Origin of the sequence: Pseudoduganella aquatica (assembly GCF_009857595.1) — a bacterium.
In the GTDB taxonomy this organism is placed as follows: Bacteria; Pseudomonadota; Gammaproteobacteria; order Burkholderiales; family Burkholderiaceae_D; genus Rugamonas; species Rugamonas aquatica_A.
In genome coordinates, this window is record NZ_WWCU01000045.1 from 1 (window position 1) to 44,427 (window position 44,427).

The 44,427-nt window shown below is 66.1% G+C and carries 48 protein-coding genes and 1 pseudogene; 14 read left to right on the plus strand and 35 right to left on the minus strand.

All coding sequences use genetic code 11. The features are described from left to right. The 3 genes from GTP77_RS25950 to GTP77_RS25960 all read left to right on the plus strand — a co-directional run. The coding region (locus GTP77_RS25950) for a glycosyltransferase family 4 protein (RefSeq protein WP_161075052.1) at window positions 1-409 on the plus strand (409 nt) is incomplete at its 5' end. Further along, on the plus strand, window positions 402-1,166 hold the full coding sequence (locus tag GTP77_RS25955; protein WP_161075053.1) for a WecB/TagA/CpsF family glycosyltransferase: 765 nt from the start codon (window positions 402-404) through the stop codon (window positions 1,164-1,166). The genes GTP77_RS25950 and GTP77_RS25955, both read left to right, overlap by 8 nt. Next, complete coding sequence (locus GTP77_RS25960; RefSeq protein ID WP_161075054.1) at window positions 1,163-1,447, plus strand: hypothetical protein; 285 nt, start codon at window positions 1,163-1,165, stop codon at window positions 1,445-1,447. The genes GTP77_RS25955 and GTP77_RS25960 overlap by 4 nt, the downstream gene beginning before the upstream one ends. 10 nt (window positions 1,448-1,457) lie before the next feature. Here GTP77_RS25960 and GTP77_RS25965 read toward each other — a convergent pair whose 3' ends face one another. The 3 genes from GTP77_RS25965 to GTP77_RS25975 form a co-directional block, all read right to left on the minus strand. After that, window positions 1,458-3,026, minus strand: a complete 1,569-nt coding sequence (locus GTP77_RS25965) for a hypothetical protein (RefSeq protein WP_161075055.1) — start codon at window positions 3,024-3,026, stop codon at window positions 1,458-1,460. A 331-nt stretch (window positions 3,027-3,357) separates the two neighbouring features. Beyond that, window positions 3,358-4,101, minus strand: a complete 744-nt coding sequence (locus GTP77_RS25970; protein WP_161075056.1) for a polysaccharide deacetylase family protein — start codon at window positions 4,099-4,101, stop codon at window positions 3,358-3,360. Further along, window positions 4,098-5,516 (minus strand): UDP-glucose dehydrogenase family protein, encoded by a 1,419-nt coding sequence (locus tag GTP77_RS25975; RefSeq protein ID WP_161075057.1) that lies wholly within the window; start codon window positions 5,514-5,516, stop codon window positions 4,098-4,100. Before GTP77_RS25975 ends, GTP77_RS25970 begins: the two co-directional genes overlap by 4 nt. A gap of 378 nt (window positions 5,517-5,894) precedes the next feature. Between GTP77_RS25975 and GTP77_RS25980 the strand changes: the two genes are divergently transcribed. From GTP77_RS25980 to GTP77_RS26000, 5 genes are all read left to right on the plus strand, one after another. Continuing rightward, entirely contained in the window at window positions 5,895-6,680 is a 786-nt protein-coding gene (locus tag GTP77_RS25980; RefSeq protein WP_161075058.1) for a Crp/Fnr family transcriptional regulator, read from the plus strand. Window positions 6,681-6,695: 15 nt separating this feature from the next. Then, window positions 6,696-7,049 carry a hypothetical protein gene (locus GTP77_RS25985; RefSeq protein WP_161075059.1) on the plus strand — a complete coding sequence of 118 codons (354 nt, stop codon included), beginning with the start codon at window positions 6,696-6,698 and terminating at the stop codon, window positions 7,047-7,049. A gap of 200 nt (window positions 7,050-7,249) precedes the next feature. Then, a complete protein-coding gene (locus tag GTP77_RS25990; RefSeq protein WP_161075060.1) occupies window positions 7,250-8,185 on the plus strand; it encodes a sensor domain-containing diguanylate cyclase in 936 nt (311 codons plus the stop codon). 215 nt (window positions 8,186-8,400) lie between these two features. Next, a complete protein-coding gene (locus tag GTP77_RS25995; protein WP_161075061.1) occupies window positions 8,401-9,000 on the plus strand; it encodes a helix-turn-helix domain-containing protein in 600 nt (199 codons plus the stop codon). Window positions 9,001-9,012: 12 nt separating this feature from the next. Beyond that, window positions 9,013-9,684: a Crp/Fnr family transcriptional regulator gene (locus GTP77_RS26000; protein WP_161075062.1), complete on the plus strand. Its 672-nt coding sequence runs from the start codon at window positions 9,013-9,015 to the stop codon at window positions 9,682-9,684. An 18-nt stretch (window positions 9,685-9,702) separates the two neighbouring features. Here the strand turns inward: GTP77_RS26000 and GTP77_RS26005 are convergent, their stop codons facing one another. The 29 genes from GTP77_RS26005 to GTP77_RS26145 form a co-directional block, all read right to left on the minus strand. After that, complete coding sequence (locus GTP77_RS26005; RefSeq protein WP_161075063.1) at window positions 9,703-10,323, minus strand: type 1 glutamine amidotransferase family protein; 621 nt, start codon at window positions 10,321-10,323, stop codon at window positions 9,703-9,705. An 8-nt stretch (window positions 10,324-10,331) separates the two neighbouring features. After that, on the minus strand, window positions 10,332-10,874 hold the full coding sequence (locus tag GTP77_RS26010) for a hypothetical protein (RefSeq protein WP_229202374.1): 543 nt from the start codon (window positions 10,872-10,874) through the stop codon (window positions 10,332-10,334). Between the two features lie 105 nt (window positions 10,875-10,979). After that, window positions 10,980-12,809 carry a methyl-accepting chemotaxis protein gene (locus GTP77_RS31105; RefSeq protein WP_161075064.1) on the minus strand — a complete coding sequence of 610 codons (1,830 nt, stop codon included), beginning with the start codon at window positions 12,807-12,809 and terminating at the stop codon, window positions 10,980-10,982. A 129-nt stretch (window positions 12,810-12,938) separates the two neighbouring features. After that, window positions 12,939-14,645: an LVIVD repeat-containing protein gene (locus tag GTP77_RS26020; RefSeq protein WP_161075065.1), complete on the minus strand. Its 1,707-nt coding sequence runs from the start codon at window positions 14,643-14,645 to the stop codon at window positions 12,939-12,941. A 32-nt stretch (window positions 14,646-14,677) separates the two neighbouring features. After that, the gene (locus GTP77_RS26025) at window positions 14,678-15,718 is read right to left on the minus strand and encodes a porin (RefSeq protein WP_161075066.1); all 1,041 of its coding nucleotides are present in this window, start codon (window positions 15,716-15,718) and stop codon (window positions 14,678-14,680) included. A gap of 46 nt (window positions 15,719-15,764) precedes the next feature. Then, the gene (gene kynU / locus GTP77_RS26030; protein ID WP_161075067.1) at window positions 15,765-17,003 is read right to left on the minus strand and encodes a kynureninase; all 1,239 of its coding nucleotides are present in this window, start codon (window positions 17,001-17,003) and stop codon (window positions 15,765-15,767) included. Window positions 17,004-17,214: 211 nt separating this feature from the next. Then, complete coding sequence (locus GTP77_RS26035; RefSeq protein WP_161075068.1) at window positions 17,215-18,594, minus strand: amino acid permease; 1,380 nt, start codon at window positions 18,592-18,594, stop codon at window positions 17,215-17,217. Window positions 18,595-18,651: 57 nt separating this feature from the next. Further along, complete coding sequence (locus tag GTP77_RS26040) at window positions 18,652-19,656, minus strand: amidohydrolase family protein (protein ID WP_161075069.1); 1,005 nt, start codon at window positions 19,654-19,656, stop codon at window positions 18,652-18,654. Then, window positions 19,653-20,183 (minus strand): 3-hydroxyanthranilate 3,4-dioxygenase, encoded by a 531-nt coding sequence (locus tag GTP77_RS26045; protein WP_161075070.1) that lies wholly within the window; start codon window positions 20,181-20,183, stop codon window positions 19,653-19,655. The genes GTP77_RS26040 and GTP77_RS26045 overlap by 4 nt, the downstream gene beginning before the upstream one ends. A gap of 11 nt (window positions 20,184-20,194) precedes the next feature. Next, window positions 20,195-20,611, minus strand: a complete 417-nt coding sequence (locus tag GTP77_RS26050) for a RidA family protein (RefSeq protein ID WP_161075071.1) — start codon at window positions 20,609-20,611, stop codon at window positions 20,195-20,197. Continuing rightward, window positions 20,608-21,414 (minus strand): 2-keto-4-pentenoate hydratase, encoded by an 807-nt coding sequence (locus tag GTP77_RS26055; protein ID WP_161075095.1) that lies wholly within the window; start codon window positions 21,412-21,414, stop codon window positions 20,608-20,610. Before GTP77_RS26055 ends, GTP77_RS26050 begins: the two co-directional genes overlap by 4 nt. A 14-nt stretch (window positions 21,415-21,428) precedes the next feature. Continuing rightward, complete coding sequence (dmpG, locus tag GTP77_RS26060; protein WP_161075072.1) at window positions 21,429-22,475, minus strand: 4-hydroxy-2-oxovalerate aldolase; 1,047 nt, start codon at window positions 22,473-22,475, stop codon at window positions 21,429-21,431. A 10-nt stretch (window positions 22,476-22,485) separates the two neighbouring features. Beyond that, window positions 22,486-23,439 (minus strand): acetaldehyde dehydrogenase (acetylating), encoded by a 954-nt coding sequence (locus GTP77_RS26065; protein WP_161075073.1) that lies wholly within the window; start codon window positions 23,437-23,439, stop codon window positions 22,486-22,488. 18 nt (window positions 23,440-23,457) lie between these two features. Continuing rightward, complete coding sequence (locus tag GTP77_RS26070) at window positions 23,458-24,240, minus strand: 2-keto-4-pentenoate hydratase (RefSeq protein ID WP_161075074.1); 783 nt, start codon at window positions 24,238-24,240, stop codon at window positions 23,458-23,460. Next, entirely contained in the window at window positions 24,237-24,635 is a 399-nt protein-coding gene (locus GTP77_RS26075; protein WP_161075075.1) for a RidA family protein, read from the minus strand. The genes GTP77_RS26070 and GTP77_RS26075 overlap by 4 nt, the downstream gene beginning before the upstream one ends. A gap of 8 nt (window positions 24,636-24,643) precedes the next feature. After that, window positions 24,644-26,113 (minus strand): 2-hydroxymuconic semialdehyde dehydrogenase, encoded by a 1,470-nt coding sequence (locus GTP77_RS26080; RefSeq protein WP_161075076.1) that lies wholly within the window; start codon window positions 26,111-26,113, stop codon window positions 24,644-24,646. A gap of 111 nt (window positions 26,114-26,224) precedes the next feature. Continuing rightward, the gene (locus tag GTP77_RS26085; protein WP_161075077.1) at window positions 26,225-27,202 is read right to left on the minus strand and encodes a LysR substrate-binding domain-containing protein; all 978 of its coding nucleotides are present in this window, start codon (window positions 27,200-27,202) and stop codon (window positions 26,225-26,227) included. Next, window positions 27,192-27,848 (minus strand): GntR family transcriptional regulator, encoded by a 657-nt coding sequence (locus GTP77_RS26090; protein ID WP_161075078.1) that lies wholly within the window; start codon window positions 27,846-27,848, stop codon window positions 27,192-27,194. The genes GTP77_RS26085 and GTP77_RS26090 overlap by 11 nt, the downstream gene beginning before the upstream one ends. Before the next feature lie 43 nt (window positions 27,849-27,891). Beyond that, the gene (locus GTP77_RS26095; RefSeq protein WP_223149402.1) at window positions 27,892-28,320 is read right to left on the minus strand and encodes a VOC family protein; all 429 of its coding nucleotides are present in this window, start codon (window positions 28,318-28,320) and stop codon (window positions 27,892-27,894) included. A gap of 5 nt (window positions 28,321-28,325) precedes the next feature. Next, window positions 28,326-29,117, minus strand: a complete 792-nt coding sequence (locus GTP77_RS26100) for a sulfite exporter TauE/SafE family protein (RefSeq protein ID WP_161075079.1) — start codon at window positions 29,115-29,117, stop codon at window positions 28,326-28,328. A gap of 5 nt (window positions 29,118-29,122) precedes the next feature. Further along, the gene (locus GTP77_RS26105) at window positions 29,123-29,740 is read right to left on the minus strand and encodes a malonic semialdehyde reductase (protein ID WP_161075080.1); all 618 of its coding nucleotides are present in this window, start codon (window positions 29,738-29,740) and stop codon (window positions 29,123-29,125) included. Further along, entirely contained in the window at window positions 29,737-30,156 is a 420-nt protein-coding gene (locus tag GTP77_RS26110) for a RidA family protein (protein ID WP_161075081.1), read from the minus strand. The genes GTP77_RS26105 and GTP77_RS26110 overlap by 4 nt, the downstream gene beginning before the upstream one ends. Beyond that, window positions 30,153-31,070: a dihydrodipicolinate synthase family protein gene (locus GTP77_RS26115; protein WP_161075082.1), complete on the minus strand. Its 918-nt coding sequence runs from the start codon at window positions 31,068-31,070 to the stop codon at window positions 30,153-30,155. The genes GTP77_RS26110 and GTP77_RS26115 overlap by 4 nt, the downstream gene beginning before the upstream one ends. A 2-nt stretch (window positions 31,071-31,072) precedes the next feature. Further along, window positions 31,073-32,014, minus strand: a complete 942-nt coding sequence (locus GTP77_RS26120; protein ID WP_161075083.1) for an alpha/beta hydrolase — start codon at window positions 32,012-32,014, stop codon at window positions 31,073-31,075. Then, window positions 32,014-32,820, minus strand: coding sequence for an ABC transporter ATP-binding protein (locus GTP77_RS26125; protein WP_371869404.1), 807 nt, complete (start codon window positions 32,818-32,820; stop codon window positions 32,014-32,016). The genes GTP77_RS26120 and GTP77_RS26125 overlap by 1 nt, the downstream gene beginning before the upstream one ends. Window positions 32,821-32,831: 11 nt before the next feature. Beyond that, window positions 32,832-33,575 carry an ABC transporter permease gene (locus tag GTP77_RS26130; RefSeq protein ID WP_161075085.1) on the minus strand — a complete coding sequence of 248 codons (744 nt, stop codon included), beginning with the start codon at window positions 33,573-33,575 and terminating at the stop codon, window positions 32,832-32,834. Between the two features lie 9 nt (window positions 33,576-33,584). Continuing rightward, window positions 33,585-34,127: a VOC family protein gene (locus GTP77_RS26135; protein ID WP_161075086.1), complete on the minus strand. Its 543-nt coding sequence runs from the start codon at window positions 34,125-34,127 to the stop codon at window positions 33,585-33,587. A 1-nt stretch (window position 34,128) separates the two neighbouring features. Next, window positions 34,129-35,136 (minus strand): ABC transporter substrate-binding protein, encoded by a 1,008-nt coding sequence (locus GTP77_RS26140; protein ID WP_161075087.1) that lies wholly within the window; start codon window positions 35,134-35,136, stop codon window positions 34,129-34,131. Continuing rightward, entirely contained in the window at window positions 35,133-36,098 is a 966-nt protein-coding gene (locus GTP77_RS26145; protein WP_161075088.1) for a fumarylacetoacetate hydrolase family protein, read from the minus strand. Before GTP77_RS26145 ends, GTP77_RS26140 begins: the two co-directional genes overlap by 4 nt. A gap of 104 nt (window positions 36,099-36,202) precedes the next feature. On the opposite strand from GTP77_RS26145, the gene GTP77_RS26150 reads away from it, so the two are divergent. After that, entirely contained in the window at window positions 36,203-37,159 is a 957-nt protein-coding gene (locus GTP77_RS26150; protein ID WP_228893085.1) for a 2-hydroxyacid dehydrogenase, read from the plus strand. Here GTP77_RS26150 and GTP77_RS26155 read toward each other — a convergent pair. Further along, the gene (locus tag GTP77_RS26155; RefSeq protein ID WP_161075089.1) at window positions 37,156-37,638 is read right to left on the minus strand and encodes a VOC family protein; all 483 of its coding nucleotides are present in this window, start codon (window positions 37,636-37,638) and stop codon (window positions 37,156-37,158) included. The genes GTP77_RS26150 and GTP77_RS26155 overlap by 4 nt on opposite strands. Before the next feature lie 148 nt (window positions 37,639-37,786). Between GTP77_RS26155 and GTP77_RS26160 the strand changes: the two genes are divergently transcribed. Continuing rightward, window positions 37,787-38,857: a porin gene (locus GTP77_RS26160; RefSeq protein ID WP_229202377.1), complete on the plus strand. Its 1,071-nt coding sequence runs from the start codon at window positions 37,787-37,789 to the stop codon at window positions 38,855-38,857. Between the two features lie 6 nt (window positions 38,858-38,863). Here the strand turns inward: GTP77_RS26160 and GTP77_RS26165 are convergent, their stop codons facing one another. Together GTP77_RS26165 and GTP77_RS26170 are read right to left on the minus strand one after the other, a co-directional pair. Beyond that, a complete protein-coding gene (locus GTP77_RS26165; protein WP_228893087.1) occupies window positions 38,864-39,325 on the minus strand; it encodes a methyl-accepting chemotaxis protein in 462 nt (153 codons plus the stop codon). A 65-nt stretch (window positions 39,326-39,390) separates the two neighbouring features. Further along, entirely contained in the window at window positions 39,391-40,113 is a 723-nt protein-coding gene (locus GTP77_RS26170) for a PEPxxWA-CTERM sorting domain-containing protein (RefSeq protein WP_161075090.1), read from the minus strand. A 269-nt stretch (window positions 40,114-40,382) separates the two neighbouring features. On the opposite strand from GTP77_RS26170, the gene GTP77_RS26175 reads away from it, so the two are divergent. The 4 genes and pseudogenes from GTP77_RS26175 to GTP77_RS26190 all read left to right on the plus strand — a co-directional run. Then, window positions 40,383-40,874 carry a dihydrofolate reductase gene (locus tag GTP77_RS26175; RefSeq protein ID WP_161075091.1) on the plus strand — a complete coding sequence of 164 codons (492 nt, stop codon included), beginning with the start codon at window positions 40,383-40,385 and terminating at the stop codon, window positions 40,872-40,874. 42 nt (window positions 40,875-40,916) lie between these two features. Beyond that, the gene (locus tag GTP77_RS26180; protein ID WP_161075092.1) at window positions 40,917-41,534 is read left to right on the plus strand and encodes a DUF4337 domain-containing protein; all 618 of its coding nucleotides are present in this window, start codon (window positions 40,917-40,919) and stop codon (window positions 41,532-41,534) included. A gap of 158 nt (window positions 41,535-41,692) precedes the next feature. After that, window positions 41,693-43,948 (plus strand): arginine/lysine/ornithine decarboxylase, encoded by a 2,256-nt coding sequence (locus GTP77_RS26185; RefSeq protein WP_161075093.1) that lies wholly within the window; start codon window positions 41,693-41,695, stop codon window positions 43,946-43,948. 148 nt (window positions 43,949-44,096) lie between these two features. Then, window positions 44,097-44,427: pseudogene (locus GTP77_RS26190) on the plus strand (hypothetical protein); the annotation flags it as partial.

Here is a 44,427-nt window from a genome sequence, read left to right on the forward strand (position 1 = left end):
GGCGCCCGCGTTCGGCCCGGACTGCCTGGGCCGGCGCAGCCCGGCCGAGGTGCGCGCGCTGCTGCGCGGCAGCAGCTTCCTGGTCGCGCCCAGCACTTGCCTGGAGACCTTCGGCCTGGCCGCGGTGGAAGCGTTCGCCTGCGGCGTGCCCGTCATCGCCAGCGCGCACGGCGGCCTGGGCGAACTGGTCGAGCACGGCGAGACCGGACTGCTGGTGCGCCCCGGCGACGCTGCCGACCTGGCCGCCAAGCTGGCCTGGGCCTACCACCATCCGGAGCAGATGCTGGCCATGGGCCGGCGCGCCTACGCGCGCTACCGGCTGCGCTACACGCCGCAGCAGAACCTCGCCATGCTCGAAGACATCTATTACACCGCCATGCTAGCCAACCTGGGACTCAATTATGCATAAACAACGTCAAGCGGTACTGGGCGCGCGCATCCACGTGCTCAGCTGGGAGGAAGCCGTCCTACAACTGCTGGACTGGGGCGCGCAGAAAGCGCCGCGCTATGTCTGCCTGTGCAATGCGCACTCGGTCGTGTGCAGCACGCGCGACGCGCACTTCCGCACCATCCTCAACAACGCCGACCTGGCCGCCGCCGACGGCGCCCCGGTGGCCTGGGCGGTCAGCCATTTCGCGCGCACGCGGCAACCGCGCATCAACGGCCCGGACCTGATGTGGCGCTACCTGGCGGCGGCCGAGCGGCACGGCCAGAGCGTGTTCCTGTACGGCAGCACGCCGCACACGCTGGCGCGCCTGGAGGAGGCCATCGCCGCCGCCTTTCCGGCGTTGCGCGTGGCCGGCGCGCTGGCGCCGCCCTTCGGCCCCGTCAACGCCGGGCAGGACCAGGCCGACGTCGAGGCGATCAACCGCTCCGGCGCCAACCTGGTGTTTGTCGGCCTGGGCTGCCCGAAACAGGAATACTGGATGGCGGCCCACTGCGGCCGCGTGGCCGCGCCGCTGGTGGGCGTGGGCGCCGCCTTCGACTACCACGCCGGCACGCTGCGCCGCGCCCCGCTGTGGTGGCAGCACAACGGACTGGAGTGGCTGTACCGGCTGGGCGCGGAACCGCGCCGGCTGGCGCGCCGCTACCTGGTGACCAACACCCTGTTCCTGCTCGGACTGGGGCGCCAGTTGCTGCGCGGACGCCGCGCCGGGCCGTCATGACGGCGCCGCATGCGCCCAAGTTCGACCCGAACCCGTTGTTCGATCACCTGCTCGAACTGCTGCAATTGAAGAACGACGCGGCGCTGTCGCGCCTGCTGGAAGTGGAAGCGCCGACCATCAGCAAGATCCGCCACGGGCGGCTGAAGGTCAGCGCAGGCATGCTGTTGCGCATGCACGAGGTGAGCCAGTTGAGCATCACCGAACTGCGGCGCCTGATGGGGGACAGGCGCCGCAGCTTTCGCCCCGGCAAGCCGCGCCATATTCCGCGCGGCCGCCGCTAGCGCGGCATTCTTACTGTCCGGCGCGCAGCGGGTGCGGGTAGACGTAAGGCGTGTAGCCCGGCTTGGCGTTCAGGAAGTAATCCCGGTTCAGGCCCAGCGAGGCAGGACAGGTGTTGTCGATGCCATTGGTGGTGTAGCCGTTCTGGGGATTGGCGGTGTTGTTCCAGATATACACCGAGCGGCTCTGGTCCGCGCCCGGGTAGGTGCCGCAACCGAAGCCTTCCACCATCAATTCCACCGTGCGGCTGACCGTGGCCGGCACCGTGTTATTGAAGATCACGCCGTCGCCGCCGCGGATGCCGATGGCCGTGCGCTGCAAGCCGCTGCTGATGCTGGTCGAATACGTGTTGTTATAAATTTCAAAGCTGCGCGAGCCGCGCTGCGACGAGGACAGGCCATGCGCGTCGGTCATCGCATAATCCTTGGCCGCATCGGTGCCATTCACCTTGTTATAACGGAACACATATACCGAGCCATTATTGGAGGCGATATTGTGACGGTTGCCGGAGAAATAATTATCTTCGACAAATACCGCGTCGGCCGATCCCAGGCTGAGCGCCGGCCAGGCGCCGCCGCCATACACCACCACCCCATAGCCGAGGTTTTTCAATTCCGGGCTGTAATTATCGATAAAGTTGTTTTTAAAGATAACGCCGCGCTGTTTGGGCGCATCGCCGACATACACGGCGCTGAAGACGAACTTGCTGAACTTCGAGTTCGTCACCGAAAAGTCGGAACAGCCGTTGAGCAGGCCCAGGCCCTTGTCCTGGATGGCGGCATTGCCGTTGCCGATCAGCGTCATGCCGGAAAACTGCGCGCGCTGGCCGTTGGAGCAGTTGTAGGCCACCAGATAGCTGGTGTTGGACACGCTGCCCACGCGGCGGATCACGGTCTTGTCCTGCCCCGCGCCGCGCAGATAGATGCCGGCCGGAACGTTGAGCTGCTGGGTGCCCCAGCTGCAATCGCCGGCCGGCACGCTGACCGTGGTGCCGGTGGCCGCCGAGTTCACCGCGGCCGACACGGCGGCGTAGCTGCAACTGGCGGCCGTCACGACCGGCCCGGTCGGCGCCGGAGTCGGCGTAGGCGTGGGCGTCGGCGTGGGCGCGGGTGCGCTGCAGGTGTACGGACTCCAGAAGTAGGTGCTGATGGTCGGATCCCAGCCCGGGTTGTCGTGGGTGGCGATGTAGTACTTGCCATTGTCGGGATAGGTCACGATGTTGCCGGTGACGTAATTGCTGCCCCAGGCGTAGTTCGGGAAGCTGCAGCTTGGCGCAGGCGCGGGCGCCGGTGCCGGTGCACTGCACGCGGTGTACGGGCTCCAGAAGTAGGTGCTGATGGTGGGATCGTAGCCGGGATTGTCGTGGGTGGCGATGTAGTTCTTGCCGTTGTCGGCGAAGTTGACGATGGTGCCGGTCGCGTACTTGGTGCCGAAGACGAATTTCGGGAAGCTGCAACTGCTGTTGCTGGCGGTGGCGGCCAGCAGCGTTGGGCCGCCCTGGGCGCTGGCCTTGGGCGTTTGGTCTGTGCCGCCGGCGCCGCAGCCGGCCAGCAATATGCCGGTGCCGAGAATTGCCAACAATTGGTTGTTCCGGTTGAGGGATCTTATATTCAAAATAATTACTCCTAGGAATTGACTAATAAAAATATTTAACTACCCGAATTTTTATTTTCGCCAATTCTAGGAGGCTTTCTCGCCTTAAGGCAAGAAATTTTTCACATTATGAAATTTCCATGGAATAATACTATCGCTTGAGGCTGCTATTAAATTACCCGTAAATTAATAAATATCGCTTCCACCAAGAAATTAATAATGCCAATATTAAAAGGCATAATGATCACACCGATATACAAAAGGGAAATAGATTCAACGCGCACCGGGCGCCTGCCGGCGACGCCGGCAGCACCGCGTTTCAGCGCTTGAGCGCCCCGAAGCTCCGCAGCGCCAGCGCGCCGTTGCTCAGGCGCCGCGACGGCGGCACGCGCGCGGCGACATGGGCCAGGAAACCGGCCAGCGCCGGCCAGGCGGACTGCGCTTCCACGTCGGCCGTATGCAGCCACAGGTGGAACACGCCGCCGCGCCGTTCAGCGGCCGCGAACATGGCATACAGGCGTCGCTCCCAGTCCGGCTCGCCGAGCGCGCGCAACAGCATGCCGGCGCGCTGGGGCCAAGCCCCGCCGCGCAGGTAGTTGCGCAGGTAAACCGCGCGCGCATGCGGATAGAACTGGCAGGTGGTGGCCATTTCGTAGCGGTTCGCGCCGGCGTCCAGGCACAGGTTCAGGGTGGTGCGCGCATAGTCGAAGCCGGCTGCGCGCACCTGCCCGATGTGCAGCGGCCGGTAGCGGCCTCCGGGGTAGCAAAAACCCGCCACGCGCCGGCCCAGCCTGTCCTCCAGCTCCCGTTTGCCGCGCACGATCTGCGCGCCGGCCTGCGCCGCGCCGACGCGCGTGAGGAACTGGTGGTCCAGCGTATGCGAACCGATCTCGAACTGCGCCGCCACCTGCCGCATGCCGGCGCCGGACAGCACCGGCCCGCCCTCCTGGTTGCGGATGGGGAAGTAGAACGTGCCCGGCAGGCCGTGCTCGCGCAGCAGCCCCGCCAGGGTCAGGTCGGCCGGGTGCCCGTCGTCGGCCGAACAGGTGAAGACCAGGCTCATGCGTTTTGGCCACCCTGCGCCGGCAGCGCCGCGCCGGCGCTGGCCATCGCCAGCCGCGCGCGCGGCGGGCGTCCGATACTGTGGTGTTCGATGCCGGCTTCGGCCATCAGGCGCGGCTCGAACAGATTGCGGCCGTCGAACACCACCGGCTGGCGCAGCAGGGCCTTGACCTGCCGCCAGTCGGGCGAGCGGAACTGCTTCCACTCGGTCACGATGGCCAGCGCATCGGCGCCCTGCAGCGCGTTCATCGGGTCGCTGGCGTAGCGCAGCCGCGCCAGCGCCTCCGGCCCGAGCGAGCGGTCCTGTTCCAGCGCGCGCCGGGCCGTGGCGTGGGCCACCGGGTCGTACACGGCCACGCACGCGTTGGCGCGCAGCAGCTGGCCGATCAGCACCAGCGCGCTGGCGTGGCGCACGTCGTCGGTGTCGGGTTTGAACGCCAGGCCCCACACGGCGAACACATGGCCGTGCAGATCGTCGCCGAAGCGCGCCAGGATGCGCTGGCCCAGCATCAGCTTCTGGTCGTTGTTGATGGCCTCGACCGCGCGCAGCAGCCGCAACGGCTGGCCGGCCTCGGACGCCAGCCGGCCCAGCGCCTGCAGGTCCTTGGGGAAGCACGAGCCGCCATAGCCGCAGCCGGCATACAGGAAACTGTAGCCGATGCGCTGGTCGGCGCCGATGCCGCAGCGCACGGCCTCGATGTCGGCGCCGATCAGGTCGGCCAGGTTGGCCATTTCGTTGATGAAGGAGATGCGCGTGGCCAGCATGGCGTTGGCGGCGTACTTGGTCAGCTCGGCCGAGCGGGTGTCCATCCAGACGGTGCGCGGATGGTGGCGGTTGAGCGGCTCGTACAGCGCCGTCAGCAACGCGGCGGCGCGGCGGCCGGCCGTGCCCGCCTCCACCCCGAGCACGATACGGTCCGGCTGCATGAAGTCGTGGACCGCCGCGCCCTCCTTCAGAAATTCCGGATTCGACACCACGGCGAAGGACAGGCCGCTGCCGCGCGCATCGAGTTCCTGCTGGACCGCGGCGCGCACGCGCTCGGCCGTGCCGATGGGCACCGTCGACTTGGTGACGATGACCTGGAAGCCGGCCATGCGGCGGGCAATGGTGCGCGCCGCCTGCAGCACGTGTTCGACGTCGGCCGCGCCGTCCTCATCGGGCGGTGTTCCCACGGCGATGAATTGCAGCTCGGCCATGCCGCCGTCGGCGTCGGACGAAAACCGCAAGCGCCCGGCGCCCACATTGGCGGTGACCAGTTCGGCCAGCCCCGGTTCGTGGATCGGAAGCTGGCCCCGTTCGAGGAGGGCGATCCTGGCCGGGTCGCGTTCCAGGCACAGCACCTCGTTGCCCAATTCGGCCAGACAGGCCGCCGTCACCAAGCCGACATAGCCGGCACCGAAAACAGTGATTCTCATAGATCGCCCTTTGTGTCGTCAGGTCAGGCGAAGGCGGCAGCCCCCGCGCCGTCCCACGATAAGCGAGCTGCGGGCGCGCCGGTTTGATTGCGGACATCCGCCGGGCGCATGGCAATCAAACTGCGGCGGCGGCGGCCATGCTTTACTGGACAGGCCGGGCCAGCGGGCCTTACACGATCGACTTTCGGTGTGCAACTTGATCTGTGGCAGAAAAAATAACAAATCTCCTGTTATCTTAATAACCAGATATTAGTCCTAAGCAACATCGGCCAAAGTTCCTACAGGAATTTTGCGCGCTTTCCGATTGACTATTGCTAGAAAGTCATATTGGTCTGCGCGTCCGCCACCTACGCAAATCGTAGCCACCAGGAGAAGACCATGTTATCGAGCCCCTATCCCACCTCCGGCCCCGGCCCAGCGGCCGCCCGCCCGCTGCTCAGCACGATGCAGCAGGACGCCAGCTTCGGCGAGCTGTGCGCCCTGCTCGGCATCCAGCACCAGATCGCGGACCTGAGCGACGAACACCGCCTGCCCCGCCTGCGGGTGCGCAACTGCCAGCGCATCCACCTGGCCGGCCAGACTTGCGACCGCATTTTCGTGGTCAACTCCGGCATCCTGAAAACCTCGTCGTATGTGTACGACAAGGAACAGGTGATGGGTTTCCCCATGCGCGGCGACCTGCTGGGCATAGACGGCCTGCTGAACCGCAGCTACCACCAGGAGCTGGTTGCGCTGACCAACGCCACCTTGATCGAGATACCACTCGATACGCTGGCCCGGCTGGGCCGCACCCATGGCGAGTTCGCCAGCGCCATCCTGGGCGTGATGAGCCACAAACTGGCGCGCGACCACGCACTGCTGAGCATGCGCGCAGGCCTCAACACCCAGGCCCGAATGGCCCATTTCCTGCTGGACACGGCAGCGCGCTACGCCGCCGCCGGCTATTCGGGCAGCAGCTTCAACCTGGTCATGCAGCGCGCCGAAATCGGCAACTACCTGGGCATGGCGATGGAAACGGTGAGCCGCACGCTGAGCGAGCTGCAGGCCCTGGAGATGATCAGCATCAATGGCCGCACCATATTGATACTCGATCCGGTCGCGCTGCGCGCCATGCGGCGCAGCCCGCGCCGGCGGCGCTTGCAAGACGGCGCCAAGCGCGCATGAAACCGGGAGGCTGCCATGTCACATGCATTTTCCGAATTCAGCGTGGCCGTTTGGCATCTGGCCGGCCACGGCGCGCAGAAGGACCGCCTCAAGCGGGCTTGCACCCTCAGCCTGGTGCGCATGCGGCCCAACGAGGTCCCCACTGAAGCACGCCACCTGTTCGAGGGCTTGCGCCAGCGCCTGCATGACGCGCCGACCCTGACCTCGATTGCCCTGCAGCAAAACATCGACCGCCTGGACGACCACGTCGCCAGCGAAATTATCGACGATGTACTGCGCATCTTTTCGACCGTGGCGCGCTACCAGCCGCCCGAGCCGCCGCCGTCCATGCTGGCGCCGCTGCGCTGTTGCGGCCGGGTGGCGGTCTGAGCATACTCCTGACAGGCCCTCGCGGGCCTGTGCTATATTAATAAAATGCATATTGGGAACGCAACGTTATTAATTCAAATCAAAAGTGACCGTAAGCAAAGCCCCCATCCGTGCTGCTGGCAAACTGGCGCAGTCAGACTGAACTGCCTTGGACAACCCCAGCGGCGGCCATGCCGCCCCGCCAGCCACGGAGCCGAACAATGCCATCGAAGCCCACTGCCCCCCCCGAACGCCAGTCCCTGCTGGCGCGTGCGCTCAGCGCCAACGCCAGCGCAGCACTGATCGCCGGTCCCGATGGCCGCCTGCAATGGGTCAACCAGGCCTTCCTGCGCCTGAGCGGCTATTCCGAACGGGAAGCACTGCGCAAATCGCGCCAGCAACTCGGCTGGGATGCGCGCGCCGCGCGCATCCTGGACGCCGTGGGCGCCGGCAAGGCCTGGTCGGGCGAGACCATCGTGCGTCACAAACGCGGCGGCGCCCGCCTGGTCAACGAGGTCATCACGCCGCTGCGCGACGAGGAAGGCAAGATCACTTGCTTTATCGCGCTGCAGCACCACATCACCGGCCGGCGGCGCAGCGACGCCAGCCTGCGCCATCTGGCCACCCACGACAGCATGACGGGCTTGCCGAACAAGGCCTGCTTCCTGCGCGAGCAACGGCGTGCCTTGCGCGGCGCCCACACCGACGGTCACCTGGCCGCGACCCTGTTTATCGACCTGGACCGGTTCAAGGCGGTCAACGACACCTATGGCCACCGCATGGGAGACCGGCTGCTGCTGGCCGTGGCACGGCGGCTCAAGGCTGCGGTGCGCCAGGACGACCTGGTGGCACGGCTCGGTGGCGACGAGTTTGCCATGCTGCTTCGCAGCATAACCAATCCGGCGGCTGCCCTGGCGCTGGCGGCCGACGTGGCGCGCAGCATCAGCCGGCCTTATGTGCTGTGCGGTTTGCAGCTCAGCATAGGCGCCAGCATCGGCGTCGCCGTTGCCCCCTCCCCGGACGCCAATGCCGCACGGCTGCTGGATCTGGCCGACCAGGCCATGTACCGCGCCAAAAAGCGCGGCGGCAATTGCGCCGAGCTGGCCAGCCTGCCAAATCCGCCGGAGATTGCAACCGAGGAACTAAGAACCTGCTAGTTTCAGCTATACTGCATTGCAGCATGAATTTTTTTCTTTGATGCAGTCCTCCCCTATCCGGCGGAGCGGACTGTCCTGTGAAAGGAGTCCTCATGGGAACGCGTGAACCGGTTTTTCAGCTTTCTGCAACGCACGCGGCGCCCTGCACAGAGTGCAGCGCGCATGCGCAGTGCCCCGGCAGCAGTGCGGCCGCCGGATCGGTCCAGACGACGCGGGTGCCGCGCGAGACAGTCCTGCTGCGCGCTGACCAGCTATGCGAGACGCGCCTCTACATCGTCCGCGCAGGCGGCTTCAAGCGCGTTTCGCCGCACCCCAGCGGCGCCTGGCAAGTCACCGCCTTCCATCTGCCCGGCGAACTGGTCGGATTATGCTTGCCGGACCAGTTGCACCATGGCAGCTATACCGTGGCGCTCGAGGATAGTACGGTGTGTGCGATAGAGGGTCCGCGCGCCAGTCCGCCGCGCCTGCTGCCGGCCTTGAACCAGGCGCTGGAACGGGAAGCGACCACCAACCAGCTCTTGCGGCAGTCCGGCTGCAGCCGGCGCCTGGCGTCCTTCCTGCTCGATATCGGCCAGCGCCAGGCGGCGCGCGGCTACTCGGACCGCATGCTGCGCATGGCGATGAACTGGCGCGACATTGCCAGCTATCTGCAAATGACGCCCGAGTCGGTCAGCCGCAGCCTGCTGCGCTTCAAGCAGGACGGGACCCTGGCCATGCAAGGCAAGCACGTCCAGCTGCACAAGCAATCGGTGCTGCGCGAACTGGCGCGCGGGGCTGCGCACACGGGACGCCATGGCCCGGCCGAGCAAAGCTGAGCGCAGCGCCGCATGTCCGCCATCCCCACTCCCCCCAGCCCGCTGCCAGCCGAGCTTACCGGCCCGCTCGCGGCGCTGGGGATGCAGCGCACGCACAAGCGGCGGCACGAATTCCTGTTCCACATGGGCGACCCGGTCTACGACCGTTTCTACGCCATCGACAGCGGGTACTGGAAATGCGGCACCGTATCGCTGGATGGCGAGCAGGACGTAATCGCTTTCCATGGCAAAGGCGGCTACCTGGGTCTGGACGAGCTGCATGCGGAGCGGCGCAGCTACAGCGCCGTCGCACTGAGCAACAGCACCGTGCTGGAATTCCCCATCGGCAGAGTGCTGCAGGCCGCAGAACAGGACGAGGCGCTGCGGCAACAGCTGCAGACGCTATTGCTACAGGAGATAGGCCGGCAGCATCGCATCGCGCAGATCCAGCGCAGCACGCGCGCCCGGCAGAAAATCGCCGCCTTTCTGCTGGAACTGGCCAGCATGGAATCGGCCGGCGGCCCCCCTGTCCCCTACTTCCGGCTGCCCATGTCGCGCACCGATATCGCCGCATTCCTGGGCCTGGGCGACACCACCGTCAGCCGGGAATTCCAGCATTTGACACAGAGCGGCGGCATCAGCGTGCAAGGGCGCTGGCTGTCCGTGCTCGACGCCAGCCAGCTGCAACGCGAGGCCGGGCAATAGCGCCGGCGCCGGCTTGGCTCAGACCATGGACGCCACCAGCGCCTGGAAGTACTGCGGCTGGCCGGTCTTGTAAAGCTGGTACCAGGCCTCGACCGTGGCCGGCCGGAAGATGTCCAGCATCTTCATCACTTCGTATGAGAACTCAAGCGGAGCAATGCCGGACGCGGTGACCAGGTTGCCTTCACGGACGGCGGGCGCGTCCTGGTAGCGCTGCTCGCCGGTGTAGCCGGGGCAGTTGGCTTTCAGGTCGTCCTTGTCGTTGCTGGTGTGCTGGCGATTGTCCAGCGCGCCGCTCTGCGCAAGCGCATACGTGGCGCCGCAAATGGCGGCGACAAGGTGGCCTTGCGCCAGCGTTTCCTTCGCAAACGCCACCAGCGGCGCCGATTCGGGCGCCATCCATGTTTCGGCGCCCGGCATCAGCAGCAGGTCGCCGCTTTCCATGCGCACGTCGGCCACCGCCAGGTCGGGTACGATGCGCATGCCGCCCATGGTAACTACCGGCGCGGCGCTCACGCCCACCTTCACGATCTCGCAGTCCTTGCCGGGATCGGCCAGCATGCGCTTGCTGTGCAGCTCAGCGGTCAGGTAGGCAATCTCCCAGTCGGCCAGCGTATCGAGCACAATCAGATAGATCTTCATGGGCACTCCTATTTGCTTTTTGCCACCTCGGTCACCAGCACGAACACCTCATGCCTGATCGCGGACCTGGCGGCCTGGAACTCCTGGTCGGCCTTCACGTAAGCGGGCTTGGCCAGCGCCTTCTTTTCCTCGGGCGTGGGCTTGGGCATGGCGCCGTACATGCTGGGACGGCTGTTGTAGTCCATCTGCAGCACTTTCTGGCCGTAGCTGGACTGGTAGAAGCGCGTCATCTCCAGCACGGTTTCCGGCGTGAGCAGCTTGGCGACCGGCGCCGACAAGCGGGTGTAGACCTGTTCGGCGGGCACCTTGTCCAGCTTGGCCATAAACTCCTGGCGCTGCTGCTCATTGGGGAACTTGCTGCCGCCGCCGACCGAGCGCGCCATCTTCTCGGTTTGCATGGCGGCCATCAGGTCATGCGCGGCTTTCACTTGCGCCGCGTTGGGCGCAGGGTTGGCGGCGCTTGCAGCGACGACGGGCGCAGCGGCCATGGCCAAGGTGGATACCGCCATCAGGCCGCTGGCGGCCAGCATGCTCAGCCACTTGCGTGCCATGTGCTTTCGATCTTGCTGCATATAAAACCTTTCGCATAAATGAAAAACCACGGCCGCGCCGCAGTGCGGCACGCCGTGGAGTTAGCATACTATAAAGCTGGAAAATCAGACAATTGATTCATCGAGCTTGAACACGCTGACCACGTGCGCCAGGCCCTGCGCCCGCTCGCTGAGCGAACCGGCGGCGGAGGCGGCCTGCTCGACCAGCGCCACGTTCTGCTGCGTCAGGCCGTCCATCTGCGTGATGGCGACGTGGATCTGGTCCAGGCCGGAGGTCTGCTCCTGGCTGGCCTCGGTGATCTCGCTCATGATGCCGGTAACACGCTGTATGCTGGTGACGATCTCCTGCATCGTGGCGCCGGCCTGGTCTGCCAGTTTGGCGCCGAGGTCCACTTTGTCCACTGCATCGCCGATCAGCGCCTTGATTTCCCTGGACGCCGCCGCGGAGCGCTGCGCCAGATTGCGCACTTCGCTCGCCACCACGGCAAAGCCCCTGCCCTGTTCGCCCGCGCGCGCAGCTTCCACGGCTGCGTTTAGCGCCAGGATGTTGGTCTGGAACGCAATGCCGTCGATGACGGCGATGATGTCCACTGTCCTGCGAGAAGACTGATTGATGGAGCCCATGGTCGCAACCACCTGGGACATAGCCTCGCCACCGCTTGCCGCCACGTCGGCAGCGCTGCGCGCCAGCCTGTCCGCCCGCAGCGCGTTGCCTGTGTTTTGGCGCACCGTACCGGCCAGGGTCTGGATGGCGCCGGCTGTCTGCTGCAGCGAAGCCGCCTGCACTTCCGTGCGCGAGGACAGGTCGCTATTGCCGTCCGCGATACCTGCAGAGGCCCGCCGCACCTCGTCGCTCGCGCTGCGTATCTCCAGCAGCACCGTGCCGATCTTGCCGGCGAAGCGGTTGAAGGCGCGTGCGATCGCGGCCAGTTCATCGCCGCCGCTTTCGTCCAGGCGCCGCGTCATGTCGCCCTCCCCATCGGCGATGCCGCCCAGCGCATCGCGCACCTGCCCGAGACGGCGCAGCATGCGGGCGATCAGCAGAGGCAGCAGCACAGACGCGGCGCCTGCAGCCAGCAGCGCGGCCATGGCGGAACTGCGCAGCAGCGCGTCCAGGTCGCGCGTGGCGTCGGCGCGGTCCAGCACCACGGCCAGGGTCCAATCCGTGCCGGGCACGGGAGTGGCGTGCAGCAGCGCTTCCCGCCCGCCTATCCGCACACCCAGCTCAGCCGCGCCCACGGCCTGTTCCAGCACAGCCGGTGTGATGCCGCCGCCCAGGTCCGCCAGCGGACGCATGGCCAGCGCGGCGTCGGGATGGGCGATCAGGCGGCCTTCCCGGTCGGCCAGGAAGGCGTAGCTGTGCGGCGTGGGCCGCAAGGCGCGCACCTGGCGCACCACGGCAGTCAGCGCCACGTCGGCAGCCAGCACTGCCTGCATGGAACGGCCGCGCATCTCGCCCGCGCCAGGGACACGCACCGGCTCGGCGAACGTGACGACCAGCTCGCCGCGCCCGGCATCCACGTATGGCGCCGTGATGACGGGGCCGCCGGCGCCCACCGGCAGCTGGTACCAGGGGCGCGATGTCGGATCGTACCCGGGCGGCGCGGCCTCATCGCGCGAGGAAGCGATGCGCTTGTCGGCGTAGCCGATGTAGGCATTGTCGAAACCTCCCGCCAGCGCGGCGGCCTTCAGCACGGGAGAGGGGTCAGCCCCGGCGGCGGCTCCTCGCAGCGACGAGACGATGGCGCGGCGGGCCGCGAGCCACTCGCCGATGCCTGCGGCCTGGCTGGAGGCCAGCTGGCGCATCTGCTCGTCCCGCGAAGCCGCCATGCGGCTGCGGGTAGTGAAGTAATTGGCGGCCACTACGGCCAGCATGGCCAGCACGACGATGGACACGCACAGGCCGATCAGCCGGCCGCGCAGGGTAGCGAACATGGTTTTAGGGGAAAGTTGATATGAAGGAGGCACGGCGCCGCCCGTAATGCGGCATCCCGGCATCGGGATACCGCGTAGGGCGGGTTAGCGGACCATCGGTCCGCGTAACCCGCCAGGACCGGCCGCGTATTACTTCTTGGGCGGCATGCCGAACACCGGCTTGCCCAGCAGCTCCGTGGAAACGGTGTAGATGCCGTGGTTGGAGAACACCCACACCAGGTTGCGGTCCCACTCGACGAAGATGCTGTGCACCGGATTGGGCAGCGCCCGGATGGAGAGCGTCTGGCCGTCGGTGGTCTTCTTGGCCGCATCGATCATCTTCGGCACGAAGTAGCCCGCGATCACCGGGTTCTTCGGATCCTTCACGTCAAAGATCTGCAGGCCGGCGTTGTAATAAGAGTACGGCATGTAGCGCTGGTTCGGCGTGCCCGGCTGGATGGCCGCGTAGCCGCTGCGCTTCGGACCGAAGCTGCCGCGCCGCTGGCAGAAGTCGGTGAACGGCGCATCCTTCGGCGGGGTCGGCGTTGGCAGCACGTTGGCGATCTTCGGACGCAGCGGGTCGCGCACGTCGATCGAGTAGATCGCTTTCAGCGGCTCGAAGCAATCCTCGGACATCGGATAGCCGCTGTAGTAGACCATGCCGGTCGATTCCACCTTGGTCACGTCGATGTTGTCGCCCTCGGTGCCGGTCACGCTCACCGGCATGTCGATATGCGCCACCTGCTTCATGTTCTTCGGATCGGAAATGTCGATCACGTAGAAGCCAAAGCCGCCCATGGCCGCGTAGCCGTACTTGCCGCCCTGCTCCACCGGCTTGGGAATGAACAGCGGCATGCGCGCGCCCATCCACGAAGTCTTGTTGCCGGCGCGCGGGTTCTTTTTGTATTCCTCTTCCTCGCCCACGCGCGAGCCGGGCGCCCACCACATCGACAGCCGCTTCGGCTTGGCCGGGTCGGACACGTCGTACACCAGCTGCGCGCCGGCGTGCAGATAGGTCTTGTATTCGGTGTTGGCGAAACTGTTGTCCGGCGCGCCGGCCACGAACAGGTACTGGTCGCCGTTATACACCGGCACGTCCTGGCAGCCGGAGCCTTCCTGCACCGGATCCTGGGCCGAATGGCTTTCATCCAGCGCGGTCTCGGACAGCAGCTTCCAGTCGGTCCACTGCGGGCTGGTCACCTCGTAGATGCGGAAGCCGCGCAGCATGGGTTTCTTGCGCGCGTTCTCCACCTGCTCTGGATTGGTGTACTTGTTCCAGATCAGGCCATAGCGCGAGATCTCGTAGCACTGCACCGCGATCATCTTGTTCAGCTTCTTGTTGAACTTCACGTTGAAGGGGCCGAACTGGTGCTCGCCTTCCTTGGTCTTAAAGGTCTTCTTCTGCACCACTTTCACGTTCTTCGGATCGGTGATGTCGAACAGGTTGTACATCCAGGTTTCATAGTCGTACAGGTAGCGGCGGCCGTCCCAGTCCAGCGTGGCCTGCCAGCTGTGGCCCGCGCCGGCCACTTCCGGCACGAAGTTTTCCACCTTGGTGTTCTTCAGGTACTGGTTCTGGTCCAGGTAGCTCAGGCTGCCCTCGACCGGGTGGGCGCCGTAGGCGTCCGGCGTGATGTCGGGGCTTTTGAACTTGCCGGTCCTGGCGTCGTAGCCCCAGGAACCCGGAGCCGGCATGGCCGGTTCGCCGGGCAGCAGCTTGATCTCCTTGCCGTTCGGGCCGGGCGCGTCCGGCGCGCCCAGGTTGGCGCCGCTGCGCGGCTGCTGGGCCAATACGCTGCCCGCGACGGCGGCGGCGCACAGGGTGAACGTCAGCTGTGGAATAAATTTGGTCTTCATAACGTGGGCTTTCTATTCAGGTTGGTCGGAGATCAGAACGAGTGGCGCAGGCCCACTTGCGTACCGCGTTCGGGGTTGCCGCTGCCGCTGTAGTTGAAGGTGAGCGGATACGGTACTTTCGGATTGCCCTTGGTGAGGACACGGCCGTAATTGATATAGGCGTCGGTGCGCTTGGAGAAGCGGTAGTTGTAGCCGACCAGGAAGCTGTCGGCGTCCGTCAGGTCCTTGCCCACGTTGTCGTGGCGGTGCACGGCGCTGATGTAGGCGCCGTGCGGGCCTCCGATCTTCCAGCGCGCGCCCAGCTGCACGTCCCAGCCCTTGGTCTGGAAGCCCACGTATGGAGGATAGGCGTAGTAGCCGTTGTAGGTGTGGTAGATGAAGGTCGGCTCGACGCTGTCCAAGCGGTAAGTGGCGGAGACGTAGTTGTCGCGCGAGCTTTCCATCTTGGGGCTGGCGATGTTCTTGATGTCCTTGTGGTCCGACACAAAGCCCAGGTACAGCGGACCGCTGCGGTATTCCACGCCGGTGCTGACGACGCGGCCGTTGTGGTCCGCCGTTTCCTGGCCAGTCGTATACATGAAGCGGCCCTTGAAGCCATTGAATACAGGGGTGTTGTAGGAGATGGCGTTACTTTCGCGCCACGGGGCGTAGAAGTACTGGTTGTTGCTCACGCGGCTGTAGTCTCCGGACCAGCTGGGGTCCGCGTAGCCGACGATCCAGTAGGACGGCGTGTTCTGGCGGCCCAGCGCGAGCTGGCCCCAGTTGCCGCGCATGCCCACATAGGTTTCACGCGGCGTGGGGCCGGTGCCGGTATCGGCCGCGAACTGCATCTGGTGCAGGAAGAAGGCCTGGTTGCCGTCGCCCAGGTCCTCCACCGCGCTGAATTCCAGGCGCGAGTTGCTCAAGCCGCCGGTGGAAACGCGCGTCACGCTTTCCTTCGGCGTGGACAAGCGCTCCACGTTGACGTCGATGACGCCCGATATCGTCACGTTGCTGGCCGCAGCCTGCTCCGCGCTGATGGCCATGGCGGACAGCGCCGCCAGTACTGCTACTCCCGTTGCTTTCAGTTGCATCTTTGTCTCCTCGTTTTATATTTTGTATCAAGGGCAAGCTAAAAAATCAGGTCACTGCTTTTTTGGTCAAGAATTTCTCCTGGTTCCACTCTCCACTGGCCATAATCTGTTGCAGGGTTTCCACCGTGTGATGGACGTCGATATAGCGCACATACAGCGGCGCGAAGCCGAAGCGCAGGATGTCGGGCATGCGGAAGTCGCCGGTGATGCCGCGTGCGATCAGCGCCTGCACGATGGCGTAGCCTTGCGGATGGGTGAGCGCCACCTGGCTGCCGCGCTGGTTGCAGTCGCGCGGCGAGCCGATGCCGAAGCCGTATTCGGACAGCTGCTCGTCCACCAGGCGGATGAACAGGTCGCCCAGCGCCTTGCTCTTGTTGCGCAGCTGCTGCATGTCCACGCCGCTGAACACGTCCAGCGCGGCATCCAGCGCCAGCATGGACAGCAGCGGCGGCGTGCCGCACTGCATGCGGTTGATGCCGGGCGCGGGCTGGTACTGCTGCACGAAGTCGAACGGTTTCTGGTGGCCGTGCCAGCCGGACAGCGGCTGGCGCACCTGCTCCAGGTGGCGCTGCGCAACGTACACGAAGGCCGGCGCGCCGGGGCCGCCGTTCAGGTATTTGTAGCCGCAGCCGACCGCGAAGTCCGCGTTCACCTCGTTCAGCTCCACGTGCAGCGCGCCGGCGCTGTGCGCCAGGTCCCAGATGGTGAGCGCGCCCACGGCCTGCGCCTTGCGGGTGAGCGCGGCCATGTCGTAGACGGCGCCGCTGCGGTAGTTCACGTGCGTGAGCATCAGCACGGCCACGCTGTCGTCCAGCGCGTCGGCGATGGCGGACGGGTCGGAGTCCACGTAGCGGATCTCGCTGCCGAACAGCTCCGCGATGCCCTGCGCGATATACAGGTCGGTGGGGAAGTTGCCCTTTTCGGTCAGGATCACCTTGCGGCCGCTGTTGATACGCAGCGCGGCGGCCAGCGCCTTGAACAGGTTGACGGAGGTGGAATCGCCCACCATCACTTCGGCGGCGGTGGCGCCGATCAGCGGGGCCACCTTGGCCGCCACGCGCTGCGGCAGGTCGATCCAGCCGGCGTCGTTCCAGGAACGGATCAGGCCCTGGCCCCATTCCTTGGCCACGGCTTCCTGCATGCGGGCAGGCAGGCTGGCGGGCATGGCGCCCAGGGAATTGCCGTCCAGGTATACCTCGCCTTCGGGCAGGGTGAACTTGCTGCGGTACGCGGCCAGCTGGTCGCGGGCATCGAGGTCGATGCAGTCTTGCTTGGTCAGTTTCATTACGGTTGCTCCTATCGATGAATCTAGTATGCAGAGGTGTTGCAATAAGCGAAAATGAATTGTTCGGCTCCAGATATTCCAATTCTTTATTCCAGATTTGGACGTGGCGGCTCCCGGCGGGTTACGCGCTGTGCGCTAACCCGCCCTACGTTCTATGTCGGACGTTGGCATTGCGTAGGGCGGGTTAGGCGCAGCCGTAACCCGCCAGGCGTCAGCGCTTGCGGTAGCGCAGGAAGTACAGCGCGCTCAAGACCAGCATGAAAGGCACGCCGGTGAGCAGCGTCATTTCAAACTCGCGGGTGAAGGCGGTGGTTGCCATAATGGCCAGCATCAGCGCCGCGCCCAGCAGCGTGAGCCACGGGAAGGCCCACATGCGGAAAGCCAGCGCGGGCTGCCCTTCCCTGTTCCAGCGCCGCCGGAAGCAGTAGTGGGTAACGAAGATCATCAGCCAGGTGAACATGGCGCCGAACATGGAGATGGCCATCATCAGCATGAAGGAACCCTTGGGATACAGGATGCTGAGCGCCGCCGCGATGGCGATGCCGGCGCACGACAGCGACAGCGCCGCCACCGGCACGCCGCGCTTGCTCAGCTTCCCGAAGCGCGCCGGCGCCTGCCCGGCCCGCGACAGGCTGAACATGGTGCGGGTGGTGATGTACAGCTGGCTATTCATGGCCGACAGCGCCGCCACCAGGATCACGAAGTTGATCAGCCCCGCCGCGCCGGGCACGTGCAGCGCCTCCATCGCCATGACGAAGGGACTGTGGCCGTTGCCCGCCGAAGTCCAGGGCACGATGGCCAGCATCAGCCCCAGCGTGAGCATGTAGAACACCACCAGCCGCAGCATGGCCGCCTTGAAGGCGCCGGTGATGGCGCGCTGCGGGTCTTTCGCCTCGCCGGCCGCCACCGCCACCATCTCGATGCCGAGGTAGCTGAAGATGGAGACGATCACCCCGGTCCACATGCCGGATCCGCCGTTGGGGAAGAAGCCCTGGTGCTGCAGGTAGTTCTTGAAACCGATCGGCCCCGCCGCCGGCGCCGCGTACACCAGCCAGGAGCCGATGACGATGAAGGCGACGATGGCGGCGATCTTGATGGTCGAGAACAGGTACTCCACGTTGCCGAATACGTCCACGCTCATGGCGTTGACGAACACCAGCGCCGCCGAGAACAGCGCGATCCACATCCACGCGGGCGTGCCGGGGAACCAGTACTGCATATAAAGCGCCACCGCCGTCACCTCCGTGCCCACGGCCAGCACAATGGACGCCCAGTAGGCATAGCGCACCGCGAAGCCGGCCCAGGGGCTGACATAGTGCTCGGCGTAGGCGCCGAAGGAACCGGCCGTGGGATGGGCCACGGTCATCTCGGCCAGGCAGCCGATCAGCAGGATGGCGATCAGCGCGCCGATGGCATAGCTGAGCAGCACGCTCGGACCGGCGAAGCCGATGGCGAAGCCGCTGCCGAGGAACAGGCCGGTGCCGATGGCGCCGCCGATGGCGATCATCGACATCTGGCCGCTGGACAGGCCGCGCTGCAAACCGTCCTCGCGCGCGGCGATCGCGGCGAAGCCGCTGTTAGGGTGTGTCATGTGTGTCTCCGGTTGGCCGCTTGGCGCGGTGTGCGCGCGGCTCTTGTTGGGGATGGATCAGATGCCGAAAAATTCGCCGGCGTTGCCGCCCAGGAGGCGGCCGGTGCGCTGCGCGCCGAAGCCGGCGTCGCGTATCAGCTTGCCCACATCCTGCTCGCCCAGCGGATACGGATAGTCGGAGCCCAGCATCACCCGGTCCTCGCCCATCACGTCCACCAGCAGGCCGAGGGCGCGCTGGTCGAACACGGCCGAATCCACATAGAAGCGCTTGACGTAGGACGACGGCGGCTGCGGGCAGTTTTCACGCACGATGTCGCGCTGCTGCCAGGCGTTTTCCACGCGCCCCAGCAGGAAGGCGAAGCTGCCGCCGCCGTGGGCGAAGCAGATCTTCAGCGATTCGGGCAGGCGCTCGAAAGCGCCGGACATGATCAGCGACAGGATGCCCAGCTGCGTTTCGGCCGGCATGGCCACCAGCCAGGGCAGCATCCACTTCTTCATGCGGGCGTCGCCGCCCATCATGTCCCAGGGGTGCACCAGCAGCGGGATGCCGTCGTGCGCGCAGTGGGTGAGGAAGCGCAGCAGGCCTTCATCGTCCAGGTCCAGGTTGCCCAGGTGGTTGCCGATCTGGACGCCGACGTGGCCGTTGGCCTTGGCGCGGCTGGCTTCGCGGCAGGCCGCGTCGATGTCCTGCAGCGGCACCTGCGCCAGCGCCTTCAGGCGGGACGGATTGTGCGCGCACAGCTCCAGCGCGTAGTCGTTCATGCGCTCGGCCCACGGCAGCGCCAGGTCGATCGGGTAGCTGTAGCCGAACATCACGGGGGTGGCGCACATCAGCTGCACGTCCACGCCGGAGCGGTCCATTTCCTCGATACGGCGCGCCGGGTCCCACAGCGCCGAATAGACGGGGCGGAACGGCTGGTCGCCGGTCATGATCATGCCGTGGCCGTTGTCCTGCACGCGCAGCCAGGGCGCTTTGTGCTTGTCCAGCGCGGCCGCTTCGGCTTGCGTAATGGGCGGGAAAAAGTGGCTGTGGATGTCGATTACCTTGTTCGTCTCGGTCATTTCGCCCCCAGTTTGCCGGGGTGGACTTCGCCGCACTGCGGGCACACGCGCAGGCTGGCGTCGCCGTAGAAGCGCTCGAACAGCGGCGGCAGATCCTTGACGATGCTCCGCAGCTGCGTCTCGACCCGGTGCACCAGGTGGTTGCAGTACAGGCAGTACCACTCGAAGGCGTCCAGCATGCCTTGCGGGCGCTGGCGTTCGATCACCAGGCACAGGCTGCCCGCCTCCGGGCGCTGCGGCGAGTGGCGCACGTGCGGCGGCAACAGGAAGATGTCGCCCTCTTTCAGGTCGATGCGCTCGATCCGGCCCTCGTTCATGATGTTCAGGTAGGCGTTGCCCTTGAACTGGTAGAAGAATTCCTCCAGCGGGTCGTCATGGTAGTCGGTGCGCTGGTTCGGGCCGCCGACCACGGTGACGATGAAGTCCGCGTCCTGCCACACTTGCTGGTTGCCGACGGGAGGCTTGAGCAGGTGCGCGTGCTCCGCGATCCACTGCTGGAAGTTGAATGGTTTGCCGTATTTATACATGGTTGCTTCCATTATTCTGGCTTGTAGGCGATGGCTTTGATTTCGATCAGCAGGTGCGGGTGCGGCAGCTGGTGCACCGCCACCGTGGTGCGCGTGGGGCCGGTGTAGTCGAAGTACTCGCCATATACTTCGTTATAGCCGCCAAAATCGTTCATGTTGACCAGGAAGGTGCTGATTTCGACGATATCGTCCAGCCCTGCCCCGGCGCTGGCCAGGATGTCGCGCATATTCTCGATCACCGCGCGGGTCTGCACGCGGATGTCCAGCTGCGTGGTGCCCATGGCGTCCACCTCCACGCCGGCCAGGCTGTTGTCGGGGCGGCGCGAGCTGGTGCCGGAGACGAACAGGAAACCGCCGGCGCGCTTCAGGTGCGGGAATTTTCCGCGTGGCCGGGCTTTGCCTTCGACCAGGTGGGCTTGCGTACTCATATTGCGCCTCCGGTTGTAAATTCAGCGCGCCCCAGGCCGCCGATGTCCACGCTCACATGCAGGCCAGGCGCCAGCGCCTCGGCCGCCGTGGCGGCGCCGGCCATGATCAGCGAACCGGCCGGCAGCGTCAAGCCTGCGGCGCTGGCCAGGCGGCTGGCCTGCACCACGCTGCGCAGCGGATTGCCCAGGATGGCGCCGGTGCTGCCCATGGCCACAGGCCGGCCGTTGAAGCGCATGGTGACGCCACGGTTGGCCAGATCGCCCACGTCCGGCGAGAACTCGCCCACCACCACGCCGGCCGAGGAGCAGTTGTCCGCCACCACGTCCTCCAGGTTGAACTTGAAGTTGCGGAAGCGCGAATCGATGATCTCCATCGCCGGCGCCACGCCGGCCAGGTAGCCTGCGGCCTCCAGCAGCGTGAGCGGCCGGTCGATGGGGCGGCTGGTGAGGAAGCACAGCTCCGGTTCCACGCGCGGATGGATGAAGTGATCCAGCGGCACCGTGGCGCCCTCCTCGTACAGCATGGCGTCCGTCAAGAGGCCCCAGATCAGGCTGTCCACGCCCATCTGCACCATCTTCGCGCGGCTGGTGAAGCCCAGCTTGACGCCCACCGGCTTTTCCCCGCGTCCGTGGCGCAGCGCGATGGAGGCGCGCTGGATCTCGTAGGCCTGCTCCAGCGTGAAGCCGTGCACCGGCGCCAGCGGGTCGGTTTCGCGGCGCAGGCGGGCCGCGTCGTCCAGCGTGGCAGCCAGCTCGGCGATCAGGCTGGCGCGCACGCCTTGCCAGTCCGCGCCGCGCAGCATTTCAGTGGCGCCGTTCATGCCGCCTCCTTCTCGCCGCGGCGGCGCAGCAGGTCCAGCGCCACGTCCACGATCATGTCTTCCTGTCCGCCCACCATGCGGCGCTTGCCCAGCTCCACCAGGATGTCGATGGCCGGCACGCCATAGCGCGCGGCTGCCGCTTCGGCGTGGCGCAGGAAGCTCGAGTACACGCCGGCATAGCCCAGCGCCAGGGTTTCGCGGTCCACCCGCACCGGGCGGTCCTGCAGCGGGCGCACCAGGTCGTCGGCCGCGTTCATCAGCGCGAACAGGTCGGTGCCATGCTCCCAGCCCATGCGATCCACGGCGGCGATGAACACTTCCAGCGGCGCGTTGCCCGCGCCCGCGCCCATGCCGGCCAGCGAGGCGTCGATGCGGTCGCAGCCGTTTTCCAGCGCAACGATGGAGTTGGCCACGCCCAGCGACAGGTTGTGGTGGGCGTGCATGCCGGTCTGCGTTTCCGGCCTGAGCGTATCCTTGAAAGCCCAGAAGCGCTCGGCCACGTCCGTCATCGACAGCGCGCCGCCGGAATCGACCACGTACACGCACTGCGCGCCGTAGGATTCCATCAGCTTGGCCTGGCGCGCCAGCGCCTGCGGCGTGGTCATGTGGGACATCATCAGGAAGCCCACCGTGTCCATGCCCAGCTTGCGCGCATGCTCGATGTGCTGGCGCGAGATGTCGGCCTCGGTGCAGTGCGTGGCAATGCGCACGATGCGCGCGCCGGCGCTGTAGGCGGCGTCCAGGTCGTGCACGGTGCCGATGCCGGGCAGCAGCAGCGTGGCGATGCGGGAGTGCTGCAGCACTTCGGCCACGGCTTCTATCCATTCCAGGTCGGTGTGGGCGCCGAAGCCGTAGTTGAAGCTGGAGCCGCGCAGGCCGTCGCCGTGGGCGATCTCAATGCTGTCCACCTTGGCCGCGTCCAGCGCCTTGGCGATGGCCACGGCCTGCTCCAGCGAATACTGGTGGCGGATGGCGTGCATGCCGTCGCGCAGGGTCACGTCGGAGACGTAGATCTTGCCGTCTTTGCGGTTGTTGTTGCTCATGTCTGCTCCTTTACTGCGCCAGCGCGCTGGCGGCGATCTGCTCGGCCGTGGCCAGCGCTGCCGAGGTCATGATGTCCAGGTTGCCCGCGTAGGCCGGCAGGTAGTGCGCCGCGCCTTCCACCTCGATGAACACCGATACCTTCAGGCCGTGCATCAGGCCTATGCCGGGAATGTTCAGCGGGCGCTCGGCGGGAATGCGCTCGAACTGCACCTGCTGCTTCAGGCGGTAGCCGGGCACGTAGGCGTTCACGCGCTGCACCATGGCCTCGACCGAGGCGCGCACTTCGTCTTCGTTGGCGGAGGCGTCGCCCAGGCAGAACACGGTGTCGCGCATCATCAGCGGCGGTTCGGCGGGATTGAGCACGATGATGGCCTTGCCCTGCTCCGCGCCGCCCACCGAGACGATGGCGCGCGAGGTGGTTTCGGTGAATTCGTCGATATTGGCGCGCGTGCCCGGGCCGGCGGACTTGCTGGCGATGGAGGCCACGATCTCGGCATAGTGCACCTTGGCCACCTGGGACACGGCGCGCACGATGGGGATGGTGGCCTGGCCGCCGCAGGTGACCATGTTCACGTTGGGGCTGTCCAGGTGCTCGTCCAGGTTCACCACCGGCACCACGTAGGGGCCGATGGCGGCGGGCGTGAGGTCGATCACGCGCACGCCGTGCCATTGCAGCAGGCGGTTGTGCTCGGCGTGGGCGCCGGCCGAGGTGGCGTCGAAAGCCAGCTTGATCTTGTCGAAGCCGGGCAGCGCGGCCAGGCCGGCCACGCCTTCGTGGGTGGTGGGCACGCCCAGGCGCGCGGCGCGGGCCAGGCCGTCCGATTCGGGGTCGATGCCGACCATGGCGCCCATTTTCAGGTGCTTGGCATTGCGCAGCACCTTGATCATCAGGTCGGTGCCGATATTGCCGGAGCCGATGATGGCGACCGGCCAGCGTTGATCGTCTTGCGTTGTGTGTTCCATGAGTGTCTCCTGTTTTTTTTAGCCGCCGAACGCGGCGCGTACGCTGCCGAGTCCCTCGATATTCGCTTCGAACACATCGCCCGGCTGCGCCGCGCACATCGGCCCAAGCGCGCCGGTCATCACAATGTCGCCCGCCTGCAGCGGACTGCCGAGGCGGGCCATGGTGTCGGCCAGCCAGATGGCGGCGCGCAGCGGATTGCCCAGGCAGGCCGCGCCCGCCCCGACCGCCACCTGCTCGCCGCGCCGCTCCATCACCATGCCGCAGCCTGCGATGTCGAAAGCGTCCAGCTTCACGGGCCGGGAGCCGAGCACGAACAAGCCGCTGGACGCGTTGTCGGCGATGGTGTCGGCCAGCCGGATATCCCAGTTGGCGATGCGGCTGCCGACGATCTCGATGGCGGGCAAGGCGTAGGCAGTGGCGCGCAGGATGTCGGCCAGCGTATTCTGCTCATGCGGCAGGGAGCGCTCCAGCACCAGCGCGATCTCCGCTTCCACCTTGGGCTGCAGCACGCGGCCCGGCGCCACTTCCTCGCCATCGCACAAGGCCATGTCGGCGAACAGCATGCCGAAGTCCGGCTGATCCACACCAAGCTGCTTCTGCACCGCCTGCGAAGTAAGGCCGATCTTGCGCCCCACTAGGCGCCGGCCGCGCACCAGCCAGCGGTCCGTGTTCAATTTTTGGACCGCGTATGCCGCTTCCACGTCGGTGTCGCCTATCAGTTCGCGCACCGGCTTGCACGGTTCGCCGTACTGGTGGGCTTCCCACAGCATGTCCGCAGCCTGCTGGATGATGGCGTTCATGGCTGCACCGCCTGCACGAAGGTGAATTCGATTTCCACCGAGGCGCCCAGCGGCAGCGCGCTCACGCCGACGGAGGTGCGCGCCGGCGGGATCACGCCCGGCATGAACACGGCCTCCCAGGCGGCGTTGATCTCGCCGAACAGGTCCAGCCGCGTGGTGTAGATGCGGGCGATCAGCAGCTCGTCCAGCGACACGCCGTAGTCCGGCAGCGCGCGCTGCAGGCTGCGCAGGATGGCGGCCGCTTCGGCGCCGGGGCCGCCGGCAACCAGCTCGCCGCTGGCCGCGTCCAGCGCGATCATGCCGGACAGCTGGACGGTGTCGCCGATGCGCACGCAAGGGCTGTAGCGGAAGCGCGGCGCCGCGATGGCGGGCGATTGGATGGTGATGCGTTGCATGTCGGACCTCACAGTTTGATGCAGATGTTGGCCACATCCGAATAGAAATCGAGCGAGTAGCGGCCGCCCTCGCGCCCCAGGCCGGAGAGCTTGACGCCGCCGAACGCCGTGCGCAGGTCGCGCAGATACCAGGTGTTGACCCACACCAGGCCGACGTGGATGCGGCGCGCCACGCGGTGCGCGCGGGACAGGTTGGTGGTCCACAACGCGCAGGCCAGGCCGTAGTCGCTGGCGTTCACGCGCGCCACTACCTCATCCTCCGCATCGAACGGGGCGATATGGCATACCGGGCCGAAGATCTCCTCCGTCACGCAGCGCGCGCTGTCCGGCAGGCCGGTCCAGACGGTGGGCTGCACGTAGGCGCCGTTGTCGCGGGCGTCGCCGAAGTGCGGCACGCCGCCGCCCGCCACCACGGTGGCCCCTTCCTGCTCGGCCAGGCGGAAGTAGCCCAGCACCTTGTCGCGGTGGCCGTGCGAAATCAGGGGTCCCATGTCCACGCCGCCTTCGTCCGGGTAGCCGATCTTCAGCGCGTCCACCTTGGCCTTGATGGCTGCCACGAAGCGCTCGAAGATGGGGCGCTCCACGTACACCCGTTCGGAGCACAGGCACACCTGGCCGGAGTTGGTGAAGGACGAGCGCATCACGCCCGCCACGGCGGCGTCGAAGTCGGCGTCGGCGAAGACCACGGCGGCGTTCTTGCCGCCCAGTTCGAACGACACTTCCTTCACGCCGTCCGCCACCGCCTTCATGATGGTGCTGCCGGTGCGCGATTCGCCGGTGAAGGTGAGCGCGTCTATGCCCTTGCTCTCGGTGAGGAACTGGCCGGCAGAGTCGGCGCCGAAGCCGTGCACCAGGTTGAACACGCCGCGCGGCACGCCGGCGTCGCGCATTACTTCGGCCAGCAGCGTGGCCGTGGCAGGCGACTCCTCGGACGGCTTGGCCACCACGGCGTTGCCGCAGGCGAGCGCCGGCGCCACTTTCCAGGTGAGCAGCAGCAGCGGCAGGTTCCACGGCGAGATAATGCCCACCACGCCAAGCGGCTTGCGCACCGTGTAGTTCAGGGCGCCGGCGCCGTCCGCCGTGGCCATTTCGAAGGCGTCCGTGTTGGCGCAGGCGGCCAGGTCGGCGAAGGTGCGGAAGTTGGCGATGCCGCGCGCGATGTCCAGCGTGCGCGCCTGCTCCAGCGGGCGGCCGGTGTCGGCTACTTCTGCGGCCACGAATTCGTCGAAGCGGGCGGCGATGCCGTCCGCCACCTTGTGCAGCATGGCGGCGCGCTGCTGCACGCTCATGGCGCCCCACGGCCCCTGCAGGGCAAGGCGCGCGGCGGCGACGGCGGCTTCCACGGTAGCGCGGTCGGCCTCGCAGACCTGGGCGATCAGGCTGCCGTCCACCGGGTTGATGTTATCGAAGGTGGCCGCGCTGCCGACGAATTCGCCGTCGACGTAGTTGCGCAGCAGTGCTGGCGATGCAGGTTTCAAGTCGGTCTCCTATGTTCTCGTGTACAGCTTGGAAACGAGTATAGAAAGACACGGCAATAAAATATAATGAATACTTCGGCTCTGGATATTCCAGAAATTGATACCAGGGCCTTAGAGTTCCCCTGCCGCCTGCGTCAGGCAAGCGATGAAGCGCGCGGCGGCGGGCGTGCTGGCGCGGTCTTCGCGCACCGAGTAGCCGATGCGGCCGAAGGCGCCGATGTCGCCCATCTCCAATATCGCCAGCAGCTTCAGTTGCGCGAAGTGCTGCGCCACGGCGCGCGGCATCAGGTTGATGGCCTGCATGGACTGCATCAGGCCGATGTTGGTCAGCAGCGACAGCGATTCGACGATATTGCCCGGCATGGCCAGCCCGGCGTCCGTGAACAGGCGCTCGGCGGTGATGCGCGCCGGCGACTCCATCGGCGGCAGCAGCCAGGGCCAGGCCAGCAGTTCGCGCAGGTCGATGCTGGCGCGCCGGGCCAGCGGATGCTCGCTCCACACCACCGCGCACAGCGCTTCCTGGAACAGCTCCGTGTGGCGGAAGCTGTACATGCGCGCCAGCGGCAGGTCCGCCTCGGGCAGGCGGCCCACCACCAGGTCCAGCTCCCCCGTGGCCAGGGCCGGGAACAGGCGGTCCAGCGGGCCTTCGCGAACGGTGACGAGGATGCCGGGCCGTTCTGCCTTGAGCTTGGAGATGGCCAGCGGCAGCAGCCGCGCGGACGCCGAAATCAGCGTGCCGATGATGACGTGGCCGGAATCGCCGCTGCGAAAGGCGTTCAGTTCATCGGTGAGGTAGCGCAGTTCGGCGATCACGGACTTGACGCGCGCGCCCAGCAAGGTGGCGTAGCAGGTGGGCACCACGCCCCGGTTGGTGCGCTCGAACAGCTCGACGCCCAAATCCCCCTCCAGTTCCTGGATGGCCTTGGTGACAGCCGGCTGCGTTAGGTTCAGCTCCTTGGCGGCGCGCGCGATGGAATGCGAGGCCAGCACGCGGTCGAAGATCAGCAGCGGCTTCAGTTTCAGGCGGCGCAGCATGCCGTCCACCAGCGGCACGTCGGCGCGCAGCGGGTCGGTATCTTCAGGCCGCATGGCTGACCTGGCGTTCGCGCATCACTTCCAGCACGTGCACGCTGAGGCGGTTGGCGTGGTTGCGCATGGCCAGATAGGCGCGCTCCGCGTCCGACGCCAGGATGGCGTTGACGATGGCTTCGTGTTCGTCGTGCGACTGCGCCAGGCGGCGCTCCACCCCGCCCTGCGCGGCGCGGAACTGGTTGAGCCGGGCGCGCAGCTTTTCTATGCTCTCGGCCAGGCTCTTGTTGTGCGCGCCGGTGCAGATCAGCTGGTGGAACTTGGCGTTCAGTTCCAGGTAACCGTCCTCGTCGCCGTGCTCCATGCACTCCACGCCCTGCAGGTGGAACAGCTCCAGCTGCTTTTTCTGCACGGCGCTCATGCGTTCGGCGCTGATGCGGCAGCACAGCGCCTCCAGTTCGCCCAGCGCTTCCAGCGTGTCGGCCAGTTCGTCCAGGCTGATGCTGATGACCACCCCGCCCTTGCGCGGCCGCAGTTCGACCAGGCCGGCGTTGGCCAGCTCGCGCAAAGCCTGCCGGACCGGCGTGCGCGACACCTTGAAGCGCTCCGAGATGGCGTTTTCTTCCAGGCTTGCACCCGGTTCAACGGTTCCGCTGATAATTTCGTCTGCAAGGATGCGATAAAGCCGCATCGAAATGGTTTCCATGGTTCTCGATCTTTTTGTTTTGGTGATTATCGTCCGCCCTACACTATATCGCGAACAGGCGGTTCAGGGCAGCCAGTCCTTTGAACTCCAGCGCGTTGCCGGACGGGTCGCAGAAGAACATGGTGGACTGCTCGCCGGGCTGGCCGGCGAAGCGCACATGCGGCTCGACCACGAAGTGCACGCCGGCGGCGCGGGTACGTCCGGCCAGCGCGTTCCAGTGCGGCATATCGAGCACGATGCCGAAATGCGGAATCGGCACGGCGTCGCCGTCCACCAGGCCGGCGCCGGCCGCCGGCTGAAGGTCCGCTTTCAGGTGCAGCGAGAGCTGGTGGCCCATGCAGTCGAAGTCCACCCAGCGTTCGGTGCTGCGGCCTTCGGTGAAACCAAGCACGCCGCCATAGAAGGCGCGCGCCTCGTCCAGGTCGCGCACGAAGAAGGCCAGGTGGAAGGGGAACAGGGCTTGCATCATCATTCCTTTCAAAACAGCGAAATGAGCATCCTGGTGCCAACGATCAGCAGCAGGCATGCGAACAGTTTTTTCAGCTTGGCCACCGGCAGCGCATGCGCCATGCGCGCTCCCAGCGGCGCCGTGAGCACGCTGGCGATGGCGATGGCGGCCAGCGCGGGCAGGTAGACGAAGCCCAGGCTGTGCTCGGGCAGCGCCGCCAGGCGCCAGCCGTTCAGCACATAGCCCGCCACGCCGGCGGCGGCAATGGGGAAGCCCAGCGCGGCGGATGTGCCGATGACGGTGTGCAGCGGCACGTTACACCAGGTCATGAAGGGCACGGACAAGGTGCCGCCGCCTATGCCCACAAAGCTGGACACCACGCCGATGGCGCCGCCGGACGCCAGCATGCCGCCTGTCTCCGGCAGCTGGCGGCTGGGTTTGGGCTTGATGTTCATCAGCATCTGGATGGCGACGAAGTAGGCGAAGCAGATGAAGATCAATTTAAGCACATTGGTGGACATGCGCGCCGCCAGCCACACACCGGCCAGCGTGCCCGCCACGATGCCGGGCGACAGCCGCCGCACCACCGACCAGTCGACGGCGCCGCGCTTGTGGTGCGAACGCAGGCTGGCCACGGAGGTGAACAGGATGGACGCCATCGAAGTGCCCAGCGCGAGGTGCAGCGTGTATTCGGGCGGGAAGTGGTGCGCGGTGTAGACGAAGGTGAGCACCGGCACGATGACGGTGCCGCCGCCGACGCCGAGCAGGCCAGCCAGCAAGCCGGCGCCCGCGCCTAGCGCAATATATAAGAGGATATCCATGGTTTCTATAAAAGTGTGCAGGCCTGGGCGAAGTCCAGGCGGGGGCTGCGGGGGAAGAGCTGGGCGTGGTCGCCGTAGCCCAGGTTGCAAAGGAAGTTGACCTTGACGCGGCCGTCCGGGAAGAAGGCGCGGTTGACGGCGGCCGCGTCGAAGCCGGACAACGGGCCGCAGTCCAGGCCGAGCGCGCGCGCCGCCAGCATCAGCCAGGCGCCCTGCAGGCTGCTGTTGCGGAAGGCGGTGGACTCGGCCAGGGCTGCGCTGGCCTCGAACATGGCGCCTGCGCCAGGGTTGTGCGGGAACAGCTGCGGCAGGTGCTCGTGGAAGCGCGTGTCGTAGGCGATGACGGCGACCACGGGCGCTGCGCGCACCTTGTCCACGTTGCCTGGACTGAGCGCAGGCAGCAGGCGCGCCTTGGCCTCGTCCGTGCGCAGGAACAGGAAACGCGCGGGGCAGCCGTTCACGCTGGTCGGGCAGAGCCTGGCCAGGCCGTAGAGCTGCTCCAGCAGCGCGTCGTCCACCGCGCGCGCCAGCCAGGCGTTGTGGGAGCGCGCGTGGCGGAACAACAGGTCCAGGGCGTCGTCCGCCAGCCGGGCCGGCGCGGCGTTGCGGGGCACGGCGTTCATGCGCCCTCCCCGGCTGCCTGCGGCTTGTAGGCCACCACCGTCAGCTCCACCACCATGTGCGGATGCGGCAGCTGGTGGACGCCGACCGTGGTGCGCGCGGCGCGGCCGTCGAAGTACTCGCCGTAGATGGCGTTGTAGGCCGGGAAGTCGGCCATGTCGGTCAGGTAGGCGGTGACCGCCACGCAGTCGGACAGGCGCGCGCCTGCCTGGGCCAGCGCCGCCTCCACTTTGGCGATCACGATGCGGGTCTGGTGAGCGGCGTCGAACACCACGCCGCCCTGCGGCAGGTGGCGCACGCCTGCAACGCTGCCGTCGGCTTGGCGCGCGCTCATGCCCGAGACGTGGATAAAGTCGCCGGCGCGGCAATAGGCCGGGTAGCGCCCCAGCGGCGCAATGTGCTGCACGGCCGCGCTCATGGCGTATCCAATGCGGGCATGGCGAATCCGGCGGCCTCCAGCTCGGCCAGCAGGGAGGCCTGCTGCTGCGCGCTCAGCGGCGACAGCGGCGGGCGCTGGATCTGCCACTGTCTCTGGTCGCGGTAGTGGCTGATGGCCCATTTCAGCGCGGCGATCATCGGATACCTCTGGAAGATCTGCCGCACCCGGTCCACCTGCTGCTGCGCCAGCGCGGCGCCCTGCTCCGCCCAGTTGGCGCACAGCGAGGAGATGGCGGCCGGGTTCACATTGATGGTGGCCGAGATGCAGCCGGCAGCGCCCAGCGGCATGGCGCGCGACAGGAAACTCTCCGAGGCAGGGAAAATCGACAACTGCGGGAAGTTGCGCAGCATGGCTTCGATGTTGCCCCAGTCGCCGTTGCTGTCCTTGACGCCGGCAAGCTGCTCCGGGTAGCGCTTGGCCAGGCGTTCGATCAGGCCCAGGCTGATCGGCACGCCCGAGAATGCGGGGATGTGGTACAGGAACAGGCGCAGGTTCGCGTCGCCCACGCGCTCGATCACTTCCGAATAATACGCGAACAGGCCGTCGTCGCTGACGCCCTTGTAGAAGAACGGGGGCAGCACCAGCACGCCGGCGCAGCCGTGCAGCAGCGCGTGGCGGCTCAGCGCAACCGTGTCCGGCAGCGCGCTGCAGCCGGTGCCGGGCAAGGTGCGGGCGAAGTCGATGCCGCGTCCGCCCAGGCGGTCCAGCAGCATCATGCGCTCGGCCAGGGACAGCGAGTTCGCTTCGCTGTTGGTGCCGAAGATGGCCAGGCCTGCGCCGTGGCGCTGCAGCCAGAGGCAGTGTGCGGCGTAGGCCTCGAAGTCGATGTCCAGGCCGGGGGTGAAAGGGGTGACGGCGGGCGCGAAGGCGCCGCTCAGCCGTGGTGGTGCCATGTTCAGGTCTCCTGTTTGGATTGCGGCCGCGTGCTGTCGAGGAAGCCGATCAGCGCGGGGCCAAAGCTTTGGTCCGCCGTGTCCAGGTGGGCGACGATGGAAGTGTGGTTGTGGCCAGGGACTTGCAGGAAGCGCAGTCCCCTGGCGCCGGCTTGCAGTGCGCGGTGGAAGAACTCGGCGCCGTAGGCGTCCAGGTGCGGGTTCTCGTACTCGGCGATGGCGACCAGCGTGGGCAGGTCAAGGCGGGCGGCATGGGTGACGGGTGAGCGCTGCTCGTACAGCGACTCGTCGTCGCCCCAGTAGGCGCGCACGCCGGCCGCGTTCGGGTTGTCCGGGCGCGCATCCGCCCGCAGCCGCGCGCTGACCAGGACCAGGCCGGACAGGCCGTGGCGCGTGCCCGCCCTGGCCCCCGCCTCGCCGATGCCCAGCACGTAGCTTGCCGCATGAGCGCCGCCGGCGGAATGGCCGATCAACACGATGTGCTCCGGGTTGCCTCCGTAGGCGCCCACGTGGGTGCGCAGCCAGGCCAGCGCTTGCGCCACGTCGTCCGCACCGCCGGGGAACGGCGCTTCGGGCGCGAGCCGGTACTCAAGGTTGACCGCCACGTAGCCATGGCGGGCGATATAGCGCGCGACATTGCCGTAGATCTCGGCGTTGCTGTTCATATTCCCGCGCATGAAAGCCCCGCCGTGCACGAACACCGCCACCGGCGCGCCACGCGCCGGCGTGGCCGCGCTGCGGTGGATGTCCAGCCGCTGGCGCGCATGGCTGCCGTAGGCCAGCCCCGCGTCGACGGTGACGCCGCGCCGGTCCGTGGCCGCCAGCAGCGGCGTGTAGACCGCCACCACCTGCTCGCGGTGCCGGTTGATGTCGTCCGCCCACACCGGCCCCATCGCCCGCAGCGCCGCCGCGTCCTGCTCCGGCAGGCCTTCAAATGGCCGCATCAGTACACCCCCATGATATGGCTCAGCTGCGCGATGTATTCGCCGTAGCGCGGATTGGTCTTCACATGCTCCGGTTTGCGCGGGCGCGGCAGGTCTATGCTGATGTCGTGGATGATGCGGCCCGGCCGGCCCGACATGACCAGCACCCGGTCGGACAGGAACACCGCCTCCTGGATGCTGTGCGTCACCAGCAGCACCGTCTTCATATGCTCCTGCCAGATGCGCAGCAGCTCCACGTTCAGCAGGTCGCGCGTCAACGCGTCCAGCGCGCCGAAAGGCTCGTCCATCAGCAGTATCTTCGGGTCGAGGGCCAGGATCTGGCCGATGGAAGCGCGCTGGCGCATGCCGCCCGACAGCTGGTGCGGATAGCTGTTCTCGAAACCAGACAAGCCCAGCGTGCGCACCAGTTCGCGCACCTTGCCCGCCAGCGCCTCGCGCGGCAGCTTGCGCAGCTCCGCGCCCAGCAGCATGTTCTGCTCCACGGTCAGCCAGGGCAGCATATTACTGGTCTGGAAAACCACGCCGATCTCCGGCACCGGCCGCACCATGGCGCGGTTGCACACCTGGACCAGCCCCTCGCTGTGCGGCACCAGCCCCGCCACGATGCGCAGCAAAGTGCTCTTGCCGCAGCCGCTGGGTCCAAGGATGGAGACGAATTCGCGGTCCCGTATCGCCAGCGACACGTCCTCCAGCGCGTTGACGGCGTGCTTGCCGGGGAAGCGCTTCACCACGTTGGCCACGCGTATCGCATCCGCCTGCGGCGCAGCGCCCGTACCGGGTTCCGCCGCGTCCTGCGGCTTGTTCATTATCTTCAGGTTCATGCCGACTTCCCCCTCCACCACACCGCGCGCGACGCCACCTCCACGGCCCAGTACAGCAGGCTGGCCAGCAGGGTAATCGCCAGGATCGCGGCAAACATCAGATCCGTCTGGGCGTTGGCCGTGGCCAGCGTCATCAAATGTCCCAGTCCCTTTTCCGCGCCGATGAATTCACCGACGATGGCGCCGATCACCGCCAGCGGCATGGCGATCTTCACGCCGTCCACAAAGCTGGGCAGCGCGGACGGCAGCTGCAGGCGCAGCAAGGTGTCCCAGCGCGAGGCCCCCAGCGCGCGGAAGTGCTCGTCCAGGTTGGCGGCAATGCCCGACAGCCCGCCCAGCGTGGCGATCACCAGCGGGAAGAAGGCGAACAGGAAGGTGGACGCCAGCTTGGAGGCGAAACCGTAGCCGAACCACACGATCATCAGCGGCGCCAATGCGATCTTCGGCATGCTTTGCAGCGCCGTGATGAAGGGATACAGCGTGCGCCGCGCGAAGGCGTTGAAATGGATCGCCACGCCCAGCACCACGCCGCCCGCCACCGCAAGCACAAAGCCGGCCAGCACTTCCAGCAGCGTTACCCAGCACTCGGCCAGCAGCAGTTCGCGCTGCTCCCAGCCGGCCGCCAGCACCTTGCTCAGCGGCGGCATCAGATAGCTGCGCACACCGCTCAGCGCCACGCCGTACTCCCACAGGAGCGCGAACGCGCCCCAGAACAGCACCGTTTCCACAGTTCGTTTCATGCGCCCTCCTCAGCTTTTTCCCGATTTCGCGTCCACCACCGCTTGCGGCGGCGGCACCACGAAATGCTTGAAGCGGTACTGGTCGAAGGAATCGATGTTGCGCTCCCAGACCTTGGCTTCGTACTCGCTGCCGGGCGGGATCTGCGTCATCTCGCAATACACTTCCACGTTGTTGCCGTCGGGGTCCTTGAAGACCAGGAACAGGTTCTCGCCCGGACCGTGCTTGCCGATGCCGCGCACGATCTCCACGCCGTGCGCCTTCAGTACTTCCACCGTGCGGTCGATCTCGGCGCGGTCTTCCACCAGGTAGGAGAAGTGCTCCACGCCGGGACGACCATAGTGCGGCAGGTCGTTCATGCCCGGCGAACCGGCGGGGATTTGCGACAGCGCCAGGTCATGATGATCCTGGCCGGCGCGCAGGAACACCATCTGGTCGCCGATCCAATCCGATACCGTCAGGCCCACCACTTCCGTGTAGAAGCGCGCGGACTTGTGGATGTCGCGCACCATCAGCACCAGGTGCCCGAGTTTCTTGGGTCGCAGCTTTTCCATCTCACTCTCCTACAAAACGGTTGGTATAGATTTCGGACGTCTTCACCGGCGCGGTCACGCTGAAGGCCTTCTTCACGAAATCGGCGGTGGCCTGCATACGCTCGTCGTGCATCCAGCCTGTCTTCTTCGCAGAGGATTCGGGCGCGTGCATCAATTCGCTGGTCTCCTCGATCTGCTGGCGCAGCACCGACTTGTCGATCAGCTTCTGCTGGCGGGCGACCAGTTCCACGGCATCGGCGGGGTTCTTCGCCTGGTATTCATAGCCGCGATACGTGGCCGCCACAAAGCGCTTCACCAGGTCCGGATTGGCGGCGATGAGCTTCTCGCTGGTGACGATGCCGTTGCCGTACAGGTTGAGTTTGAAATCGCGGTAGCGCAGCGCGCCGATCTTGATGTCGTTCTTCTGCGCCATGCGCTCCAGCACCGGCTTGTTCGCGCCTTCCCAGCATTCGGCCAGGTCGATGGAGCCGTCCAGGAAAGCGGTGTTGATCACGGCCGGATCGAGGCGCAGCAGCTTCACGTAGTCCGGCGGCAGGTTGTTGGCCGCCAGCCAGGCCGGGATCACGTTGTGCAGCGGCGACGCCGCGCCGCCGCCAATGACCAGGCCTTTCAGGTCGGCGATGGTCTTGATCTTGCGGTTGGGCTTCTCGACGTAGCACAGCGCAGCGGGCCAGCGCGTGTTGATGGCGCCCACCATGACCGTCTTGCCCCCTTGCGCGCGGTTCAGCATCACGCTGATCGGATCGCCGTAGCCGAACTCGAACAGGCCCTGGTCCACTTCGTTCACGGTGCGCTGGCCGCCGTAGCCGCGCGTGGCGCTCACGTCCAGTCCCGCTTCGGCGTAATAGCCTTTGGCAATGGCCACCAGCACGCCGCTGGTGCTGCCCTGCGGCAGCCAGGCAAGGTTGAAGCGCACAGTGTCCGCCGCCAGCGCCGGCGCGGCGCTGGCCAGTGCGGCAACGGCCGCCGTTGCTGTGACGGCGCGGCGCAGCAGGCGCCGGGACCTCATGCAGCCTCCTTGCGCGCCGGCGCTGCAACCACGCGGTTGCGGATGCTGCCTATGCTTTCAATGGTGGCCACCATTTCGTCGCCCGGTTTCAGGTAGACGCCGCGCCCCATGCCCACGCCGTTCGGCGTGCCGGTGGCCAGCAGGTCGCCCGGCTTCAGCGTCAGCATGCCGGACAGGTAGGCGATCTGCTCGGCGATGTTGAAGATCATGGCGTCCGCGGTATCGTCCTGCATCATCTCGCCGTTCACGGAGAGCTGCATGCGCAGGCCCTGCGGCCGCTCGATGCAGGCGCGCGGCACCATCCACGGGCCGATAGGACCGAAGGTGTCGTGGCTTTTGCCACGGAACCAGTCGTGCTTGAAGGGATAGTCGCTGCGGCGGTTCAGGTCGCGCGCGGTGACGTCGTTGAACACCGTATAGCCCGCGATGTAGTCATAAGCCTCTTCCACGCTGACGTTGCGGCAGGTCTTGCCGATGATGACGCCCAGCTCCACTTCCCAGTCCAGCTTTTCCGTATCGGCAGGCATGACGACATCGGTATCGGTGGCGGTGATGCTGGTCTCGGCCTTCATGAAGCAGAACGGCGCGCTTTCTTCGCGCGGCGCCAGCTCGGTGCCCATCTCGCGGGCATGCTCGTAGAAGTTGGATGCCGCGCCGAAGATGCGGCCTGGCGTGTACGGCACATCGATGGTGTAGGACTGTGGCGCCAGCGCCGCCACGCGGCCGGCGCGCAGCAATTCCGGCAGCGCCTGCGCCATCTGGCTGAACAGCGGCGCGGCCGCATCCCAGTTCGCCAGCGCGGCGTTCAGGTCCGCCGCCACGCGCGGCTGCTTGCCCACCACGCCCAGCGCACCGGCTTCCACCAGCTGGCCTATGTCGTACAGGGCCTCATCCACCACCAGCGCCAGTTTCGCGCCCGCGCCGCCCTGCTTCAGTTCATATCTTGCGATTGCATGCCACATCGTCTCTCTCCTTGTTGTTGATAGGAATACGATAATCTCTATCCGTATACATATCAAGTTAAATGTGTGAAAATTTTCTTCACTTAAACCAGGGAGGATGAAAAATGGACTTGTCGATAAAGCCGCAGGTGCTCCTGCTGATCAGCATGGCGGCGCCGTTTGTGGAAGAAATACAGAGCCGCTGGCCCATGGCCGCGCTGCCGGATGCGGCCGCGCTGGAGCGGCTGGCGCGCAACAGCCCGGAGCAGCTCGCAGGCGTGCGCGTGGTGATCACCAACGGCAGCACGGGCCTGTCTGCGGCGCAGATGGATGCGCTGCCGGCGCTGCGGCTGGTATGCAGCTACGGCGCGGGCTACGAAAACATCAACCTGGCGGCAGCCGATGCGCGCGGCGTCGCGGTAACGCATGCGCCGGGCGTGAACAACGCCACGGTGGCGGACCACGCGCTGGCGCTGATGCTGGCCTGCGCGCGCGGCCTGCCGGCGCTGGACCGCGCCGTGAAGGCGGGCCACTGGCTGGCGCACCGCATGGCGCGGCCCGCCGTGCACGGCAAGCGGCTGGGCATAGTCGGCATGGGAAATATCGGCGCGCTGATCGCGCGGCGGGCGGCGGCGTTCGACATGGAGATAGCCTACACCACGCGCGGCGCCAGGCCGGAGCTGCCCTACCGGCACGTGCCGGACGTGCTGGAACTGGCGCGCGCCAGCGACTACCTGGTGCTGGCCTGCCCCGGCGGCGCGGCCACGCGGCACTTGGTGAATGCGGCAGTGCTGGAGGCGCTGGGGTCCAAGGGCTTCCTGGTCAATATCGCGCGCGGCAGCGTGGTGGACACGGCGGCGCTGATGCAGGCGCTGGAGCGGCGCACCATTGCAGGCGCGGCGCTGGACGTCATCGAAGACGAACCGGCGCTGCCGCCAGGTGCGGCGCTGCTGGACACGCTGATACTGACGCCGCATATCTCGGGCCGCTCGCCGGAGGCGCAGCTGGCGCAGCATGAAGTCCTGCTGGCCAATCTCGCCGCGCACTTCGCGGGCGGCCCTTTGCGGCACGCGCTGGCTTAACTGATACCGCTGCGGTCGGCCACCAGGTCCGGGTGGCGCAGCGCGGGGCCGGCGCTGCCGCTTGCGTCGGCGCCCACGTCCTTCACGGCGCCGCCCCAGCCATGGTCGGTCAGGTCGACGATGACGCCGTTCGGATCGCGGTATTTCACCTCGTAGAAAATGTTGCCTTTCACGGGCACTTCGCCCATGTAATAGGTGCCGCCGGCCGCTTCTGCGCTGGCGCGCGCGGCGCCGATTTCATCGACCCACATGCCGATATGATGCAGGCCGACGAAGTCCCGGCCGCGCTCCCCCGCCGCTTCGTCCGTCTTGTAGTTCAGCAGTGCGATCGACATCACGCCGTCGCTCAGGTAGACGCCGCGCGCAAGCGAGGAATCGGTTTCGCCGACCTTGCGGAAGCCGAATGCGTTGACGTAAAACTCGGCCGTTTTCCATGGATCGGGTACGGAAATGGCGATGTGGCGTAACTTGGTGCTCATGGATTCTCCAGTGTTGTGGTTGATCTGCTTTTCCATTCTAACCAGCCGAAATTTATATGTATACTTTTAAATACTTTTGTATTTATCCGTATACATACAGAAACAGACGGTCTATCATCGGCTCCACAACACAACCTGGAGACGAAAAATGAAGGCTTGGGCAATCGCGGCGATGGCCGCCGGCAGCGCCGCTTCCACGCAGGCGGCGGACAACGTAAGCATCTATGGCTTCCTGAAAGTGAACGTGGAAAGCGTGGCGGCCGGCGGTGCGCGGCAGCTGCGGGTATCGAACGACCTGTCTGTGCTGGGATTCCGGGGCACGGAAGATCTGGGCGGCGGCCTGCAAAGCTTCTACCAGATCGAGATGCCGGTGGCGGTGGATACCGGCGGCGGCGGCGACTTCACGCGCAACACGGCGGTGGGCCTGCGCGGCGGCTTCGGCCAGTTGCTGCTGGGGATATGGGAATCGCCCTACCGCTTTGTTTCCGTGTACGCGGTGGACCCGTTCACGGCGGGGATCTTCGCTTCCAACGCCATCATGGGCAACGGCTTCGCGACGGCGGCCAACGCTGTATCGCCGGCGTCCTTCGACCGCCGCCAGAAGAATCTGGTGCAGTACTCCACGCCGTCGTCGCAGGGCTGGAATGCGCGCCTCGCCGTCAGCGCGCGGGAGGAAAAGAGTGGCGGCAGCAATCCCGGCATGGAAGCGGGACTGGTGACATACGAGGACGAGAAGCTCTACCTGGCCTATGGCGTCGAGCGCCATCGCGACTACTTCGCCGCCGGCACGACAGACATAGGCCACAAGCTGGGCGCCGCCTACAGCATGGGCGGAACACGCTTGCGCGCCGCCTTCGAGCGCTTGCGCTACGAGCCGGCTCCGGGGCGCTACCTGAGCCGCAACGCCTGGCAACTGGCCGCCACGCATACCAGCGGCCCGCACATCTGGCGCGCTTCGCTGACACGCGCGTTGGATACCAGGGGCAATGCGGCCAGCGCCGTGGGCGGCGCCGGCAAGCCCGGCCCGGACACGGGCGCGGTGCAGTACACGGTGGGCTACGGCTATGCCTTATCGAAGCGCAGCGAACTGTGGGCCGCCTACACGCGCACGCGCAACGAAGCGCGCGCGGCCTACAACCTGTCAGCCAATCCGATACCTGGGCTGGCTGCGGGTCAGGACCCGTCCGGCGCGGGTATCGGCATCACCCACAAATTCTAGGCAGGATCAGAATTCCTCCCAGTCGCCGGTGGCGCCGTTTGCGACTGCGCGCCGCTTCTGGACCGGCCTCTCGGCTTTGGGCCTGGATGCCGCCGGTTTGACAGCCACGCCGGACAGCTTGCGCACCGGCGCGGGCGCTCTGGCGGCAGCAGCCGGACGGCTGGCATGGACGTGCACGCCATCAAGCTTGAAGACGCTGACCACGCGCGCCAGGCCCTGCGCCCGCTCGCTGAGCGAATCGGCGGCCGATGCGGCCTGCTCCACCAGCGCCACGTTCTGCTGCGTCAGGCCATCCATCTGCGTGATGGCGGAGTGGATCTGGTCCAGGCCGGCGGTCTGTTCCTGGCTGGCCTCGGTGATCTCGCTCATGATGTCGGTTACGCGCTGGATGCTGGTGACGATCTCCTGCATCGTGGCGCCGGCCTGGTCCACCAGCGGCAATAAACTACGGTGTTTGACATTGCGCAAAGCGGCGCAGGTGCGCAATGGCGCAATGGCGCAATGGCGCAATGGCGCAATGGCGATTATGTTGCTCAGCGCCTGCGCCGTTGCCGCCGGATTGCGGTGCCTACAATGCCCAGCCCCGCGACCAGCATGGCCCAGGTGCCCGGCTCGGGAACAGGAACGGCGTTGGCATAGACGTAAGTGCCGACGTTAAACCCACCCTTCGTCGGCTGACTGCCTGTGCGCACTTCAAAACGAATCGCGTCACTGCTGCTCTCGTCGCCGCCCGGATTGCCTGTTGAGATACTCCCGCCCAGGTTCCCCGCCCCATAGATGTGCGCCCCCATGAATGCCTCGGCGTAGCTGGCGTAGCCGTACTCGCCGTTCGTGCTGATGGCCAGGTCGGCGTTGAATACGGCCGCCGTGTAAGGCGTCAGTTCGAACTCCAGCACAAAGTGGTTGCTGTGCGCCGAGGTGTAGAAGCCGCGCACATCCAAGGTAATCTCGCTGCGGAAAGCATCGGGCGCGGCGGAACTGAAAGCGCTGCCAAACGGGTAATCGCGCTGCACCGCGCCATAGTCCGCCACTTGAGCGGTTTCCGGTCCATCGGGACCGAACACGCTGATGTAAGCGCCAATGGCCACGCCGTCCATCCGCATGGCCGGCGCGATGCCGTCCGTGGGGCTCAGGTCGATCAGCTGTATGCCGAATCCGCTCACACTGGCGCGCGCCGATACCGCGTGCACGGCGTTGGGTAACGCCATACCGGCCGCCACACAGAGCGCGCCTATCCATTTCAATGTGATCATCATGCCTCCTCAACGGTCAGTACGCTGTGCACCGGCTGGTACGGTGCCAGTTGCGTCAGCGGCGACGGGGTGAACGCCAAGTCCCGCAAGCCACTGGCCATGACGTCGTCACGGTATCCTCCAGTTCGTCGAGAAATGGGTGAAATCTGCATGATTAATTAAAACGCAAATTTATAAAATAAGCCATTTTTTTTCAATGGCGCGCGGCAAGCAGACGGCTTGTTGGCTGCCAGCTATAATGTCGGGCCAAGCAACATTGCCCACGAGCGCACATGACACTCTTGACCATCGTCGTCGCCACCGACGCCCAGCGCGGCATCGGCATCAACAACACGCTGCCGTGGAAGCTGCCGGAAGACATGGCGCATTTCAAGCGCCTGACCACGGGCCACCCCGTCATCATGGGCCGCAAGACCTACGAGTCGATCGGCCGGCCCCTGCCCAACCGCCGCAACATCGTCGTCACCCGCAGCGCCGAATGGCGCGCCGACGGCGTGGAGACGGCGCAGTCGCTGGAACAGGCGCGCGCGCTGGTACAGGACGCGGAGGAGGCCTTCATCATCGGCGGCGCCCAGATCTACGCCGAAGCGCTGGCCGCAGGCTTGGCGGACCAGGTGATCCAGACCGAAATCGGCCGGGCTTTCCAATGCGACGCCCATTTCCCGCCGCTGGGCGCAGAATGGCAGGAGCTGGAGCGCCAGCAGTACACCTCCGCCAACGGCCTGCCGTACGCCTTCGTCACCCTGCGGCGCCGGCCGCAGTAAGCCCTCATTCGTTATCTCAACAAAGCAGCAAAGGAACCATCAATGTCAGGACACGGTTTTCACGTCCACGGCCCGCACGACCACGCCGTGGAGCACGCCGCGCACAGCGCCGACAAATTCTCCGGCAATATCGCCGTCACCACGGCCATCCTGGCCACGGTAGGCGCGCTGTTCGGCTACCAGGGCGGCGCCACGCAGAACGAAGCGGCGCTGTACAAGAACAACGCCGCCATCGACAAGACCCAGGCCGCCAACAGCTGGAACTACTACCAGGCCAAGTCCAACAAGCAGAACCTGGCCGAGCTGGCCATGACGCTGCCGAACGTGGACCCGGAAAAATACAAGGCCGAAGTGGCGCGCTACCGCTCCGAGAAGGAAGACATCAAGAAGGACGCCGAGAAATGGGAAGCATCGTCGGCCGAATGGAACAAGAAATCCGACGCCGCGCTGCACCAGCACCACCAGTGGGCGCTGGCCACCACGGCCGAACAGATCGCCATTTCGCTGGCGGCGATCACCCTTCTGACGCACCGCCGCTGGCTGCTGTACACTGCGTACGCGGTGGCCGGCGCCGGGATCGCGCTGGGGCTGTTCGCGGCCCTGCACATCGATCCGATCGGCGCCCTGACGGGCAGCGGCGTAGCCGCTTTGCCCCATTAGAGCGCCACCAAGCACTGATATGAAAGACTATGCTGCCAGCAACGTAACTTTTTTCCCCGTTGGCGGCATTTTCTGCGAGAATCCCGTTCTTATTTTTTTTCGCCCAGCCCGCTCCGGCCATATTCGCCCGGGGCGGTTCTTCTTTTTGGAGACAAGTAATGAAATTTCGTTTCCCCATCGTCATCATTGACGAGGATTTCCGTTCCGAGAACACGTCTGGTTTAGGCATCCGCGCCCTGGCCGCGGCGATGGAAAAAGAAGGCATGGAAGTGCTGGGCGTAACCAGCTATGGCGACCTGTCCCAGTTCGCGCAGCAGCAATCGCGCGCCTCGGCCTTCGTGCTGTCCATCGACGACGAGGAATTCGGCGGCGGCACCGTGGAAGAAACCGACCACGCCCTGAAGTCGCTGCGCGCCTTCGTGGAAGAGATCCGCTACAAGAACTCGGACATTCCGATCTACCTGTACGGCGAAACCCGCACCTCGCGCCATATCCCGAACGATATCCTGCGCGAACTGCACGGCTTCATCCACATGTTCGAGGACACCCCGGAATTCGTGGCGCGCCACATCATCCGCGAAGCCAAGTCCTACCTGGACGGCCTGGCGCCGCCCTTCTTCCGCGCGCTGGTGCACTACGCCAACGACGGCTCCTACTCCTGGCACTGCCCCGGCCACTCCGGCGGCGTGGCTTTCCTGAAGTCGCCCATCGGCCAGATGTTCCACCAGTTCTTCGGCGAGAACATGCTGCGCGCCGACGTCTGCAACGCGGTGGAAGAACTGGGCCAGCTGCTGGACCACACCGGCCCCGTGGCCGCGTCCGAGCGCAATGCGGCGCGCATCTACAACGCCGACCACGCCTACTTCGTCACCAACGGCACGTCCACCTCGAACAAGATGGTGTGGCACTCGACCGTGGCGCCGGGCGACATCGTGGTGGTGGACCGCAACTGCCACAAATCGATCCTGCACTCCATCATCATGTGCGGCGCCATCCCCGTGTTCCTGATGCCGACCCGTAACCACCTCGGCATTATCGGCCCTATCCCGCTGGAAGAGTTCTCCATGGAGAGCATCCAGCGCAAGATCGACGCCAACCCGTTCGCGCGCGACGCCAAGAACAAGAAGCCGCGCATCCTGACCATCACCCAGTCGACCTACGACGGCGTGGTGTACAACGTCGAGACCCTGCGCGAAATGCTGGACGGTAAAATCGACACGCTGCACTTCGACGAAGCGTGGCTGCCGCACGCCACCTTCCACGATTTCTACAAGAATATGCACGCCATCGGCAAGGACCGTCCGCGCGCCAAGGAATCGATGATCTTCTCGACCCAGTCCACCCACAAGCTGCTGGCGGGCCTGTCGCAGGCCTCGCAGGTGCTGGTGCGCGAATCGGAGACGGTCAAGCTGGACCGGGACGCCTTCAACGAGGCCTACCTGATGCACACCTCCACCTCGCCGCAATACTCCATCATCGCCTCGTGCGACGTGGCGGCGGCCATGATGGAAGCGCCGGGCGGCACCGCGCTGGTGGAAGAATCCATCCTGGAAGCGCTGGACTTCCGCCGCGCCATGCGCAAGATCGACGAAGAGTGGGGCAAAGACTGGTGGTTCAAGGTCTGGGGTCCGAACGAGTTCGCCGAAGAAGGCATCGGCTCGCAGGCGGACTGGATCTTCACCGAGGAAAGCCAGGAATGGCACGGCTTCGGCAAGCTGGCGCCGGGCTTCAACATGCTGGACCCGATCAAGGCCACCATCGTCAACCCGGGCCTGTCGCTGGACGGCCAGTTCGGCGAAACCGGCATTCCGGCCTCCATCGTGACCAAGTACCTGGCAGAGCACGGCGTGATCGTGGAGAAGTGCGGCCTGTACTCCTTCTTCATCATGTTCACCATCGGCATCACCAAGGGCCGCTGGAACACGCTGCTGACCGCGCTGCAGCAGTTCAAGGACGACTACGACAAGAACATGCCGCTGTGGCGCATCCTGCCCGAGTTCTCGCAAGCGAACCCGCGCTACGAGCAGATGGGCCTGCGCGACCTGTGCCAGCAGATCCACGACTTCTACAAGGCCTACGACGTGGCGCGCCTGACCACGGAGATGTATCTGTCGGACATGATCCCGGCCATGAAGCCGTCGGACGCGTTCGCCAAGATGGCGCACCGCGAAATCGAGCGCGTGGCGATCGACGAGCTGGAAGGCCGCATCACCTCCATCCTGCTCACGCCGTATCCACCAGGCATTCCGCTGCTGATCCCTGGCGAGCGCTTCAACAAGACCATCGTGGACTATCTGCGCTTTGCACGCGACTTCAACGAGCGCTTCCCCGGCTTCGAGACCGACGTGCACGGCCTGGTCAAGCGCGAAGTGGATGGCAAGCGCGACTACTTCGTGGATTGCGTGAAGCAATAATCCTGCGTCCCGCCGCAGCGAAACGCCAGCCTCCGGGCTGGCGTTTTTTTTGCCCGTTGCTGTGCCTGCGCCGCGCACCTTTGCGGTGCATCAAGCGTAGCGGGCGCGTGCGGATCTATAGTGCTGCGTCACCCCTACACCTAAGGTCATGGAACGCCCGGACGCGCTCGCTGTATGGCTGCACCTGGTCGAACAGACCCGGCGGGAGGCTGGCCTGGCGATGGTGGATGAGCTTGCCAAGGCCGGCATCACCGCCAGCCTGGGCGACGCAAGCGCCGCCCCGCGCAACGCGCTGGGCGTGGTGCTGTTCGAGGCCTGGAGCGAGGGGCTGGCCGAGCTGCTGTCCGCGCTGTCGGCGCGCGCCACCCTGCTGGCCGTGTGCTGCGGCCCCGCCCTCAGCGCGGACGCCATGTGGGCCGCGCTGGCGGCGGGCGCGTCGGACCTGCTGCAGTGGCCCGCCGGTGGTGCGGCGGCCGACG

Bases quoted from the DNA above. Each gene is read 5' to 3' on its own strand.
- GTP77_RS26185 (WP_161075093.1), top strand. From the start codon at position 41,693: ATGAAATTTCGTTTCCCCATCGTCATCATTGACGAGGATTTCCGTTCC.
- GTP77_RS26125 (WP_371869404.1), bottom strand. From the start codon at position 32,820: ATGAACAAGCCGCAGGACGCGGCGGAACCCGGTACGGGCGCTGCGCCG.
- GTP77_RS25990 (WP_161075060.1), top strand. From the start codon at position 7,250: ATGCCATCGAAGCCCACTGCCCCCCCCGAACGCCAGTCCCTGCTGGCG.
- GTP77_RS26170 (WP_161075090.1), bottom strand. From the start codon at position 40,113: ATGATGATCACATTGAAATGGATAGGCGCGCTCTGTGTGGCGGCCGGT.
- GTP77_RS25970 (WP_161075056.1), bottom strand. From the start codon at position 4,101: ATGAGCCTGGTCTTCACCTGTTCGGCCGACGACGGGCACCCGGCCGAC.
- GTP77_RS26010 (WP_229202374.1), bottom strand. From the start codon at position 10,874: ATGGCACGCAAGTGGCTGAGCATGCTGGCCGCCAGCGGCCTGATGGCG.
- GTP77_RS26040 (WP_161075069.1), bottom strand. From the start codon at position 19,656: ATGACCGAGACGAACAAGGTAATCGACATCCACAGCCACTTTTTCCCG.
- GTP77_RS26115 (WP_161075082.1), bottom strand. From the start codon at position 31,070: ATGGCACCACCACGGCTGAGCGGCGCCTTCGCGCCCGCCGTCACCCCT.
- GTP77_RS26025 (WP_161075066.1), bottom strand. From the start codon at position 15,718: ATGCAACTGAAAGCAACGGGAGTAGCAGTACTGGCGGCGCTGTCCGCC.
- GTP77_RS26135 (WP_161075086.1), bottom strand. From the start codon at position 34,127: ATGGAAAAGCTGCGACCCAAGAAACTCGGGCACCTGGTGCTGATGGTG.
- GTP77_RS26035 (WP_161075068.1), bottom strand. From the start codon at position 18,594: ATGACACACCCTAACAGCGGCTTCGCCGCGATCGCCGCGCGCGAGGAC.
- GTP77_RS25960 (WP_161075054.1), top strand. From the start codon at position 1,163: ATGACGGCGCCGCATGCGCCCAAGTTCGACCCGAACCCGTTGTTCGAT.
- GTP77_RS25955 (WP_161075053.1), top strand. From the start codon at position 402: ATGCATAAACAACGTCAAGCGGTACTGGGCGCGCGCATCCACGTGCTC.
- GTP77_RS26045 (WP_161075070.1), bottom strand. From the start codon at position 20,183: ATGTATAAATACGGCAAACCATTCAACTTCCAGCAGTGGATCGCGGAG.
- GTP77_RS26140 (WP_161075087.1), bottom strand. From the start codon at position 35,136: ATGAGGTCCCGGCGCCTGCTGCGCCGCGCCGTCACAGCAACGGCGGCC.
- GTP77_RS31105 (WP_161075064.1), bottom strand. From the start codon at position 12,809: ATGTTCGCTACCCTGCGCGGCCGGCTGATCGGCCTGTGCGTGTCCATC.
- GTP77_RS26005 (WP_161075063.1), bottom strand. From the start codon at position 10,323: ATGAAGATCTATCTGATTGTGCTCGATACGCTGGCCGACTGGGAGATT.
- GTP77_RS26000 (WP_161075062.1), top strand. From the start codon at position 9,013: ATGTCCGCCATCCCCACTCCCCCCAGCCCGCTGCCAGCCGAGCTTACC.
- GTP77_RS26155 (WP_161075089.1), bottom strand. From the start codon at position 37,638: ATGAGCACCAAGTTACGCCACATCGCCATTTCCGTACCCGATCCATGG.
- GTP77_RS26050 (WP_161075071.1), bottom strand. From the start codon at position 20,611: ATGAGTACGCAAGCCCACCTGGTCGAAGGCAAAGCCCGGCCACGCGGA.
- GTP77_RS26110 (WP_161075081.1), bottom strand. From the start codon at position 30,156: ATGAGCGCGGCCGTGCAGCACATTGCGCCGCTGGGGCGCTACCCGGCC.
- dmpG (WP_161075072.1), bottom strand. From the start codon at position 22,475: ATGAGCAACAACAACCGCAAAGACGGCAAGATCTACGTCTCCGACGTG.
- GTP77_RS26095 (WP_223149402.1), bottom strand. From the start codon at position 28,320: ATGATGATGCAAGCCCTGTTCCCCTTCCACCTGGCCTTCTTCGTGCGC.
- GTP77_RS25975 (WP_161075057.1), bottom strand. From the start codon at position 5,516: ATGAGAATCACTGTTTTCGGTGCCGGCTATGTCGGCTTGGTGACGGCG.
- GTP77_RS26100 (WP_161075079.1), bottom strand. From the start codon at position 29,117: ATGGATATCCTCTTATATATTGCGCTAGGCGCGGGCGCCGGCTTGCTG.
- GTP77_RS26075 (WP_161075075.1), bottom strand. From the start codon at position 24,635: ATGCAACGCATCACCATCCAATCGCCCGCCATCGCGGCGCCGCGCTTC.
- kynU (WP_161075067.1), bottom strand. From the start codon at position 17,003: ATGAAACTGACCAAGCAAGACTGCATCGACCTCGATGCCCGCGACCAG.
- GTP77_RS26180 (WP_161075092.1), top strand. From the start codon at position 40,917: ATGTCAGGACACGGTTTTCACGTCCACGGCCCGCACGACCACGCCGTG.
- GTP77_RS26070 (WP_161075074.1), bottom strand. From the start codon at position 24,240: ATGAACGCCATCATCCAGCAGGCTGCGGACATGCTGTGGGAAGCCCAC.
- GTP77_RS26105 (WP_161075080.1), bottom strand. From the start codon at position 29,740: ATGAACGCCGTGCCCCGCAACGCCGCGCCGGCCCGGCTGGCGGACGAC.
- GTP77_RS26130 (WP_161075085.1), bottom strand. From the start codon at position 33,575: ATGAAACGAACTGTGGAAACGGTGCTGTTCTGGGGCGCGTTCGCGCTC.
- GTP77_RS26090 (WP_161075078.1), bottom strand. From the start codon at position 27,848: ATGGAAACCATTTCGATGCGGCTTTATCGCATCCTTGCAGACGAAATT.
- GTP77_RS25980 (WP_161075058.1), top strand. From the start codon at position 5,895: ATGTTATCGAGCCCCTATCCCACCTCCGGCCCCGGCCCAGCGGCCGCC.
- GTP77_RS26175 (WP_161075091.1), top strand. From the start codon at position 40,383: ATGACACTCTTGACCATCGTCGTCGCCACCGACGCCCAGCGCGGCATC.
- GTP77_RS26085 (WP_161075077.1), bottom strand. From the start codon at position 27,202: ATGCGGCCTGAAGATACCGACCCGCTGCGCGCCGACGTGCCGCTGGTG.
- GTP77_RS26145 (WP_161075088.1), bottom strand. From the start codon at position 36,098: ATGTGGCATGCAATCGCAAGATATGAACTGAAGCAGGGCGGCGCGGGC.
- GTP77_RS25985 (WP_161075059.1), top strand. From the start codon at position 6,696: ATGTCACATGCATTTTCCGAATTCAGCGTGGCCGTTTGGCATCTGGCC.
- GTP77_RS26055 (WP_161075095.1), bottom strand. From the start codon at position 21,414: ATGCTGCGCGGCGCGGACTGGCAAGGCGTGCGCGCCAGCCTGATCGCC.
- GTP77_RS26020 (WP_161075065.1), bottom strand. From the start codon at position 14,645: ATGAAGACCAAATTTATTCCACAGCTGACGTTCACCCTGTGCGCCGCC.
- GTP77_RS26160 (WP_229202377.1), top strand. From the start codon at position 37,787: ATGAAGGCTTGGGCAATCGCGGCGATGGCCGCCGGCAGCGCCGCTTCC.
- GTP77_RS26065 (WP_161075073.1), bottom strand. From the start codon at position 23,439: ATGGAACACACAACGCAAGACGATCAACGCTGGCCGGTCGCCATCATC.
- GTP77_RS26150 (WP_228893085.1), top strand. From the start codon at position 36,203: ATGGACTTGTCGATAAAGCCGCAGGTGCTCCTGCTGATCAGCATGGCG.
- GTP77_RS26120 (WP_161075083.1), bottom strand. From the start codon at position 32,014: ATGCGGCCATTTGAAGGCCTGCCGGAGCAGGACGCGGCGGCGCTGCGG.